Annotated in this window: 52 protein-coding genes and 2 other annotated features (2 of these 54 cut by a window edge); of the genes, 42 read left to right on the top strand and 10 right to left on the bottom strand. The window is 36.3% G+C overall.

The genetic code is table 11. The features are described from left to right. The 9 genes from dnaE to ACERII_RS15540 form a co-directional block, all read left to right on the top strand. A protein-coding gene (dnaE, locus tag ACERII_RS15580) for a DNA polymerase III subunit alpha (protein WP_373643559.1) crosses the window boundary here: on the top strand, positions 1-2779 show its 3' portion. Its footprint begins 611 nt before the window's first position; the window shows 2779 of its 3390 coding nt (coding positions 612-3390); its start codon lies beyond the left edge, outside the window; the stop codon is at positions 2777-2779. 200 nt (positions 2780-2979) lie between these two features. Continuing rightward, positions 2980-4188, top strand: a complete 1209-nt coding sequence (gene ystJ, locus ACERII_RS15575) for an NADP-dependent malic enzyme (protein WP_373643589.1) — start codon at positions 2980-2982, stop codon at positions 4186-4188. A 26-nt stretch (positions 4189-4214) separates the two neighbouring features. Beyond that, positions 4215-4877 (top strand): FadR/GntR family transcriptional regulator, encoded by a 663-nt coding sequence (locus ACERII_RS15570; RefSeq protein WP_373643558.1) that lies wholly within the window; start codon positions 4215-4217, stop codon positions 4875-4877. Positions 4878-4941: 64 nt separating this feature from the next. Then, on the top strand, positions 4942-5811 hold the full coding sequence (accD, locus tag ACERII_RS15565) for an acetyl-CoA carboxylase, carboxyltransferase subunit beta (RefSeq protein ID WP_373643557.1): 870 nt from the start codon (positions 4942-4944) through the stop codon (positions 5809-5811). Further along, complete coding sequence (gene accA / locus ACERII_RS15560; RefSeq protein WP_373643555.1) at positions 5812-6792, top strand: acetyl-CoA carboxylase carboxyl transferase subunit alpha; 981 nt, start codon at positions 5812-5814, stop codon at positions 6790-6792. A gap of 132 nt (positions 6793-6924) precedes the next feature. Next, positions 6925-7884, top strand: coding sequence for a 6-phosphofructokinase (pfkA, locus tag ACERII_RS15555; protein ID WP_373643554.1), 960 nt, complete (start codon positions 6925-6927; stop codon positions 7882-7884). 171 nt (positions 7885-8055) lie between these two features. Then, on the top strand, positions 8056-9810 hold the full coding sequence (gene pyk, locus ACERII_RS15550) for a pyruvate kinase (protein ID WP_373643553.1): 1755 nt from the start codon (positions 8056-8058) through the stop codon (positions 9808-9810). 177 nt (positions 9811-9987) lie between these two features. Further along, positions 9988-10491, top strand: coding sequence for a hypothetical protein (locus ACERII_RS15545; protein ID WP_373643550.1), 504 nt, complete (start codon positions 9988-9990; stop codon positions 10489-10491). A gap of 242 nt (positions 10492-10733) precedes the next feature. Further along, a complete protein-coding gene (locus ACERII_RS15540; protein ID WP_373643548.1) occupies positions 10734-11135 on the top strand; it encodes an FxsA family protein in 402 nt (133 codons plus the stop codon). Positions 11136-11173: 38 nt separating this feature from the next. On the opposite strand, the gene ytvI is transcribed toward ACERII_RS15540, so the two are convergent. After that, positions 11174-12283: a sporulation integral membrane protein YtvI gene (gene ytvI / locus ACERII_RS15535; RefSeq protein ID WP_373643546.1), complete on the bottom strand. Its 1110-nt coding sequence runs from the start codon at positions 12281-12283 to the stop codon at positions 11174-11176. Positions 12284-12458: 175 nt separating this feature from the next. Here ytvI and ACERII_RS15530 point away from each other — a divergent pair, with 175 nt between their 5' ends. The 26 genes from ACERII_RS15530 to ACERII_RS15405 all read left to right on the top strand — a co-directional run bounded on the left by ACERII_RS15530 (position 12459) and on the right by ACERII_RS15405 (position 41377). Next, positions 12459-12926, top strand: coding sequence for a DUF441 domain-containing protein (locus ACERII_RS15530; RefSeq protein WP_373643544.1), 468 nt, complete (start codon positions 12459-12461; stop codon positions 12924-12926). Between the two features lie 365 nt (positions 12927-13291). Further along, entirely contained in the window at positions 13292-14407 is a 1116-nt protein-coding gene (gene citZ / locus ACERII_RS15525) for a citrate synthase (protein ID WP_373643543.1), read from the top strand. 99 nt (positions 14408-14506) lie between these two features. Beyond that, entirely contained in the window at positions 14507-15772 is a 1266-nt protein-coding gene (gene icd, locus ACERII_RS15520) for an NADP-dependent isocitrate dehydrogenase (protein WP_373643541.1), read from the top strand. A gap of 224 nt (positions 15773-15996) precedes the next feature. Further along, the gene (gene mdh / locus ACERII_RS15515; RefSeq protein ID WP_373643540.1) at positions 15997-16938 is read left to right on the top strand and encodes a malate dehydrogenase; all 942 of its coding nucleotides are present in this window, start codon (positions 15997-15999) and stop codon (positions 16936-16938) included. Between the two features lie 109 nt (positions 16939-17047). After that, positions 17048-17527, top strand: coding sequence for a MaoC/PaaZ C-terminal domain-containing protein (locus ACERII_RS15510; RefSeq protein ID WP_373643539.1), 480 nt, complete (start codon positions 17048-17050; stop codon positions 17525-17527). 294 nt (positions 17528-17821) lie between these two features. Next, on the top strand, positions 17822-18541 hold the full coding sequence (locus ACERII_RS15505) for a response regulator transcription factor (protein ID WP_373643538.1): 720 nt from the start codon (positions 17822-17824) through the stop codon (positions 18539-18541). Further along, positions 18534-20294 (top strand): two-component system histidine kinase PnpS, encoded by a 1761-nt coding sequence (pnpS, locus tag ACERII_RS15500; protein ID WP_373643537.1) that lies wholly within the window; start codon positions 18534-18536, stop codon positions 20292-20294. The genes ACERII_RS15505 and pnpS overlap by 8 nt, the downstream gene beginning before the upstream one ends. A gap of 508 nt (positions 20295-20802) precedes the next feature. After that, positions 20803-23433, top strand: a complete 2631-nt coding sequence (polA, locus tag ACERII_RS15495) for a DNA polymerase I (protein WP_373643536.1) — start codon at positions 20803-20805, stop codon at positions 23431-23433. 38 nt (positions 23434-23471) lie between these two features. Continuing rightward, positions 23472-24302, top strand: coding sequence for a DNA-formamidopyrimidine glycosylase (gene mutM, locus ACERII_RS15490; protein WP_373643534.1), 831 nt, complete (start codon positions 23472-23474; stop codon positions 24300-24302). Between the two features lie 105 nt (positions 24303-24407). Further along, entirely contained in the window at positions 24408-25046 is a 639-nt protein-coding gene (gene ytaF / locus ACERII_RS15485; RefSeq protein ID WP_373643532.1) for a sporulation membrane protein YtaF, read from the top strand. Between the two features lie 44 nt (positions 25047-25090). Further along, positions 25091-25684 carry a dephospho-CoA kinase gene (gene coaE, locus ACERII_RS15480; RefSeq protein WP_373643530.1) on the top strand — a complete coding sequence of 198 codons (594 nt, stop codon included), beginning with the start codon at positions 25091-25093 and terminating at the stop codon, positions 25682-25684. A gap of 192 nt (positions 25685-25876) precedes the next feature. Continuing rightward, positions 25877-26920, top strand: a complete 1044-nt coding sequence (locus ACERII_RS15475; protein WP_373643528.1) for a glyceraldehyde-3-phosphate dehydrogenase — start codon at positions 25877-25879, stop codon at positions 26918-26920. A 177-nt stretch (positions 26921-27097) separates the two neighbouring features. Further along, entirely contained in the window at positions 27098-27478 is a 381-nt protein-coding gene (speD, locus tag ACERII_RS15470; RefSeq protein ID WP_373643527.1) for an adenosylmethionine decarboxylase, read from the top strand. A gap of 765 nt (positions 27479-28243) precedes the next feature. Continuing rightward, positions 28244-28654 carry a DUF1499 domain-containing protein gene (locus ACERII_RS15465; protein ID WP_373643526.1) on the top strand — a complete coding sequence of 137 codons (411 nt, stop codon included), beginning with the start codon at positions 28244-28246 and terminating at the stop codon, positions 28652-28654. Between the two features lie 32 nt (positions 28655-28686). After that, the gene (gene nrdR, locus ACERII_RS15460) at positions 28687-29151 is read left to right on the top strand and encodes a transcriptional regulator NrdR (RefSeq protein WP_373643525.1); all 465 of its coding nucleotides are present in this window, start codon (positions 28687-28689) and stop codon (positions 29149-29151) included. A gap of 98 nt (positions 29152-29249) precedes the next feature. Next, a complete protein-coding gene (locus ACERII_RS15455) occupies positions 29250-30659 on the top strand; it encodes a replication initiation and membrane attachment family protein (RefSeq protein WP_373643524.1) in 1410 nt (469 codons plus the stop codon). Between the two features lies 1 nt (position 30660). Further along, entirely contained in the window at positions 30661-31596 is a 936-nt protein-coding gene (gene dnaI, locus ACERII_RS15450) for a primosomal protein DnaI (protein ID WP_373643523.1), read from the top strand. Between the two features lie 101 nt (positions 31597-31697). Further along, positions 31698-32807 carry a cyclic dehypoxanthinyl futalosine synthase gene (gene mqnC, locus ACERII_RS15445; protein ID WP_373643522.1) on the top strand — a complete coding sequence of 370 codons (1110 nt, stop codon included), beginning with the start codon at positions 31698-31700 and terminating at the stop codon, positions 32805-32807. A 288-nt stretch (positions 32808-33095) separates the two neighbouring features. Then, a complete protein-coding gene (locus tag ACERII_RS15440) occupies positions 33096-33950 on the top strand; it encodes a putative sporulation protein YtxC (RefSeq protein WP_373643520.1) in 855 nt (284 codons plus the stop codon). Positions 33951-34426: 476 nt separating this feature from the next. Further along, positions 34427-36370, top strand: coding sequence for a threonine--tRNA ligase (thrS, locus tag ACERII_RS15435; protein ID WP_373643518.1), 1944 nt, complete (start codon positions 34427-34429; stop codon positions 36368-36370). Positions 36371-36756: 386 nt separating this feature from the next. After that, positions 36757-38538 carry a sensor domain-containing protein gene (locus ACERII_RS15430; RefSeq protein ID WP_373643516.1) on the top strand — a complete coding sequence of 594 codons (1782 nt, stop codon included), beginning with the start codon at positions 36757-36759 and terminating at the stop codon, positions 38536-38538. A 78-nt stretch (positions 38539-38616) separates the two neighbouring features. Continuing rightward, positions 38617-38735 (top strand) — a sequence feature (ribosomal protein L20 leader region). Between the two features lie 110 nt (positions 38736-38845). After that, complete coding sequence (gene infC, locus ACERII_RS15425; protein WP_373643514.1) at positions 38846-39349, top strand: translation initiation factor IF-3; 504 nt, start codon at positions 38846-38848, stop codon at positions 39347-39349. Between the two features lie 96 nt (positions 39350-39445). After that, positions 39446-39634: a 50S ribosomal protein L35 gene (rpmI, locus tag ACERII_RS15420; RefSeq protein WP_373643512.1), complete on the top strand. Its 189-nt coding sequence runs from the start codon at positions 39446-39448 to the stop codon at positions 39632-39634. 58 nt (positions 39635-39692) lie between these two features. Then, positions 39693-40049, top strand: coding sequence for a 50S ribosomal protein L20 (gene rplT / locus ACERII_RS15415; RefSeq protein WP_373643511.1), 357 nt, complete (start codon positions 39693-39695; stop codon positions 40047-40049). 356 nt (positions 40050-40405) lie between these two features. Continuing rightward, positions 40406-40681, top strand: a complete 276-nt coding sequence (locus tag ACERII_RS15410) for a DUF1294 domain-containing protein (RefSeq protein WP_373643510.1) — start codon at positions 40406-40408, stop codon at positions 40679-40681. An 84-nt stretch (positions 40682-40765) separates the two neighbouring features. Then, a complete protein-coding gene (locus ACERII_RS15405) occupies positions 40766-41377 on the top strand; it encodes a TVP38/TMEM64 family protein (protein ID WP_373643508.1) in 612 nt (203 codons plus the stop codon). Positions 41378-41433: 56 nt separating this feature from the next. Here the strand turns inward: ACERII_RS15405 and ligD are convergent, their stop codons facing one another. The 4 genes from ligD to ACERII_RS15385 all read right to left on the bottom strand — a co-directional run bounded on the left by ligD (position 41434) and on the right by ACERII_RS15385 (position 45159). Continuing rightward, on the bottom strand, positions 41434-42693 hold the full coding sequence (gene ligD / locus ACERII_RS15400; RefSeq protein WP_373643506.1) for a DNA ligase D: 1260 nt from the start codon (positions 42691-42693) through the stop codon (positions 41434-41436). Between the two features lie 13 nt (positions 42694-42706). Further along, positions 42707-43651 carry an ATP-dependent DNA ligase gene (locus ACERII_RS15395; protein ID WP_373643503.1) on the bottom strand — a complete coding sequence of 315 codons (945 nt, stop codon included), beginning with the start codon at positions 43649-43651 and terminating at the stop codon, positions 42707-42709. A 12-nt stretch (positions 43652-43663) separates the two neighbouring features. After that, on the bottom strand, positions 43664-44536 hold the full coding sequence (ku, locus tag ACERII_RS15390; protein WP_373643502.1) for a non-homologous end joining protein Ku: 873 nt from the start codon (positions 44534-44536) through the stop codon (positions 43664-43666). 218 nt (positions 44537-44754) lie between these two features. Next, positions 44755-45159, bottom strand: a complete 405-nt coding sequence (locus tag ACERII_RS15385; protein ID WP_373643499.1) for a sigma-w pathway protein ysdB — start codon at positions 45157-45159, stop codon at positions 44755-44757. 193 nt (positions 45160-45352) lie between these two features. On the opposite strand from ACERII_RS15385, the gene ACERII_RS15380 reads away from it, so the two are divergent. Both ACERII_RS15380 and ACERII_RS15375 read left to right on the top strand, forming a co-directional pair. Next, complete coding sequence (locus tag ACERII_RS15380; RefSeq protein ID WP_373643498.1) at positions 45353-45850, top strand: dUTP diphosphatase; 498 nt, start codon at positions 45353-45355, stop codon at positions 45848-45850. A gap of 124 nt (positions 45851-45974) precedes the next feature. After that, entirely contained in the window at positions 45975-47051 is a 1077-nt protein-coding gene (locus ACERII_RS15375; protein WP_373643495.1) for a M42 family metallopeptidase, read from the top strand. A 65-nt stretch (positions 47052-47116) separates the two neighbouring features. Here the strand turns inward: ACERII_RS15375 and ACERII_RS15370 are convergent, their stop codons facing one another. Continuing rightward, positions 47117-47680 carry a glutathione peroxidase gene (locus ACERII_RS15370; RefSeq protein ID WP_373643494.1) on the bottom strand — a complete coding sequence of 188 codons (564 nt, stop codon included), beginning with the start codon at positions 47678-47680 and terminating at the stop codon, positions 47117-47119. 191 nt (positions 47681-47871) lie between these two features. After that, on the bottom strand, positions 47872-48078 hold the full coding sequence (sspI, locus tag ACERII_RS15365; protein ID WP_373643492.1) for a small acid-soluble spore protein SspI: 207 nt from the start codon (positions 48076-48078) through the stop codon (positions 47872-47874). 165 nt (positions 48079-48243) lie between these two features. Between sspI and ACERII_RS15360 the strand changes: the two genes are divergently transcribed. From ACERII_RS15360 to ACERII_RS15340, 5 genes are all read left to right on the top strand, one after another. Beyond that, positions 48244-48996 carry a TrmH family RNA methyltransferase gene (locus ACERII_RS15360; protein WP_373643490.1) on the top strand — a complete coding sequence of 251 codons (753 nt, stop codon included), beginning with the start codon at positions 48244-48246 and terminating at the stop codon, positions 48994-48996. A gap of 83 nt (positions 48997-49079) precedes the next feature. Next, positions 49080-49327, top strand: a binding site (T-box leader). A 70-nt stretch (positions 49328-49397) separates the two neighbouring features. Continuing rightward, positions 49398-50432, top strand: a complete 1035-nt coding sequence (gene pheS, locus ACERII_RS15355; RefSeq protein WP_373643489.1) for a phenylalanine--tRNA ligase subunit alpha — start codon at positions 49398-49400, stop codon at positions 50430-50432. 24 nt (positions 50433-50456) lie between these two features. Next, on the top strand, positions 50457-52874 hold the full coding sequence (gene pheT, locus ACERII_RS15350) for a phenylalanine--tRNA ligase subunit beta (RefSeq protein WP_373643487.1): 2418 nt from the start codon (positions 50457-50459) through the stop codon (positions 52872-52874). Between the two features lie 355 nt (positions 52875-53229). Beyond that, positions 53230-54384: an iron-containing alcohol dehydrogenase gene (locus ACERII_RS15345; RefSeq protein WP_373643485.1), complete on the top strand. Its 1155-nt coding sequence runs from the start codon at positions 53230-53232 to the stop codon at positions 54382-54384. A gap of 717 nt (positions 54385-55101) precedes the next feature. Next, entirely contained in the window at positions 55102-55818 is a 717-nt protein-coding gene (locus ACERII_RS15340) for a metallophosphoesterase family protein (RefSeq protein ID WP_373643483.1), read from the top strand. 104 nt (positions 55819-55922) lie between these two features. Here ACERII_RS15340 and ACERII_RS15335 read toward each other — a convergent pair whose 3' ends face one another. The 3 genes from ACERII_RS15335 to rnhC all read right to left on the bottom strand — a co-directional run. Next, positions 55923-56480, bottom strand: coding sequence for a hypothetical protein (locus ACERII_RS15335; protein ID WP_373643480.1), 558 nt, complete (start codon positions 56478-56480; stop codon positions 55923-55925). Then, complete coding sequence (locus ACERII_RS15330; protein WP_373643479.1) at positions 56461-56991, bottom strand: RNA polymerase sigma factor; 531 nt, start codon at positions 56989-56991, stop codon at positions 56461-56463. Before ACERII_RS15330 ends, ACERII_RS15335 begins: the two co-directional genes overlap by 20 nt. Before the next feature lie 220 nt (positions 56992-57211). After that, positions 57212-57671, bottom strand: the 3' portion of a protein-coding gene (rnhC, locus tag ACERII_RS15325) for a ribonuclease HIII (protein ID WP_373643478.1). It continues 479 nt past the right edge of the window; only the last 460 of its 939 coding nucleotides appear in the window; its start codon lies off the right edge, out of view; it ends in the stop codon at positions 57212-57214.

Genomic DNA, 57671 nt, shown 5'->3' with positions numbered 1-57671 from the left:
AATGAAAGAGCAAGAACATGCGCACCGTGTTATCCAGGCGATTCGTTTAGGTGTGAAACTAGAGGAGTTACCGCAGGAGCAATCTTCGTCGGAGTATTATTTAAAGTCACCTCAGGAGATGTTAGAACTTTTTTCCTCATGGCCAGAGGCTTGTAAGGAAACAATAAGGATTGCAGAAAGATGCAATGTTACTTTTGATTTTGATCAAATAATTTTACCTAAATATCCTGTGGATAATGATATTTCTGCGAAAGAGTATTTAAAACAATTATGTACGAAAGGAGTTTATGAACGCTATGAAACTCCAACAGAAGAAATATGGAATCGTCTTAATTTTGAGTTACAGATCATATTTGAAATGAATTATGAAGATTATTTTTTGATTGTGGCAGATTTTATGGATTATTCTCATAAAAATAAAATTCTAACTGGACCTGGACGTGGTTCTGCTGCAGGTTCGGTCGTTGCTTATGTGCTAAAAATAACGAACGTAGACCCTATTAAATATGGACTTTTATTTGAACGTTTTTTAAATCCTGAACGGGTATCTATGCCTGATATTGATATTGACTTTCCGGATGATCGTAGAGATGAAGTAATTCATTATGTGAAAGAAAAGTACGGAAAATACCACGTCGCTCAAATAATAACGTTCGGTACATTAGCAGCAAAAGCAGCAATACGGGATGTAGGTAGAGTACTGGGTATAGAAGTGCCTTTAATAGATAAAGTCGCAAAGAATATTCCTTCAAGACCAAACATCACATTAGCTTCTGCTATAAAAGAATCGCAAGGTTTAAGAGAAATGCTACAAGATGAACAAATTCATGAATTATTTCGGATTGCCCAAGATATAGAAGGTCTACCTCGGCACTCGTCCGTTCATGCGGCAGGGATAGTAATGAGTGAAGAACCTCTTACTGACATTGTTCCGTTACAACATGGGAATGATGGGATGTTTTTGACTCAATTTCCTATGGGAGATATAGAGAATATTGGTCTATTAAAAATGGACTTTTTAGGGTTAAGAAATTTAAGTTTTATCGGAAAAATATGTCGGCTTATTGAAATAAACCATGATATACAAATTGAATTAGATGTAATACCATTTGATGATAATAAAACGTTCCAGTTACTTGGCTTAGGAGATACGAATGGTGTATTTCAATTAGAGTCATCAGGAATGAAAAGTGTACTACGCAGATTAAAGCCAAACCAATTTGAGGATATTGTTGCGGTGAATGCGTTGTATCGCCCAGGTCCGATGGAAAATATCCCGTTATATATACGAAGAAAGAATAAAGAAGAAGAAGTAACATATCCTCATGAAACATTGAGGGATATTTTGGAACCTACGTATGGAGTTCTTATTTACCAAGAGCAAATCATGCAAATAGCCTCAAGAATGGCGGGGTTCTCATTAGGGGAATCGGATGTTTTGCGACGTGCAGTTGGAAAGAAGAAAAGAGACGTTTTGGAAGAAGCTCGACAGCAGTTTGTTTCTGGTGCGGTTAAGAATAGTTACTCCCAACTTGAAGCAAACGACATGTATAACTTAATTGTTCGCTTTGCGGATTATGGTTTTAATAGAAGTCATGCAGTCGCATATAGTGTTATTGCATATCAACTTGCCTACTTAAAAGCTAACTACTCAATTGAATTCATGGCAGCGATGATGGAGTCTGTTATTCATCACCATGAGAAGCTTGGTGAAGTAGTGGGGGAGGCAAGAAGAAAGGGAATTATTGTTCATCCACCATCGATCAAAAAAAGTGATGTCCATTTTTCGGTGAAGGACAAAGAAATTTGGATTGGATTAGCCGCTGTAAAGAACGTTAGTCACCAGGCAGTAAAAGAAATTGTTTCTGTCAGAAAACGAGATGGTTTTGAAGATTTATTTGATCTATGTGCAAAAATACCTCCTAAGATATTGCCGAAGCGTTCACTAGAAGCACTTATTGTATCGGGAGTATTAGACGATGTTTTTCCTGAAAGGGCGCAGTTGTTAGCTAGTTTAGATATGGCTATGGAGTATGGGGAAAGATATCGTATGAAGGAAGAGGAATCCCAAACAGAGTTGTTTATGGAAGAAGTGAAAAAACCAGAATATATCACTGTTCCACCACTTTCTGAAAGGGATCAATTGAATTTCGAAAAACAAGTATTAGGGTTTTACGCATCTGGGCATCCAGTAGAAATGGATTTACCAGTTATCAGTAAATATAATCGCTCACCTATTCAGGATTTAAAAGAAAAGAGTAATAACGATCGTGTTCGTGTTGCAGGGATGGTGGAAGAAACTAGGGTGATACAAACAAAGAAAAAACAACAAATGGCGTTTGTAAAAATTTCAGATGAAACTGGAGAATTAGATATAACCGTATTTCCAGACCAGTATGAATCGTATCGTCTAAAACTTCAAAAAGGAGAGCTATTGTTTATTGAAGGGAAGATTCAAGAACATAAGGGAGATAAAAAACTTGTCTTAGATAAATGTGCTTTAATTTCAAGTTTAAAGCAAAAACAAGCTGAGGCACAACAACCAAAATTGTATGTGAAAATCTCCTTCGTACATGAGAAGCAAGGTGCATTAGAAGAATTAAAAATTCTCCTAGAGGAGGATCCAGGTGAAATTCCGGTAATATTAGTGTATGAGCGAACGAATCAAGCGAAGTATTTGTCAGAAATGTGGAATGTTTCAGGCAGTGACAGGCTATTATTAAAATTAAAGGCACTATTAGGAAAGAAGAATGTTATTTTAAAAAATGGTAATTTGTAGGATGATGAATGAGAATACCTAATCACTAGCTAGTTTTGTAATACGTTCTTTTATAAGAGTTTTTCTATTTTAAAACTTTTGGGATGTAACATATTATGTAATTTGTTATAATGAAAAATGGTCCTAAGTGGTCAGACCACTTAGATAAAGTGATAAGGGAGAGTGGAAACGTGACGACTTTAAGAGAAGAAGCATTACATATGCATCAATTAAAGAAAGGGAAATTGGAAACAAGGGCCAAAGTACCTGTACGTAATGCAAAAGATCTGTCGTTAGCTTATTCACCAGGTGTTGCAGAACCATGTAAGGAAATATTTGAAGATCCACAATCAGTGTATGAATACACGGTCAAAGGAAATATGGTTGGAGTAGTTTCAGATGGTTCAGCGGTATTAGGACTAGGCAATATAGGTCCAGAAGCAGCGATGCCTGTCATGGAAGGAAAGGCTGTATTGTTTAAATCGTTTGCTGGTGTAGATGCATTCCCAATTTGTTTAAACACAAACGATGTGGAAAAAATTATTGAAACAGTAAAATTATTGGAACCAACGTTCGGTGGAATAAATTTAGAAGATATTTCTGCTCCAAGATGCTTTGAAATAGAAGAGAGACTAAAAAAAGAGATGAACATTCCTGTGTTTCATGATGATCAGCATGGAACTGCCATCGTTACTGCAGCCGGTTTATTAAATGCCTTAAAGATTACTGGTAAATCTATGCAAGAAATAAAAGTGGTTGTTAATGGAGCTGGTGCTGCAGGGATTGCAATTATTAAACTATTAAAGAGCATGGGATGTAAGGAATTTATTCTTTGTGATTCCAAAGGCGCTATATTTGAGGGCCGTTCGTATGGGATGAATGATTTAAAACACGAACTTTCACTTGTTACGAATAGAGGACGAAAAGAAGGAAGTTTAGAAGACGTTATTAAAGAGACAGATGTATTTGTTGGTGTATCTGTTGCTGGAGCTCTTACGAAAGAAATGATTGAAAGCATGAATCCAGATCCAATTATCTTTGCAATGGCAAACCCGGTTCCTGAAATTATGCCTGAGGATGCGAAAGCTGCGGGGGCAAGTGTCATTGGTACTGGGCGATCTGATTTTCCAAACCAAGTAAACAATGTACTAGCTTTTCCGGGGATTTTCCGAGGAGCATTAGATGTTTATGCTACACACATAAACGAGGAGATGAAAATAGCAGCAGTAAATGCTATTGCCAGTCTTGTTGAAGAAGAAAAGCTTCATGTAGACTATGTGATACCTGGACCATTTGACCCGAGAGTTGCTCCAGCTGTGGCAAGAAGTGTAGCTCAAGCTGCTATGGATACAGGAGTGGCGAGAAGAAAGGTAGACCCTGCTGCAGTGGAAGAGAAAACAAGAGAACTTACTCTCATTGATGAAGGATAAGGAAATAGAAAGGCAGGTGGCAAAAGGTGAGTGTTGGACAAAAAATGTACTTAAATATTGTAAAAGAAATTGATTCTATTATTCGATTAGATCAATTATCACCTGGAGACAAACTGCCTTCTGAACGTGAATTAGCAGAAAGATTGAATGTAGGTCGTTCTTCCGTTCGGGAAGCATTAAGAGCACTCGAACTTCTCGACTTAATTGAGACAAGAAAAGGAGAAGGTACTTACATAAAGGAATCTGGAGGCCATCGAATTGCAGAAGTTTTAGCAAGTTTTTTCTTTCGAGATACAAAAGCTAAACAAGATGTTATGGAGACGAGAAGGATCATAGAAGTTGAAGCAGTACGATTAGCTTGTATGAGAGCATCAAAAGAACAATTAGATAAACTCGAAATTATATTAGAAGAGTCAAAGAAAAAATGGACAAGTGGTGAATTGCCAGTGGAAGAAGATTTTTTATTTCATAAAACCCTCGTAGAATCTAGCCATAATAAACTATTGTTAAATATCTGGCGTCCATTGGTAGATTATAGTAAAGTTGCAATAAGAGAATCATTATCAAGGGAAGGTAGAATAGGAAATTCGATTCAAGAACACGAAGCGATTTTACGAGCTTTAACTTCTAAAAATGATGAGGATGCTGTCTGTTACTTAAGAACACACTTGGAAAATAGCAGATTTTAGACTTGCAGATACCCAATAATTACATTAACATAAACAAACTTTTTTAAAATAATGAGGTGAGATCGTGATACGTGATATTTTTTCAAAGAAAAAGAAATATGCAACAATTCCCTCTGAACAAGCGAAACAAGAGGTGCCAGAAGGGTTAATGACAAAGTGCCCAAAATGTAAAACCATATTGTATACGAAGGAACTAAAGAAAATCAATATGGTTTGTGAAGGGTGCAGTCACCATCATAGCATAACAGCATACGAACGTATCGGACTCACACTAGATGAAGGTAGCTTCGTTGAATTTGATCAAGATATGATTGCAAAAGATCCATTGAATTTCCCGTCATATTTAGAGAAGTCGAAGCTTGATAGAGAAAAAACGAATCTTAATGAAGCTGTAGTTACTGGAGAAGGTACTATTTACAGCATCCCTACCGTTATCGGAGTAATGGATTCTCGATTCCGTATGGGGAGTATGGGGTCTGTCGTAGGGGAGAAGATTGCCCGGGCAATTGAAAGGGCCATTGAGGGAGAAAAGCCTTTTATTTTGTTCTCCGCTTCAGGGGGAGCAAGAATGCAAGAGGGTGTCTTTAGTTTAATGCAAATGGCGAAAACTAGTGCGGCACTAAATCAACTTCACGAAAATGGTCAACTGTTCATTAGTATTATGACCCATCCTACTACTGGGGGAGTTTCTGCAAGTTTTGCATCATTAGGTGATATTAATTTAGCAGAACCTGGTGCGCTAATAGGTTTTGCAGGAAGAAGAATAATTGAACAAACAATTCGCCAAAAGCTACCAGATGACTTTCAGACAGCAGAATTTTTGCTAGAACATGGACAATTAGATAAAGTGGTATCACGACATGAGATGAAGGAAACACTTGGAAATATTTTAGAGATACATTACCCCCACTTTCAAACTAGGGAGGGAATTTAATTGGCAGAACAGCAACTATCCTTTGAAAAACCCATTACGGAGCTAAAAAATAAGATAAATGAATTAAAAGCTTTTACGGAAGAAAAAGGTATTGATTTGTCTGGGGAAATCGAAAAGCTTGAAGGGCGTCTGGAACAGTTAGAAAAAGATATATATGGAAACTTAAATCCATGGGAAAGAGTCCAAATTGCTCGTCATAGTAAACGCCCTACAACGTTAGATTATATCGACCGTATTTTCACTAATTTCATCGAATTTCATGGTGATCGATTATATGGTGAAGATAAAGCTATTGTTGGCGGAATCGGTAAGTTCGAAGGAAAACCAGTTACCGTTATTGGACATCAACGAGGGAAAGATACAAAGGAAAACATTAAACGTAACTTTGGTATGCCACATCCTGAAGGATATAGAAAAGCATTGAGGTTAATGAAACAGGCAGATAAATTCAATCGACCTATTATTTGTTTTATTGATACAAAAGGTGCGGACCCTGGAATTGAATCAGAAGAACGTGGACAAAGTGAAGCAATTGCAAGAAACCTTTTAGAAATGTCCGGTTTAAGAGTACCAATTCTTTGTATTGTAATTGGCGAAGGAGGAAGTGGTGGAGCACTTGCTCTTGGTGTAGGAGATAAAATTTTCATGTTAGAAAATTCAACATATTCTGTTATATCTCCTGAAGGTGCTGCAGCATTATTATGGAAAGATTCGAGCTTGGCAAAGCGAGCTGCTGAGACTATGAAAATAACAGCACCAGATTTATTAGAGTTAGGTTTAATAGACGAGATGATTCCAGAGGTAAGAGGTGGAGCCCATCGTAATGTAGATAAACAAGCAACTGAAATTAAAAAAATGATAGGTATTTCTTTGGATGAATTGGGAAAAATACCTAATGAAACCCTTGTTTTAAAACGTTACGAAAAATTTAAGAAAATTGGAGAAATTAACCATGTAAACGATGCCATCGTTATGAAATAAGGAGTGCGCTTTCTCATTTATGGGGAAGCGTCTTTATTTTCCCCGGAATAGATGTTGTGTTTCGTAATTGAAAGTGTTATTTTAAACACATATTATATTACAGAATGTAATAAAGAGGTGACTGACAGTATTATGAAACGTATTGGAGTACTTACAAGTGGTGGAGATTCCCCAGGGATGAATGCAGCCATTCGAGCTGTTGTTAGGAAGGCAATTTACCATAACCTTGAGGTTTATGGTATTTACTATGGGTATGCAGGATTAATTTCAGGAGATATAAAAAAGCTTGAGATTGGATCTGTAGGTGATATTATCCATCGTGGTGGAACAATGCTTTATACTGCACGTTGTGAAGAGTTTAAGACATTAGAAGGTCAACTAAAAGGTATAGAGAATTTAAAAAAGTTTGGAATAGAAGCTTTGGTTGTTATTGGAGGAGACGGCTCTTTCCGTGGTGCTGAAAAGCTTACGGAGCATGGATTCCCAACAATTGGTGTTCCTGGAACAATCGATAATGATATTTCTGGGACTGATTATACAATTGGTTTTGATACAGCATTAAATACGGTTATTGATGCTATTGATAAAATTCGTGATACGGCAACATCACACGAAAGAACATATGTTATTGAAGTAATGGGGCGCGATGCTGGTGATATAGCATTATGGTCAGGTTTAGCCGATGGAGCTGAGTCAATACTTATTCCAGAAGAAACTTTTAAAATTGACGATATTATTACACGTTTGAAGAAAGGGCACGATAGAGGTAAGAAACATAGTATAATAGTAGTTGCTGAAGGAGCAGGTTCTGGGGTTGAAATTGCGAAAGAAATTCAAGATCAAACAAACCTAGAAACAAGAGTTACTGTACTTGGCCATATCCAACGTGGTGGTTCTCCAACTGCAGCAGACCGCGTACTTGCTAGCCGCTTAGGTGCATATGCAGTTGAGCTATTATTGCAAGGAGAAGCAGGAAAGATGGTAGGTATTGAGAAAAACGTATTAGTTTCACATAACATCGATGATGCTCTTTCTCGCAAACACGAAATAGATAGTACAATGTACAAGCTTTCTAAAGAGCTATCTATTTAAGATTTACTCAGCTATTTTCGGCTTGTTTATAGCATGTTTTTTAAATGCATGATATAAAACAGGATTTAATAGCTAGGACAAATGCAAATTTGTCCTGGCTTTTGTATGGAAAAAAGGAAAATAGAAAATGCTAAAGATTAGAATGTTTTTGATTATGAGGAGGATATGAAAGTGAGAAAAACAAAAATAGTATGTACGATAGGTCCGGCTAGTGAGAGTTTAGACAAGTTAAAGGCATTAATTTCTGCAGGGATGAATGTGGCAAGATTAAATTTCTCTCATGGTGATTATGAAGAACATGGTGCAAGAATTGAAAATATAAGACAAGCCGCTAATGAACTAGGAAAAACAGTAGCCATTTTATTAGATACAAAAGGACCAGAAATCAGAACACAAACAGTGGAAGGTGGATCAGTAGAATTAGTACAAGGAAACACAGTTACTGTTTCCATGACTGAGGTGGTAGGAACTGCAGAGAAGTTTTCTATTACATATCCTGGTTTAATTAATGATGTTCAAGTTGGATCTACTCTTTTATTAGACGATGGTTTAATTGAACTAAAGGTAAAAGAAATTCGTGAAAATGAGTTAGTTACAGAAATAATTAATAGTGGAGTATTAAAAAATAAAAAAGGTGTAAACGTTCCTGGAGTAAGCGTGAATCTGCCTGGTATTACGGAGAAAGATGCAAACGATATCGTATTCGGTATTGAGCAAAATGTTGATTTCATTGCTGCTTCTTTCGTTCGTCGCGCATCAGATGTATTAGAAATTCGTGAACTACTAGAAAAGCATAATGCTGACCATATCCAAATCATCCCTAAGATTGAAAACCAAGAAGGTGTAGATAATATTGACGAAATTCTTGAAGTTTCTGAAGGATTAATGGTTGCTCGTGGTGACTTAGGGGTAGAAATTCCAGCAGAAGATGTTCCATTAGTACAAAAAGAATTAATCAAGAAATGTAACCTACTTGGCAAGCCAGTTATTACTGCAACACAAATGTTGGATTCCATGCAACGTAACCCTCGTCCAACGCGTGCGGAAGCGAGTGATGTTGCAAATGCAATTTTTGATGGTACGGATGCAATCATGCTTTCAGGTGAAACAGCTGCTGGGATATATCCAGTTGAATCTGTTCAAACAATGGCAAACATTGCACTGAAGACAGAAACTGCATTACGTTATGAAGACATTTTAAAGAGAACAAGATTAGAAAGTGAACAAACTATTACAGATGCTATTAGCCAATCTGTTGCACATACAGCACTTAACTTACATGCATCTGCTGTTTTAACATCAACAGAAAGTGGTCATACAGCACGTATGATTTCAAAATATCGTCCGAAATCACCAATTGTTGCAATTGCTAGTAATGATAGTATTTGTCGTTCATTAGCACTTTCATGGGGTGTCTACCCACAAGTTGGTGAGAGAGCTAGTTCTACAGATGAAATGCTTCAATTAGCGGTTGATGGAGCGTTAAAATCAGGTCATGTAAAACATGGTGACTTAGTAGTAATTACTGCTGGTGTTCCAGTAAATGAAACAGGAACTACAAATATTATGAAAGTCCATGTTATTGGCGAAGTATTGGCTAGTGGACAAGGAATTGGCAGAAAATCTGCAACGGGAAAAGTGGTAGTTGCGAACAGTGCGAAAGAAGCATTAGACAAGGTTAATACTGGTGATGTATTAGTAACAACAAATACGGACCGTGATATGATGGATGCGTTTGAAAAAGCATCTGCTGTAATTACGGAACAAGGTGGCTTAACTTCGCACGCTGCGGTAGTTGGATTAAGCTTAGGAGTACCAGTTGTTGTTGGTGTTGAAGGAGCTACAACGTTATTCCAAGATGGAGACGAAGTAACTGTAGACGGCCAACACGGTAAGATTTACAAAGGTCAAGCAAGTGTACTATAATATGTAAAAAGAGGAGGGAGTTTTTCCCTCCTCTTTTTTAACACACTCAAAGAAAAGTGGTTGTGATTAATACTCCTAGAAAGGTTGTGTTCTCCATTTAAGGTTTGTTCGATCAGAGCGTGATCAGATCGTAATCAGATCAGAGCGAGAGCGAACCTTTCAGAAGCGTTTTTGCCCGTGAAAGGTACGATCAGATCGAGAGCGAACCTTTCAGAAGCGTTTTTGCCCGTGAAAGGTACGATCAGAGGGGGAGCGAACCTTTCAGAAGCATTTTTGCCGGTGAAAGGTACGATCAGATCGAGAGCGAACCTTTCAGAAGCGTTTTTGCCCGTGAAAGGTACGATCAGGGCGAGAGCGAACCTTTCAGAAGCGTTTTTGCCCGTGAAAGGTACGATCAGAGGGGGAGCGAACCTTTCAGAAGCGTTTTTGCCGGTGAAAGGTACGATCAGAGCGAGAGTGAACCTTTCAGAAGCGTTTTTGCCCGTGAAAGGTACGATCAGAGGGGGAGCGAACCTTTCAGAAGCGTTTTTGCCCGTGAAAGGTACGATCAGAGCGAGAGTGAACCTTTCAGAATTCAGAGCGAAAAGAATATTATCAAACAAAGTTAGCATTACTAGATATGATACCCGTATTTTTAGGGGAGACACCCATGAAAGTGATAATTTTCACCATAACGGATGAAAATACGTTATGAAGTATTTTCTTACCATTCATTATCTATGGAATGATCGTAAGTCCACGAATTCCAATGGGAATAAACCCCGTAGCGACGTAGTCGTGAGGGGGCTCGGTAACTCCCCACAGGAAAGTAGTGGACTGGGCGAATGGAAAATGAACCAACAAAGTTAGGTAACTACTAATTGAGAACACGAGGGTAGACAAAATTAAAAGAACATATTGTAGGAGAAAGAAGGTGCTATAAAATGGGGAAAATATTTTTCTTATTAATTGTCATCATACCAGCACTAGAGATTTGGGTATTAATATTTTCGGGTAATACTATCGGTGTCTTACCTACCATTGCCCTAATTATACTAACTGGTATTTTAGGTGCTGCCTTAGCAAAACGCGAAGGGATAAATGCCATCCGAAGTGCACAGCTGCAAGCGTCACAAGGTCAAGTACCTAGTGGAGTAATTCTAGATGGATTATGTATTCTAGTAGGTGGAGTTGTGTTACTTACACCAGGATTCATAACAGATGCATTTGGCTTCTTCTTACTCATACCTCAAACAAGATCTATATTTAAAGCGTTCTTACAGCGAATATTCGAAAAGATGATTCGTACAGGCAATGTAACTTTTTATACGAATAGAAGATGGTAGAAAAGGTAGAGATTGTTCACACAAATTCGTTAACAATCTCAACCTTTTTTTACATAAGTAATGACTTCTTGAAAAACTCCTGCCTTTACAATAGATTGAAGTAAAATTAGTAAAGCTGGTCCAATTAATAACCCGAATATCCCAAACATTTGGTAGCAGGCAAATAAACTTATGAGAAGAGCTAGTGGAGGAATTCCCATATGCTTAGACATCACTTTTGGTTCTGCTAATTGTCGTTGAATTATTACTAATCCATAAAGAATAGAAAGTCCAATAGATAACCCCCAATTTCCTGAAAAAAACGCATAAGCTATCCAAGGGATAAAAATAAGCCCCGTTCCAAGATAAGGGAAAATATCAACTAAGGCAATTAAGAGAGCAGTAGTAATGGCATATTCGACTCCTATAATAAATAAACCAATTAATACGATAAGCCCCGTCATGCAAACTAATGTTAATTGGGCGAATACATAGCCTGTAATTGCCTTTTTCCATTGAGTTGTCATTTTAGATACGATTACTTTTATTCTTTTAGGTGTTTTGCTTTCTACCCAATGAATCATCACAGGCCAATCTTTTGTTATAAAGAATGCCCCTAATAAAGCGAAAAATAACACGGTGATTGTGTTAGGAAGAGCGAGTAAAAAATCAGCTAGGCCATTTAATACATGTTGCACGATGGTGCTCATGTGATTACCTAATTCTCCCAATATATTCTCTAATGAGTGGTGTAATGTTGTTTGTTGTCCTGAGTTTAGCTGAGAAGAAAAAGCTAAAATTCCTTCATATAAAGGTAGGATGAATGTATCAAACCACTGATGTATATATTCAACTCCATCATTGATATATTGCGGAAGTTCTTTTTTTAAATAACCCAATCCTGCTACAATTTCAGCGATAAGTAATGTAATAATTGCAGAAAATATTAGAACAAATAATAATATGATAAAAAAAACAGCGGATGACCGTTTCCATCCAAAATTATTTTCTATAAAATTTACAGCAGGTAAAAATATTAGCGATATAATTAAACCTATTAAAAATGGGTATAAATAGATAGTCAATACATAGACGAAAACAATAATAAGACATAACCAAAACAACACTGTACTAGCCCTAAAAAAAGACTCGTACATGTTTTTTCTCATGAGAACTTCACCACCTCTGTTACTGCATACAATGCTTGTACAACAAACTTATGCGGTAGATCATTAAAATATGCTTAGGAGAAAAAGCAGATCTTACAATACAGGTGAGCTAACCTTTTTTCAACTTAGTACAAGTATGTTAAACTATACTTATATTAGGAGTGACATAGAAATTATGAATGCTATGTTATTTATGATTATTCTATTGGCTATTGGTATTTTTGCAAAAAACCAGGCCCTAATTTTTGCAGTTGCTTTTTTACTAGTGGTAAAATGGATTGGTATTGGCGACAAAGCATTTCCATTTTTACAACAGAAAGGTATTAGTATTGGAGTTACTATCATTACCATTGCAGTACTAGTTCCAATTGTGACAGGAGAAATAGGATTTAAAGAATTGCAATCATCGTTAAAATCTTTTTATGCATGGATAGCACTAGGTTCCGGCATCCTTGTTGCAATTATTGCAGCAAGTGGGATTGAGTTATTAAAAACAGATCCCCACATAACTGCAGCGTTAGTATTGGGAACTATATTGGCAGTTGCTATATTCAATGGAGTAGCTGTTGGTCCATTGATTGGAGCTGGAATTGCATATACAGCTATGAAAGTAGTTCAATTTATTGGGAACATAGGATCTTAAAAACTATTTTTTGTGAATATTCGAACAAGTGAAAATAATTGTATTAGTCCGAATTTTTGTTTGTTTTAAAAAATAAAAGTTCACAAAAATGTGAAAAATGGTATAATAAAATACGTACAATACAGATACATAAGATTACTAATATATTCTGTATATATTTCGTAACCGCTTACGTTTTTTGAAATTATATAGAATAGTTTGCTCAAAAGGGAACACGTTTCGAATAAAATATATTAATAAACTATTTTTATGAAAATGTATAGAAAGAGTAGACTTCATGTATTTCGAAACGTTATTATAATATTTAATTGTTTAGGGGTAGATAAAACAGATTCCCGTAATTTTCGAACAAAGGAGAGGTTGGTATGAGTACAACGAAAGGGTTAGAAGGAGTAGTTGCTACAACGTCTAGTGTAAGTTCAATAATCGATGGAGTCTTAACGTACCATGGTTATGATATTGATGATTTAGCAGATCATGCAAGTTTTGAAGAAGTTATTTTTTTACTGTGGAATCACAGATTACCTAGTCAAGAAGAACTTCAAAGTTTTCAATCGGAGCTAGCGAATGCGGCAGTTGTCTCAAAAGAAGTATTAGATCAAATGAAAACTTTTCCAATTGATAAAGTACATCCTATGGCTGCCTTACGTACAGCAGTATCAAATTTAGCTCTTTTTGATGAATCTGCAGATGATATGAGCGAAGAAGCAAACCGTCAAAAGGCATTAAAACTACAAGCAAAAATGCCAACTTTAGTAACTGCATTTTCAAGAATCCGCCAAGGAAAAGAGCCAGTAGAACCTCGTATTGATCTAAGCTTTGCAGCAAATTTCCTATACATGTTAACTGGTGAAGAGCCAGATGAAATATCTGAGAAGGCGTTTAACAAAGCATTAGTGTTACATGCGGACCACGAATTAAATGCATCTACTTTTACAGCGCGAGTTTGTGTTGCAACTTTATCTGATATGTATTCTGGTATTACTGCAGCTATAGGTGCTTTAAAAGGACCACTACATGGTGGGGCAAATGAACGAGTAATAAAGATGCTTTCTGAAATCGACGATGTTGAGAAGGCAGAGCAGTATATTAAGGATGCTTTAGAAAGAAAAGTGAAAATTATGGGCTTTGGACATCGTGTATACAAAAATGGTGATCCTCGTGCGAAACATTTAAAGGAAATGTCTCGTCAACTTACAAGCATTACTGGAGAATCTAAATGGTATGAGATGAGTGTGAAAATTGACGAGGTAGTAACAAACGAAAAAGGATTGTTACCAAATGTTGATTTCTATTCTGCTTCTGTATACCACAGTCTAAATATTGAACATGATTTGTTTACTCCAATCTTTGCAGTTAGCCGTGTTTCAGGATGGATTGCTCATATTCTTGAGCAATACGAAAACAATCGATTAATCCGTCCAAGAGCAGAATACACAGGCCCAGAACGTCAATCTTGGGTTCCGTTAGAACAACGATAAGGTAGTTAGAATTAGGGGGGGAGCTAGTTCAATGCGAAGCCTTCCCTTTCCTATTGTCTATACATAAATTTTTTTGATTATTTAAGGAGGCTATTCAATATGGCAGGAGAAAAAATTACAGTAAATAACGGTGAACTAAATGTTCCTAATCAACCAATAATTCCATTTATCGAAGGAGACGGTATTGGTCCAGACATTTGGGCAGCAGCATCTCGCGTAATTGAAGCTGCAGTTGAGAAAGCATATAACGGAGAGAAAAAAATCGTTTGGAAAGAAGTTTTAGCTGGAGAGAAGGCATTTAACCAAACAGGGGAATGGCTTCCAAGTGAAACATTAGATGCAGTTAGAGAATATTTCATTGCAATTAAAGGACCACTTACTACTCCAATTGGAGGAGGAATCCGTTCTTTAAACGTTGCACTTCGTCAAGAGCTTGATTTATTTGCTTGTGTCCGTCCTGTTCGCTGGTTTGAAGGAGTTCCTTCCCCAGTAAAACGACCACAAGATACTGACATGGTAATCTTCCGTGAAAATACAGAAGACATCTATGCAGGAATTGAATTCCAAAAAGGAACAGAAGAAGCGAAGAAGTTAATCAACTTTCTTCAGACTGAAATGGGAGCTACCAAAATTCGTTTCCCTGAAACTTCTGGTATCGGTGTAAAACCAGTTTCCGAGGAAGGTACTCATCGTTTAGTAAGAGCAGCGATCCAATATGCAATTGATGAAGGACGTAAGAGTGTAACACTTGTTCATAAAGGAAATATCATGAAGTTCACTGAGGGAGCTTTCAAGAGCTGGGGATATGAATTAGCTGAGAAAGAATTCGGTGACAAAGTTTTCACATGGGCTGAATACGATAAAATTGTTGAAGAACAAGGCCGTGATGCTGCAAACGATGCTCAGTCTAAAGCAGAAGCTGAAGGTAAAATTATTGTTAAGGATGCGATTGCTGACATCTTCTTACAACAAATCTTAACTCGTCCAAAAGAGTTTGAGGTTGTTGCAACAATGAATTTAAATGGAGACTATATTTCTGATGCATTAGCAGCTCAAGTTGGTGGTATTGGAATTGCTCCAGGAGCAAATATTAACTACGCTACAGGACATGCTATTTTTGAAGCAACACATGGCACTGCTCCAAAATATGCAGGATTAGATAAAGTAAATCCTTCATCTGTATTACTTTCTGGAGTATTAATGTTACGTCACCTTGGCTGGACAGAAGCAGCAGACTTAGTAGAAAACTCTATGGACAAAACAATTGGAAGTAAAGTGGTAACGTATGACTTTGCTCGTCTAATGGAAGGTGCAACAGAAGTAAAATGCTCTGAATTTGGTGATGAGCTAATCAAAAATCTATAATCCAATAGTTCTATAATTGTCATACTTTTTCAATTACGAAATTATTAGTTACTAGAATCCGCGAGACTCCTGTTCATAAAAGAGTTCCAAAAGTTTTAGCTTGAGGAAACTCGTGGAATGTACACAGAATCGAGCTGTATTCTTCAAAATCAACAATCAAGTAAGTAGAGAACCAATCATAAATATTAATCGGAACGTTAATTATGAGAGGAGAATTGTTGACGATGACTATTAAGCGTAAAAAGATTACTGTTGTTGGTGGGGGATTCACAGGTACAACAACAGCACTTATGGCAGCACAAAAGGAACTTGGGGATGTTGTTTTAGTGGATATTCCACAAGCGGAAAACCCTACAAAAGGGAAAGCTTTGGATATGATGGAAGCGAGTCCAGTTCAGGGGTTTGATTCAAATATTATCGGTACGTCCGACTACAAGGAAACAGAAGGTTCTGATATCGTCGTTATTACTGCTGGTATCCCAAGAAAACCAGGTATGAGCCGTGACGATTTAGTGGCTACAAATGCGGGAATTATGAAATCTGTAACAAAGGAAATTGTAAAATATTCCCCAGAATGTTATATCATCGTTTTAACAAATCCGGTTGATGCAATGACATACACTGTATTCAAAGAATCTGGGTTCCCAAAAAATCGAGTAATTGGTCAATCAGGGGTGCTTGACACAGCGCGATTTAGAACATTTGTTGCACAAGAATTAAACGTATCCGTAGAAGATGTAACAGGCTTTGTACTAGGTGGTCATGGGGATGACATGGTACCAATGCTTCGTTACTCCTTTGCTGGAGGAATACCTTTAGAAAAGTTAATTGAAAAAGAGCGTTTGGATGCAATTGTAGAACGCACAAGAAAAGGTGGCGGTGAGATCGTCAACCTTCTCGGAACAGGAAGTGCTTATTTTGCACCTGCTGCATCTATCGTTCAAATGGTGGAAGCCATTGTGAAAGATAAAAAACGTATTCTTCCTTCGATTGCATATCTTGAAGGAGAGTATGGATACAATGATCTATACTTAGGAGTTCCAACAATCTTAGGTGGAGACGGAATAGAGAAAATCATTGAACTCGATTTAACAGATGAAGAAAAAGCTGCACTTCAAAAATCAGTTGATTCCGTGAAGAATGTAATGAAGGTATTAGATAAATAAGCGTGCATATGATATGATAACAGAAATCCGGTGCTAGTAATGCCCGGATTTCTTTAACAAATTATTGTAAACGCTTTCTTTACGAAGGTGTGAGACTGGAGGAATTTTTTTGTTTAAGAAAAAGCGAGATCTTGGATTGACTATTGATAATTTATCTGTGGGGAAAAAAGTAGAGTTGACAAAAAAAATAGAAGATAAAGATATACTTTTGTACTTAGGTTTCACAGAAGATTCTAATCCTATCTATATACAGCATGATTACGCAACTCGTACACCGTTTCAAAAACCAATTGTGCCACACAGTATGATTAATGGTTTACTTACATCAGCAATTTCTATGCAATTACCGGGTCCTGGAAGTTCGATAAAAAAAATGAACATATCTTATCCCAAGCCCCTTTATCATTATGGTACACTATCCCTTACACTAGAAGTTATCAAAGTAGATGAGAAAGAGCATACCACTAGTATATCTGTGATTGGCAAAGATGAATATGAAGATGAAGTTTTAGTTGGAGAACTTGAGGTTTGCCCACCATATCCTTGGAAACCAATTACGTATGATTCTGGAACATTTGAGAACTTTTAAGTCACAAAAACCACACGTCCTAAGCCGTGTGGTTTTTGATTTGTAGCAGTTTGTATAAGGAGATAGCTGTTTTCCGGAGTTGTGGGAATATGTGCTAAAATAAAAAACAACGAACATTCCAGAAAGTGACATGCAAATATTTTTAAAAGTAATTCAATAAAACTAATAGTTTGTCATTTCTTCAAAATATAGTAAGATGAAAATAAAAAGCCTTCTTAATTATTGGGGATGTTTTGTTATTCTTTTCTTACCACTTAAATCAGGGAAAAGAATGAAGACTAGGAGGAACTAAAAATGACGCAAAAAGTATTAATCGTCGATGATGAAGAATCTATATTGACATTATTGCAGTATAATTTGGAGCAAGGTGGTTTTCAAGTAACAACAGCTATGGATGGGAAAGCAGCTTTGGACAAAGCGTTATTACACAATTATGACTTAATTGTGCTTGATTTAATGCTACCAGAGTTAGATGGATTAGAAGTTTGTAAACAGCTAAGACAGAATAAAGTGCTTACGCCAATTCTCATGCTTACGGCTAAGGATGATGAGTTTGATAAAGTATTGGGTCTGGAATTAGGTGCTGATGATTATTTAACGAAACCTTTTAGTCCAAGGGAAGTAGTTGCTAGAGTCAGGGCGATATTAAGAAGAACTCAAACAACTATAGAAAAACAACAAGAACAACAAGTAGAGAAAAAAGTTATTGCAATTGGTGATGTAGAGATAATTCCAGACAACTATGAAGTGTTTCTGAAAGGAAATCAACTTGAACTCACACCGAAAGAATTTGAGCTGTTATTTTATTTAGCTGATCACAAAGGTAGAGTATTAACGAGAGATCAGTTACTCAACGCTGTATGGAATTATGAGTTTGTTGGTGATACTAGAATTGTTGACGTTCACGTTAGTCATCTAAGAGAAAAGATTGAACCGAACACGAAAAAACCTGTATATATTAAAACAATTCGGGGGTTAGGATACAAAATGGAGTCTCCTAATAAAGATGAGTAGTTATAGATCAAGGCTTATTTTCCCACTAGCGATCATAATTTTAGTGGTGCTATCAAGTTTAGGTATTATAATTGCATCTTTAGTGAAAGAGTTTTACTATGAAAGATTGAATGATCGTGTTACGAAAGAATCGGAAGTTGTAGCCTATTATTTAGGGCAGCTAGATTTTCATTCTCCAGAGTTAGTTCAACAACATATTGTAGAAATAGGTGAGAAATTAAATGTTCGTGTAACACTTGTTGACGCTTCGGGGAACGTTGTGGCAGAAACGGACGCGGACCCATCATTGATGGAAAACCACCTCCACAGACCTGAAATACAGGATGCCATTCGGAATGGATATGGACAACAATTACGATATAGTAATACAGTAAAAAGGGAATTGCTGTACTATGCCATTCCTATTGAGCCTTTAGGAGATTATGCCGCTTTTTTAAGAGTAGGGATGCCTGTTGAGGAAATTAATCCAATATACCAAAATTTATGGACAATTATTTTTGTAAGTTTCTTTATAGCATTCGTAGTTATCGTTTTATTTGCAACAAAACTTACGAATCAAACTATTGCACCAATTGAGGATGCACGACTTGTGGCAAATCAATTGGCAAAAGGAGATTTCAGTGCAAGGACATATGAAGTCTCTAATCAAGAAACAGGTCAATTAAATCGTTCCTTGAACGTTTTAGCGGAAAACTTAGAGCGTATTACAAATACGTATGAGGTACAGCAAGAAAGATTAGAAACATTAATAGATAATATGGGTAGCGGACTTATTCTTATTAATGCAAAAGGAGATATTACGTTAGTGAATCGCTCTTGTAATGATATCTTTCAAGAGGATACAGACCGTTGGTTAAACCAACTCTACTATCACGTAATAAATCATAAAGAGATAATAAAGATTATTCAACAATTATTGTTAACAGAAAAAAGGATGCGTCAACATTTAACGCTTCCGATTCATATTGAAATACGCCATTTCGATGTTCATGGTGCTCCAATAATAGGGCATGATCACATGTTAAAAGGTGTAGTACTAGTCTTTCATGATATCACTGAATTAAAGAAACTGGAACAAGCTCGGAAGGATTTTGTTGCTAATGTATCTCATGAGTTGAAAACTCCAGTAACTTCTCTGAAGGGCTTTACGGAAACTCTGTTAGCAGGGGCAATGGATGATGAGCAATTAAGAAAACGTTTCTTAACAATCATTGCGACGGAATCAGAACGTTTAGAAACACTTATTCATGATTTATTAGAGTTATCCAAAATTGAAGGATCTCAATTCATATTGAACTCCCAGGCTGTTAATCTTGCTGAACTTGTAGATGATGTGATCCTTATCCTTCATGATAAAGCAAACACAAAACAAATCTCCATTCAAAAAGAAGTGACAGGTAATACAATTATTATGGGAGACCCGCATAGAATGAAACAGATTATGATTAATCTAATTAATAATGCTATTAGTTACACACCTGAAAAAGGAGATGTTACCGTTAATATAAAAGAAAAACAAGAGGTAGTAACGTTAGAGGTTCAAGATACTGGAATAGGGATAAGTAAGAAAGAAATTCCAAGGATATTTGAACGTTTTTACAGGGTGGACCGTGCTAGAAGCAGAAATTCAGGCGGAACAGGATTAGGCTTAGCTATTGTCAAACATCTGGCAGAAGCACATAAGGCGACCATGTCCGTGGAAAGTGAAGTTGGAAAAGGAACTACCTTCCGAATAAACTTTAAAAAACAATAAGGGTGAAAATCATTATTAACTTTACAAAAGAATAACACTGTATTTACAAGCACTTAATAAAAATAGAGTAAAGTAGAGGATGTAAGCAATAGAAGTTTACATCCCCTTTTAGGACAAAGGTCCCTGAACCTTTGTTCTTTTTTTATACACCAGAAAGTTTAACTTCGCTAAAGGATTAAAGTATAACATTTTTGGACTAAGAAAGTTGTCTAGCTCCAGGCGCCATGACCTCGTGTCAAATAACCTAGACGATGAAAAGTAAAAAGCACTTTTCAACTGAAAGAACATTTTTCTTCGCAGATATGCAAGCGGATTAAGCTTTTCGTTCGTCCAGAACATTTGCATTTCGGTCATGAAAGGTTCCTAAGCTAATCCTACGTTTCAATCCACATATATCTCAATATAATGCCCCTTTCATTTGTTCGAAGCATGATTCATGATAAAATAGGCAAGTAGGATAATACATAGTTGGAAAAGATGAATAGAAGAATATAAATGAGGTGCTTATATGGATAAATTTGTTTTAGTAGATGGAAATAGTATTGCATATCGTGCTTTCTTTGCACTGCCATTATTAAATAACGATAAAGGCGTATACACGAATGCAATATATGGTTTTACAACGATGCTATTGAAAATATTAGAGGAAGAAAAACCAACACATATGTTAGTTGCTTTCGATGCTGGGAAGACAACCTTTCGACATGAAACGTTTAAAGAATATAAAGGGAAACGGGAAAAGACACCGCCAGAGCTCTCTGAACAGTTGCCGTTTATGCGTGATATTCTAAAGGCGTTTAATATTGCTTATTATGAGCTAGAAAATTATGAGGCTGACGACATTATAGGAACCTTAGCAAAGAAAGCATCTGATAAAGACTGGAACGTTCGAGTTTTCAGCGGAGATAAAGACCTTCTTCAACTCGTAACAGATAAGGTAACTGTTTCTTTAACTCGAAAGGGTATTTCAAACGTAGAAACATACGATCTTGCAATGGTAGATGAGAAGTATGGGATCACTCCAAACCAAATTATCGATATGAAAGGTCTTATGGGGGATCCATCAGATAATATTCCTGGCGTTCCTGGAGTTGGTGAGAAGACAGCATTAAAATTATTAAAAGAATATAAATCAGTAGAAGAATTATATGAATCATTAGATAAAGTTTCTGGGAAAAAATTAAAAGAAAAGCTTGAAGAAAACAAAGAATCTGCATTTATGAGTAAGAAATTAGCTACAATTAATGTTGACTCACCTGTAGAGATAGATCTTTCGCAATTAACGTACACCGAACCAAATAATAGTGAAGTAACTGCTTTATTTAAAGAACTAGAATTTGCATCTCTACTAGATCGATTTAGTGATGGGGTTGAAACAGTAGAAGAGATAGAACTAGAAGACATGGATATTACCATTGTGGATGAAGTGAAGGAAGAGATGTTACAAAGTCCTTCAGCACTAGTTGTAGAGGTTCTTGAAGAAAACTACCATAATGGAGATATTCTTGGCTTAGGACTAGTAAATGATAGTGGGTATTATTTCATTCCTACAGAAGTTGCTATAAAAAGTGACGTATTTAAAAAATGGGCTTCTGATGAAAATGAAAAAAAATGGATGTTTGATGCGAAGCGTGGTGTAGTTGCTCTAGGGTGGCAGAATATTTTATTAAAAGGTATCTCTTTCGATGTTCAAATGTCGTCTTACCTAATAGATCCATCTGCTAGTTCACATGAAATTGCAGATATAGCGAAAAGGATGAAAAGCTACTCTGTTCAGACAGACGAAGCGGTATATGGAAAAGGGAAAAAGAGAAGTGTACCTGAGGAGGGAATACTTGCTCAACATCTTGTTCGTAAAGCAGCGGCAATTAAAGATGCAAAAGAAGATTTAGAGCAGGAACTGAAGAAAAATGATCAGTATGCATTGTTCGAGGAACTAGAATTACCATTATCCATCGTTTTAGGCATGATGGAAATGAATGGAGTATCTATTGATAAACAAGAATTAATTGATATGGGAACCAACCTTGGGGAAAAGCTTCAAGCAATGGAAAAAGATATCCATGAGTTGGCTGGTGTTACATTTAATATAAATTCCCCGAAGCAATTAGGGGAGGTTTTATTTGAAAAATTAAACTTACCGGTAATCAAGAAAACGAAGACGGGTTATTCAACCTCAGCAGACATACTTGAGCAACTTCAAGATCAACATGAAATAATTGAAAAGATACTGCATTATCGTCAAATTGGTAAGTTAAACTCTACTTATATTGAGGGGTTGCTTAAAGTAATTCATCCTAAGACAAAGAAAATCCATACTATTTTTAACCAAGCGTTAACACAAACAGGGAGACTAAGTTCAACCGAACCGAATCTACAAAACATCCCTATACGTTTAGAAGAAGGTCGTAAAATAAGACATGCTTTCATACCTGAGCAAAAGAATGCGGTTATCTTTGCAGCTGATTATTCGCAAATTGAGTTACGAGTATTGGCTCACATTTCAAAGGATGAAGGATTAATAAAAGCGTTTCGTGAGAATATGGATGTTCATATGAAAACAGCAATGGATGTCTTCCACGTAACGGAAGAAGAAGTAACAGGGCAGATGCGTCGAACTGCAAAGGCTGTTAACTTCGGAATTGTTTATGGAATTAGTGATTATGGATTGTCTCAAAACTTAGGCATTACAAGAAAAGAGGCAAAACAGTTTATAGAGCGTTATTTCGAAAGTTTCCCTGGTGTAAAAGATTATATGGAATCGATTGTAGAAGAAGCAAGAAGTAACGGTTTTGTCACAACTATGTTGCAGCGTCGTCGTTACTTACCAGAAATAACAAGTAGGAACTTTAACTTACGTAGCTTTGCAGAACGTACTGCAATGAATACACCTATCCAAGGAAGTGCTGCAGATATAATAAAAAAAGCAATGGTACAAATGGGAGAAGAAATGGAAAAACAAAAGCTAAAGTCTCGTTTACTTCTTTCTGTACACGATGAACTTGTATTGGAAGTGCTAGAGGAAGAACTGGAAATTATGAAAGATCTAGTTCCGAGAGTGATGGAAACTGCAGTAGAATTAATTGTTCCTTTAAAAGTAGATGTTTCATATGGAGATACTTGGTACGATGCTAAGTAACTCCTAGTGACAAGAACAGAGAAGTAGGTGACCCTTCAATGCCTGAATTGCCAGAAGTAGAAACTGTGAAACGAACGTTACAGCAACTGGTCAAGGATAAAAAAATTATTGAGGTTTATGTTACTTGGCCTAAGATGATTAAACGACCAGATGATGTAGAGGAATTTAAACATAAATTAATTGGCCAAACATTTCGGGACATTGCTCGTAGAGGAAAATTCCTTTTGTTTCGACTTGATGACTATACATTAGTTTCTCATTTGAGAATGGAAGGTCGATACGGAATTTTTTCTCCAGAAGAGCCTCCAGATAAACATACACATGTACGTTTTTTATTAGATAGTGGAGAAGAGCTTCGCTATGGTGATGTAAGGAAGTTTGGAACGATGCATCTGTTTTTAAAAGGGGAAGAGGAAAAGCACCTTCCTTTATCTCAATTAGGTATTGAGCCATTTTCAGACGAGTATACAATGGATCGATTAGGAGCTCTCTTATCAAAAACTACAAGGAAGATTAAGCCAACCCTATTGGATCAAACCCTCCTTGTAGGGCTGGGAAATATCTATGTGGATGAAGCGTTATTTCGTGCACACATCCATCCTGAAAAACTAAGTAATGAACTAACACCAGAAGAACGGAAACGTTTGTATCAGAGCATTAAGGAGACGTTAGGAGAAGCAGTGGAAATGGGAGGATCTTCGATAAAATCATACGTAAACGGTCAAGGGGAGATGGGGATGTTTCAACAAACATTGTTCGTTTATGGAAGGCAAGGAGCAGCTTGTAAAAACTGCGGAACGGAAATACAACGATCAGTTGTAGGGGGAAGAGGAACACATACTTGTTCTCAGTGCCAACCTTTTAGGTAGGAAAACAATTAAAAACTTTTTTGGGCTTTTCACTATAAATTCACGTACATTGGAAAAGCCTCTTCCATATACTATCTTATCACTGCTTTGGAAGGGGTCTTACCAATGGCGGAATTATTTTCACTTTTACTCCTCGCATTCGCTGTTAGTATGGACAGTTTCGGTGTGGGATTAACATATGGATTACGTAAAATGAAGCTACCCTTTGCTTCCTTACTTTTTATTGCCGGCTGTTCTGCTATGTCAATACTTATTGCAATGGCAGTTGGGAATGTAATTCAACAGTTTCTCTCCCCGAATATAGCGGAATCAATTGGTGGAGTTATTTTAATTGGAATAGGTAGTTGGGCAATTTATCAAATGTACCGGCCTGCTAAAAATGAGAAGAAAACGAAAAAAGAACGGGAAACAATTATTAATTTTGAAATTAAGAAACTAGGAGTTGTTATCAAAATTTTGAGAAAGCCAATGGTAGCTGACCTAGATAATTCAGGAGCTATAACAGGAAGAGAAGCTTTTCTACTAGGGTTGGCATTATCTTTGGATGCATTTGGTGCAGGAATAGGTGCTGCCCTTATTGGATTTTCACCTTGGTTGATGGCATTAAGTGTTGGCTTGATGTGTGGTATATTTGTTACTTTAGGTATGAAAAGTGGCTGGTTTTTTTCCGAGTCAAATTGGGTAAAACGTTTTTCCTTTATACCAGGCCTGCTTCTTATTCTACTTGGGGTGTGGCAGCTTTAATCCACACCCTTCATTCATAATTTTTTTCCAAAGGAGGGGTGAAAATGAGGATTGGTTTAACTGGTGGTATTGCAAGTGGTAAGTCCACTGTTTCGAGACTGCTTCTTCAAAGAGGGTACCCTATTGTGGATGCGGATGTTATTGCTAGAGAAGTTGTTTTACCAGGTCAGGATACATATCATGCTATTATTAAGGAATTTGGCTCTTCTATCCTTCATGAAGATCAAACAATTAATCGAAAAAAGTTAGGTTCCATTATTTTTGGTAATGAGATAAAACGACAAAAGTTAAATGAAATCATTCATCCAGCAATCAGACAGGCTATGAAAACGAAAGCTAGCGAGTTTGAAAAAAAGGGACATGCTATTGTGATAATGGATATCCCACTTTTACTTGAGAGTAAGTTAACATATATGGTTGAAAAGATTTTACTTGTTTATGTTAGGAAAGAACTTCAATTAGTTAGGTTGATGGATCGAGATAATTTTAGTAAAGAGGAAGCGTTGCAACGAATCGAATCTCAAATGTCTATTGAAGAGAAAAGGAAATATGCTGATTACATAATTGACAACCAAGGAAGTATAGAAGAAACCGAAAGACAATTAGACGAAATAACGGTGAAGTGGGTAAATGATTAAGATAATGAGTATAGATACTAATTCTGTACTAATACCGAAGGCACTGAAGTAGTTAAAGTAAAACTATTTCAGTGCCTTCATTTTTTATGGATTTTTTCATTATCAAATAACCTCAAATGTGCATAATATGTTATACTAATTAACGAATTATTTCATTTGGTATAACACTTATAACTTTTTAGGAGGAGTAGTATGGCGAATATTGCGATTAATGGTTTTGGAAGAATTGGAAGAATGGTATTTCGTAAGGCAATCAACAATCCAAACTTAACAATAGTTGCAATTAATGCAAGTTATCCAGCAGAGACATTAGCACATTTAATTAAACATGATACGATTCACGGTCCATTCTTAGGAAGTGTAGAAACGAAGGGAAATGAATTAATTATAAATGGAAATGTAGTCAAATTACTTCAAGAGAGAGACCCACGTCAATTACCGTGGAACGAATTAGATGTTCACATTGTAGTTGAGGCAACAGGGAAATTTAAAACTCGTGAACTCGCTTCATACCACTTAGAAGCTGGTGCAAAAAAAGTAGTAATTACAGCACCCGCAAAAGGGGAGGATATCACCATTGTGTATGGTGTAAATGAACATGAATACGATCATAGTAATCATAAGATCATTTCCAATGCTTCTTGCACTACTAACTGTTTAGCTCCAGTTGCAAAAGTAATTCATGAATCCTTTCATATCATTTCAGGTATGATGACAACAGTACATTCGTATACAAATGACCAAAAAAATATAGATAATCCCCACAAAGATTTGCGTCGAGCAAGAGCATGCGGGCAGTCCATCATTCCAACAACTACTGGGGCAGCAAAGGTTTTATCCAAGGTAATGCCGGAGTTAGAAGGTAGATTAAATGGGTTAGCACTCAGAGTTCCTACTCCAAATGTATCATTGGTAGATTTAGTTGTAGACGTGGACCAAAAAGTTTCAAAAGAAGATGTAAATCATGTTTTAAAGCAAGCTGCAGATAATTACTTACCTTCCATTATTTCCTATACAGAAGAGCCGTTAGTATCTTCTGATTTTAACGGCAATGAGCATTCAGCAATTATTGATGGTCTCTCAACGATGGTAATGAATGAGAAGCAGATAAAAATTTTAGCATGGTACGATAACGAATGGGGATATTCTTGTCGAGTTGTTGATGTACTTCATCTAATTTCAAGTGGAAGGTCTGCTTTGAAAAAGAATAGGATATACACTAGTAACATAAACTAAATGCTGTTGGTTACTTTCCGTAAAAAATGGCTTTCTATTGGGAAAAAACATATTCCTTTCGAGAAGTAATAGGGTTAGCCATTTTAGAAATGATGGCAGAACACTTTGACTAACTTCCCCCAGTAATGTAAGAGTTCCTTGTTCAAACACGAAATCAGTTAGTAGGGGGGATATTGTATGGACACCATGGGTCGTCATGTCATTGCTGAATTATGGGAATGCGATACGAATAAGCTAAATGATATGAATTACATTGAGAGATTGTTTGTTGATGCAGCACTAGAAGCAGGAGCGGAAGTAAGAGAAGTAGCTTTTCACAAATTTGCACCTTTTGGGGTAAGTGGCGTTGTAATCATTAGTGAATCACATTTAACAATACACAGCTTCCCGGAACATGGCTATGCAAGTATTGATGTATACACATGTGGAAACCTTGATCCTACAATAGCTACAGACTATATTACAGAAAATCTAAATGCGGAATCAACAGAAGTGGTGGAATTACCAAGAGGAATGGGACCTATTAATGTTCCAGCAGACAAAAAAGTGAAATATTGATTAAGGTAACGGTGAGGTGAGTAAATCACCTCTTTTTTGGTTTTCATTATGGGCCATTTTAATAGCAGGTGAGCATTCTTGTAAATAAAAATAGTTCGATTCTGGTGCGTGTTATTTATGAAAAGGCTTTGAGTTGAACAGGCTGCCGCGCGACATTTGAGAAGAGAGTTCAGGTTGAAATGTCGCGGGAGAGGCTGCCGCGCGACATTTGAGAAGAGAATCCATGTTGAAATGTCGCGGGAGAGGCTGCCCGCGCGACATTTGAGAAGAGAGCCCAGGTTGAAATGTCGCGGGAGAGGCTGCCGCGCGACATTTGAGAAGAGAGCCCAAGTTGAAATGTCGCGGGAGAGTCTGCCGCGCGACATTTGAGAAGAGAACCCAGGTTGAAATGTCGCGAGAGAGTCTGCCGCGCGACATTTGAGAAGAGAATCCATGTTGAAATGTCGCGGGAGAGGCCACCCGCGCGACATTTGAGAAGAGAACCCAGGTTAAAATGTCGCGAGAGAGGCCACCCGCGCGACATTTGAGAAGAGAATCCATGTTGAAATGTCGCGGGAGAGGCTGCCGCGCGACATTTGAGAAGAGAACCCAGGTTGAAATGTCGCGAGAGAGGCTGCCGCGCGACATTTGAGTGAAAAAATCAATAAAATAAAGATTTCTCATAAAAACTCTTCATATTTTTTCAAGTTTTGTCTGTTTCCATAACTTAAAGATTGAATACAAACGGTTTTCTTGCTATTCTTAAAGTGGTGAGGTGGGATAATAATGAGCTTTATGTATACATTGAAAAAGATTTTCAGTAAACATACGGAAACAAAAGAAAAGCATATTGAAGAGAAATTAAGAACACGTTACTACAAAGCTACAAAAGATCAAGTCATGAAAGATTTAGATGTAATGTTTAGAAATAAAAAAGGCTATGAAATAAAATCCATTTCAGATACACATGGAGAGATCGTTTTAAAATATAATGATCGAAAAAAAGGCTTAATTGTAATTACTGTAATAATGGTAAAACCATTTAAAACAGCAGTTGATTTTTCTGTAGATACAGATACTGCTTTGTTTACCGATTTTGGAGCAAGCCGAAAACTGATTTATCAATTGTATAAAGAGGTTGATAAGAAGTTGCACTTTATTGGTACAGGGTTAGGAGACGAATTAACGAAATATTAAAGACATCTACAGAGTAATGGAGATGATCGCCCGTGATATGTCCAAGCTGTCAAAATAATGGAACGAGGGTACTGGATTCAAGACCTAGTGATGAAGGGAAATCTATTCGTCGAAGAAGAGAATGCGAACAGTGCAGTTACCGATTTACAACATTTGAACGTGTAGAAAAAACACCATTAATCGTTGTGAAGAAAGATGGTAATCGCGAGGAATTTAGTCGTGAGAAGATATTACGCGGACTAATTCGAGCATGTGAAAAACGACCAGTGCCGTTAGAGAAATTAGAAAAAATTGTAGAAGATGTAGAGAAGGAAATTCGAAACCAAGGGGTTTCTGAAGTGTTGAGCCATGATATTGGAGAGATAGTTATGGGTTATTTGGCATCTTTAGACGATGTTGCTTACGTTCGATTTGCTTCTGTATATCGCCAATTCAAAGATATAAACGTCTTTGTAGATGAATTAAAAGAACTATTAGAGCGTGAAAATAAGAAGTAAATGAATGGAGCGAATATACGCTCCTTTTTTCTATAAAAGACTTGTCGTAATATGACGAAAGTTTCTTTCATACTAGAGGAAAGTTAAGGTGATATGTATTGCATTGGAAAGAAATAATACCTTCAGACCGATATATTGCCTTTATGGAGGACAGACTTCATGAGACAGATCGAGATGTAGTAACATTATTATATCAACCTTTAATTGGTGCTACTGCATATAGCCTTTATATGACTCTCGTAAGTGAGGTTGCAAGAAATGAACGGAAGATTGTGGAGCAGACTCACAAGTCATTAATGATTTATACAGGCAAGAATCTAGATGAATTATTTCAGGAAAGAAAGAAATTAGAAGCAATAGGCTTAGTAAAGGTTCTTCGCGAAAAACAAGGGGATGAATTAGTATATTATTATGCTTTACAAGCACCGCTGTCTCCAGAAGCATTTTTTAAAGATGATATGTTAAGTGTTTTTTTGTATAATCGCATAGGAAGCAAAGATAAATATGTAAAACTACGCAATAGTTTTCGAATTGATACAGTGGAGAAAAAAGAGCTTGAAAACATAACAAAATCATTTGATCAGGTTTTTACTTCCGTTCATCCATCAGAGATGAGAAGTAGTCACCCAGATATGCTAGATGCTATCACTTCCTCTGACACATTAGAGGGAAGAGGCAAGACAGATTATGAATTGGCAAGTAATGACTTTGATTATGAAGCATTCCTTGCATTTTTACCTGCGTTTGTTCCGAAAAAAGAATTTGCAAAAGCTGATAATGAACGTCTTATACAAAAATTAGCTTTTTTATATAAATTGGATCCAAGTGAAATGAGTAAAGTAGTTCAAGATGCTATTCTTCATACAGATGAACTCGATCATGCTGAACTTAGAAATCAAGTGAAGCGTCGTTATCGTGTAAAAGAAGTAGATCATCCTCCAAAGTTAGGACTGCGAGTACAACCGGAGGAATTACGAACAGTGAAAACTGAACCCAAGACAGAGGAAGAGAAGCAAATCTTTTACTATGAGACAACTTCTCCAATAGAATTCTTGCAAGAGCTAGGGGAAGGTGCAAAAGTCTACCCAGGGGATATGGAAATAGTCGAGCAATTAATGTTTGATTATAAGTTAGAACCAGGGGTAGTCAATGTTTTGCTAGAGTATTTATTTTTCGTTAGTGAAAAAAAACTTATTAAGAATTTTGCTTTTAAAATTGCGGGGCATTGGAAACGAGCACAGTTAAAAACAGTAAAAGAAGCAATGTTGTTTGCAAAAAAAGAAGTGGAAAAAAATGAAGCATACAAACAGGCAGAAAAAAACAAACCTAAAGATGCATCGAAATCAAATTTTTCGAAACAGAGTAATGTACGGGCGGAACCATTACCTAAATGGATGACAGATGATAGTTGGAATAAAACTGATGAAAATCCAGAGGAATGGATGGAAGCAAAGAAGAAGTTAGAACAATATAAAGAAATGCTAAACAAACCAAAAGGGGGAAGCTAATATGGAGTCTATTGGTAAATCGTTGCAAAACTTTGCCGATGGAAAGTTTGAACAACGCTTTCAGCAAATGACGAAAGAAATACTCCAAGATAAGCGAATTCAATCCTTTTTATCAAATTACCCCGATATCTCAAATGATCAAATCACAAAAGGTATGAACGAGCTTTTTCAATATAAAAAACAATGGGAAAACTGTGATAATTGCCCTGGTTTAGGGGCATGTCCAAATTTGATGCAAGGATATCAACCACAGCTATTATTATATCGAAATGATTTTCAAATAGAGTATCAAAGCTGTATTATAAAAAACAAGGAAGATGAACGTAAAAGACATGCTTCTTTAATTAAGAGTTTATATATTCCAAGAGAGATGACAGAGGCAACATTTAATGAAATACATGAGGACAACCCATCTAGAATGATGGCTATTGCGAAAGCGATGGAGTTCGTTGTTAATGTTAATCCAGGGGAAAGTGGCCGAGGGTTATATGTATATGGTCCGTTCGGTGTTGGGAAATCCTATTTAATGGGAGCTATTGCAAATAAATTAGCAGAACAAAAATTAGAAACGATGATTGTATATGCACCTGATTTTTTCAGAGAATTAAAAAGTGGAATTTCCGATGGATCCTATCAAAATAAGTTGGATTCTGTAAAGCGGTCACGAGTACTAATTATTGATGATATTGGAGCAGAAACCATGTCTAATTGGATCCGTGATGATATACTAGGAGCGTTACTTCAATATCGAATGATGGAAAAGTTGCCTACCTTATTTACTTCTAACTTGGATTTAGAAGAACTAGAATCTCACTTATCATATACGCAACGTGGTGGAGTAGAAAAAGTAGATGCGTTAAAGGCAAAACGAATCATGGAACGCATTCGCCATTTAAATGACGTGATTGATATGAAAGGTGAAAATAAGCGAGGGTAAACGTAAACTAATTAATAATTTTCCAAGGTAATTATAAGTTTTCTATGTTACGATAGAATTAATTATGTTTACTAGCTTTATAGAATGGAGGATTTCCCATAATGAGCATTGATAATATACTTGACCGCGCACGTAACGGTGAACGAATCACAGTAGAAGATGCAGTACGTTTATATGAAAGTGATGAAGTAGAAAAAATAGGTGCAGTAGCAAATGAAATTATGCAAAAATGGCATCCAGAACCTATTACTACATTTGTTATTGGACGAAATGTAAACTACACTAACTTTTGCGATACGTACTGTCGCTTCTGTGCTTTTTATCGTCCACCAGGTCATGAAGAAGGCTATGTCCTAGATGATGAAAGTATCTTTACTAAAATACAAGAAACTGTAGATATTGGTGGTACGGAGATCCTAATGCAAGGTGGAACGAATCCTGATTTACCGTTTAGCTACTATACAAATCTACTTAAAGAAATTAAAAAGAGATTTCCGAATATAACAATGCATTCTTTTTCACCAGCAGAAATTTATAAAATGGTGGAAGTGTCAGGTCTTTCGTTAGAGGAAGTTTGTCGTCAACTACACGAAGCAGGGTTAGACTCTCTTCCAGGTGGTGGAGCAGAAATCCTAGATAATCGTACGAGAAAAAGAATAAGTCGATTAAAAGGTACATGGGAAGAATGGATCGACTGTATGAAAACAGCAAAAAAAGTTGGAATGCATGGTACAGCTACAATGGTAATTGGCTTTGGTGAAACATATGAAGAGCGAGCCCTTCATATGCAACGTGTACGTGATGCTCAAGATGAAACAGGAGTTTTCTTAGCGTATATCTCATGGTTATTCCAACCAGATAATACAAATATGAAAGCAGATCGTTTATCTCCAGAAGATTATTTAAAAAACGTAGCTATATCTCGAATCTTCCTTGATAATATCGCTAATTTCCAATCTTCTTGGGTAACAATGGGCCCTGAAGTTGGTAAAAAATCTCTATCATATGGATGTAATGATTTTGGAAGTACGATGATCGAAGAGAATGTAGTCTCTGCTGCAGGAGCAACACATAAAGTGAATACAAATTTAATTCTTCGCTTAATTAGAGAAGCTGGAAAAGTACCAGCACAACGTGATACAAAATACAAAATTATACGTACATTTGATGGAGAAACATCAGCAGAAAAAGATTTCATTATGCAGAACTAATCCACTATTCTAAAAGGAAAAAATAAGTAGCAATGTGACTACACACTCTGTACGCCCTTTAAGAGAAAATCTGCTCATAACGGGCTTAAAAGAAACCAGAGACGTCGATCATTGCTTCAGAGAAAAGTCAAAAGGGAAAATCCCTTTTGACTTTTCTTTTTTTCATGATTCATATTTGGACAGCTTCCCCATATATATGTAATAGATGTTTTGCAAATCAGTTGAAGCTGTAAGAAGGAGAACACTTCCCAAGTTCAACTTGCTTTGCATGATTGGGAGGGGCTGCCGTTGTTAACGATTCAGTTTGAAGATTCATCCTTATGTGAAGCCTTCTATAATCAATTGTTAAAATCAATGGATACATATGGTGGTGTTCAACATGTGATTAGTATAGAGAAAATAGAGAATCACACTAACCTATGTATTAATTTCTCTGCATTAACGGGAGAAGAAAAAAGTAAGAGGACAAGGATTGCATCCATATTTACGAATATGACAATACAGAAAGTCCTGCCTATTTGGTTTGAACAATTATTACGAGAAGGGTTTCACTATGAGGATACTTATGAAATTGAGGCAATTGTGGAACATGCACGAGATTTACTCTTGAATGCTAAAGATGCTATTTCTTTAGATATGGATATTATAAAAATCCAAAAAGAGATGTTTTTGCTCTATGATCAATTTCTTGAGGAAGCAGTGCGCTTCTCATTTGACTCATTTCTACGATTTAGATTGCGTGAAATTAAAGAGAAATTAACAGAAGTGTTGGAAAAGGCAATTGATGAATACAAGCTAGAACATTCATATCAAATTATGGTTCAAACATGCCGTGACTATCTAAAGGATCATCCGCCAAGAATTCATACTGTTCACTTATATGTTGATCAAGAAATAACCATGGTCGATATGGACGGTGCAAAAATAACATCAAAAAGATTTGAAAAGTGGCTTACGAAAGAATTAAATTTTGAGGATCCATTGCCAATATCGGAACGTGTCGTAGGACCACTTGTATGTATTGCACCGCAGAAAATTATAGTCTATCCAAATAGACATTATGAAGGCCTAATTCAATCATTATTAACGATATTTGAAGAACGTGTAGAATTAAGAGAAGATGGTATGAGGAAATCTTATTAGTAAATAGTAGTCAATTTTTAAAGAGTTCTATAAATAGTATAACAAGATCTTTTTCAGTGGAATTGTAAAGTATATTGATTTTTTTTCACAGATGCTTGATTTTCTTGTTTTTGGTCATTATAATACTATCATAAGAAATAAGAAAACAAGTTATATGTGATGATGAGGATATGGGTGTTATTCAAACGACTTATCAGAGAGGGGAGACATGGCTGGAAGCTCCCTAGTACGAGAATTCACTTACCACCTCTAAACTTCAGTGCGGAACGGGAAAAATCCCAAGTATGGACTGACGGACTCTCCGTTATAGAGTAACGAAGCTATACATCCAGGAAAATGGGATATGATATATTTCTTTTTTTGAGTGTTTAGAAAATAGGGTGGAACCACGGTCTCACACTCGTCCCTTGTATATAGGGACGGGTGTTTTTTGTTTTATAAAAATATTAATTTGAGAATGGTAAGGAGTGTTTGTTATGGCAGTTGCTGAAAAGATTATTATGACTTTTCCCGATGGGGCGAAGAAAGAGTTCAGAAGTGGAACAACAACAGAAGAAATTGCGGCTTCTATTTCTTCTGGTTTGAAAAAAAATGCACTAGCTGGGAAAGTAAACGGTGAATTAATAGATTTACGTACACCAATTGAAGAAGATGGAAATTTAGAGATTGTTACGTATGATTCGAAGGAAGGCTTAGAGGTATTACGACATAGTACGGCTCATTTACTAGCACAGGCAGTAAAACGTCTATTTGATGATGTGAAATTAGGAGTAGGTCCAGTGATTGAAGGTGGTTTTTACTATGATATTGATATGCCACATTCACTTACTCCAGAAGATCTAGTGAAAATTGAAAAAGAAATGAAAAAAATAGCAGATGAAAATTTAGAGATTCGTCGTGTAGAAGTGAATAGAGAAGAAGCGGTTGAACGCTATAAAGAAATTGGTGATGAGTTAAAATTAGAACTTTTAGAAGATATACCAGAAGGGGAAAAAATTAGCATTTATGAACAAGGGGAGTTCTTTGATCTATGCCGCGGTGTTCATCTCCCATCTACAAATAAAATCAAAAAGTTCAAGCTTATGACTGTGAATGGTGCCTACTGGCGTGGAGATAGCAAAAACAAAATGCTTCAACGAATTTATGGTACCGCATTTCAAAAGCAATCAGAACTTGATGAGCACTTACGTTTATTAGAAGAAGCAAAAGAACGCGATCATCGAAAACTAGGGAAAGAACTAGGTATCTTTACAATTAATCAAAAGGTAGGACAGGGCCTTCCTTTATGGCTTCCAAAAGGAGCAACAATTCGTAGAACAATTGAACGTTATATTGTAGATCTTGAAGAACGTTTAGGCTACGATCATGTTTATACTCCAGTTTTAGGAAGTGTAGAACTTTATAAAACATCGGGGCACTGGGACCATTATCATGAGGATATGTTTCCTGCAATGGGCATGGATAATGAAGACTTAGTTTTACGTCCAATGAACTGTCCACACCATATGATGATTTATAAAAATCAATTACACAGCTATCGTAATCTGCCAGTGCGAATAGCAGAATTAGGATTAATGCACCGTCATGAAATGTCAGGAGCACTTGCAGGATTACAACGTGTACGTGCAATGACTTTAAATGATGCTCATATTTTCTGTAGACCAGATCAATTAAAGGATGAGTTTATTCGTGTAGTTGAATTAATTCAAGCGGTATATAAAGACTTTGGAATAGATGACTATTATTTCCGTCTTTCTTACCGAGATCCAGAGGATAAAGAGAAATACGTTGATAATGATGAAATGTGGAACAAAGCACAAGCGATGTTAAAAGAAGCGATGGAAGACATGAAGGTTGAATACGTGGAAGCAGAAGGGGAAGCAGCATTCTATGGACCTAAGCTTGATGTTCAAGTAAAAACAGCGTTAGGGAAAGATGAAACGTTATCAACAGTACAGTTAGATTTCCACTTACCAAATCGTTTTGAATTAACGTATGTTGGAGAAGACGGAAAAGAACATCGTCCAGTTGTCATTCACCGTGGTGTTGTGTCAACAATGGAACGTTTTGTAGCATTCTTAATGGAAGAATATAAAGGGGCATTCCCAACTTGGTTAGCACCGATACAAGTTCAAGCAATTCCAGTAAGTGATGTCCACATGGATTACGTACGTAAAGTGGAAGATGAACTAAAACAAGCTGGTGTTCGAGTTCATGTCGATGTACGTGATGAGAAGCTAGGTTATAAAATTAGAGAAGCACAAATGCAAAAGATTCCATATATTTTAGTGCTTGGTGATAAAGAGATTGAATCTAATAGTGTAAATGTTCGTCAATATGGACAAAAGGAAACAGAAGAAGTAAGTCTAGAGCAATTTGTGGCGGATGTTAAGAATGAGATAGCTAATAGAAAAAAATAATTCTGGAAGGACACCTCTTGAAGTCAGGCGGGTGTCCTTTTTATTATTATTTAGCGTAGTACATTTTTTTGACCTGTGGATAACTAGTTGTGTCATGGTAAGAAGTTCATCTCCTACTTGCACCTCGGTATACTCTTTCGCAAAGCTACATAGAAGCCTATTCAGGCAGTTCTTCGCTCGAGGTCAAATAATCTGCCAGATATACAACTGTTAAGGGTGCAAGTGCTATATCTTCATTTGGTTTATTGTAAAATGTGAAGTTGTGTAAATTTGTGAAACAAAGTAAAATGGCATTATAAATACATTCGATATATATCGATATAATTTTACTTTATTCGACAAAAAAGAATGAGGTACTAAAGAACGGTAAAAGGAAGTGCGCAATATTGTCACCTTTAAATATAATTTATGGATTAATCAACCAGTTGAATACAAACTTAGAAAAAGAGTACGGAAATATTAGTCCAATATTAGAAGAAATTCTTAATCAATTAAAAGAATTGCACACTGCCTTTGATCAGGCATGTATCTTAGGTGTCACAGACTCCAATGGAACAATTATTGAAGTGAATGAAACATTCTGTGAAATTTCTGGTTATACAAGGGAAGAACTGATTGGTAAAACGTACAGTTTAATTAAGTCAGGTTATCATTCAAAAAAGTTCTATCAAGAAATGTGGAAAACAATAAAAAGTGGGAATACATGGGTTGGTGAAGTGAAAAATAGAAAGAAAAATGGGGATTTTTACTGGGTCCAAACAACCATTTATCCTATTCTAAATTCGATGGGGATACCCGAAAAGTTTATCTCTATTCGCTCCGATATTACAGAAGGAAAAGAATATGAGGAACAACTAAGAAAATTAATGGCTTATAAAGATATCATTACTGGTTTACCAAATCGCCTATTACTTGAGGAAGAACTGACGAATACATTAGCGAATACACATAGTGATAATGAGAAAGTAGCACTTGTTATAGTTAATATTGATCAATTTAAAAATATTATTGATACGTTAGGGTATTCTGTGGGTGATTATATTGTAAAAAAAGTTGCAGCGAGATTAGAATCATTCGCTATAAAACAATCTGATAAAGTAAGCTGGAGACTGTATCAAATTGGAATAGATGAATTTGTGTTTGTTCTCGATCGTTTGCAAAAGGAAGACATCTCAGTAGAAATCAGTAAAATAATGAAAGTCTTTCAGGAACCTTTTTACTATAATAAGATGGAGTCATTTATTCAGGTAAGTATAGGTTCTGCTATCTATCCAAACACTGCGAGAGATAGTGAAGAACTCATGAAACATGCTGATATGGCATTGAATGCGGCAAAGAGCTCTGGTAGTGGAACTAACTGTGTTTTTGCTAAGGAGATGAAGGAAGCGTTTCTTAAGAAAATAGAAATAGAAACAGAGTTACGAAAATCAATCATGGTGGGAACTCACTTTCAATTGTTTTACCAGCCTATTATTCAAGTAAATGTAAATAAAATTGTATATCTGGAAGCATTGGTTCGGTGGTTTCACCCTATCAAAGGTATTGTGTCTCCAATGGATTTTATACAAATTGCCGAAGATTCAGGCTTGATTATTCCTTTAGGGGAAATTATTATACACCAAGCATGTAAAGATTTAAGATATTTAGAAGGTCAACTAGGTAAGGAAATTAAAATCTCTATTAATATCTCATCTAAACAATTAAAACAAAATGATATTGTTATGAAAATAACAAAGATAGTTTCCGATTATAACGTAAAGCCTAGTAGTATTCAATTTGAAATCACTGAAAATGGATTAATGGATATTACGAGAGGTAGTGTAAATAAAATTAATCAATTAAGACAAATTGGTTTTTCCATTGCAATTGATGATTACGGTAGTGGCTTCTCCTCATTGACTTATTTAAAGAATTTTCCAGTCGATTGCTTAAAAATTGATAAATCATTTATTGTAGATATTCTAAATAATCGAGCAGATAAAGCCATTGTAAGTTCTACAGTCAAGTTAGGTGAGGAGCTAGGTGTTTTTGTTACAGCAGAAGGAGTGGAAACAAAAGAAACATATGAATATTTAAAGTCTATTGGCTGTAATAACGTGCAAGGTTATTATTTTAGTAAACCAGTTTCAGTAGATCAAATTAAATCAATTACAAAGAACCTTTCTTAAATTATTTTCAAAAAATAATTCACTATTTGACATAGCAATATCAATGTGGTAAAGTATTCAAGTGAACTAAATAGGAAACAAAGCAAGAAGAAGCGCCCGCTTCTCACCTGATCGACGATAAATGTTGGCAGGTTACATGAAGTGATACAACACGTGTAAAAGTGTGGGCGAATAATGCACCATGCTTTTTTATTTTGACTTCAAGCTCTTATTATTTAAATAGAGCAACAGAAGGTGTAAGGATCACTGATCAAAACTTGCTTTGATCCCCAATAATTTATGGAGGTGGCTCAACATTAGTAAGGATATGATCATTAACGACGCAATACGCGCTAGAGAGGTGCGCTTGGTCGGTGCAAACGGTGACCAAATTGGTGTCAAAACAAAACAAGAAGCTTTAGAAATGGCTCAAAATGCTAATCTAGATCTTGTAATGGTGGCTCCAAATGCAAAACCGCCAGTCTGTCGGATCATGGACTACGGAAAATTCCGTTACGAGCAGCAAAAGAAAGATAAAGAAGCTCGTAAAAATCAAAAGATTATCAACACGAAGGAAGTTCGCCTAAGCCCGACAATTGAGGAGCATGACTTTAATACAAAGTTACGTAATGCTCGTAAATTCTTAACAAAGGGCGATAAAGTGAAAGCTGCAATTCGATTCCGTGGTCGTGCTATTACTCACTCTCAAATTGGGAAGGTAGTATTAGAAAAATTGGCTAAAGAATGTGAAGACATTGCAACGGTTGAACAAGTGCCGAAGATGGAAGGACGTAGTATGTTCCTAATCCTTGCACCTAAAGCTGAAAAATAAAGGTTACAACGAACGACTGATTCATTTCAACGACAACAACAATAGTAAGTTGATATAACAAGATAACGAAATTCGCAGATAGGGAGGAAACCCAAGATGCCAAAAATGAAAACACACAGAGGCGCAGCTAAGCGTTTTAAAAAGACAGGAAGCGGCAAATTGAAGCGTTCCCATGCATTTACAAGTCACTTAGCAGCAAACAAATCTCAAAAGCAAAAGAGAAAGCTTCGTAAGGGCGGACTAGTTAGCAAGAGTGATCAAAAACGCATTGGACAAATGATTTAATAAATTTTGCTTAAAGCAAAACTACTAACGTAGAATTGATTATGAAGGAGGGATTACGATGGCTAGAGTAAAAGGCGGATATGTTGCCCGTCGTCGTCGTAAAAAAGTATTAAAGCTCGCTAAAGGTTATTATGGTTCAAAACATAGATTATTTAAATCTGCACAAGTACAAGTAATGAAATCATTACTTTATGCATACCGTGACCGCAGACAAAAGAAACGTGACTTCCGTAAATTATGGATCGCACGTATCAACGCTGCAGCACGTATCAACGGTCTTTCTTATAACCGTTTCATGTTCGGATTAAAGCAATCTGGTATTGAAATGAACCGTAAAATGCTTGCTGACATCGCTATTCATGATGAGAAAGCATTTGCTGACTTAGCTGAAAAAGCGAAAGCTGGTTTACAATAAATCAACAAGGAAAAGTCACTCATTAAGGGTGACTTTTTTCTTTGTTAATGAAACTAAATTTTTTTAAACTGTGAATAACTAGTGTGTCATGCAAAGAAGTCCAGCTCCAGCGCCTACTTGCTACTCGGTAAACTCATTCGCAAAGCTGCATAGAAGCTTATTAGGCAGTTCTTCACTGAGGCCAAATAACTTGCCAGATATAAAAATGTAAGATCGCACTTTAAATCTGGCAGAACATTTGCTGGTGGCTCGTGATCTTAGGCAAAAAGGGGTAGGAAGTAATTATCATTACCATTTTCGTTTTTGATAACACAAAAATATAATAATGGAATATAGTGTGGAAGGAAGAAAGTAAAATGAGTGAAATTGAATTAACTCATATTTTTGTAGTGTATTTAGTTTTCGTTAACTTCATAGGATTAATTTTAATGAGAATGGATAAAAAAAGAGCTATTAAAGGAACGTGGCGTATCTCAGAACGCTTCTTACTTCTAATTTCGTTAATCGGAGGGGCATTTGGGATGTTAGTTGCTTCTAAGGTATATCGACATAAGACAAAGAAGAAGTTGTTTTCTATCGGACTGCCTTTCCTCCTTTCGGTTCATTTACTCTTACTTATCATTCTCCTCTAGAATCTGAGAAAAAGGAATCAATCCTCTGACATAGTCTGTCTAGCTAACACATAGACTTTTTAGGAGAGAGGGGGAAGCACCATCATGGAAATGTTCAACGAGGCAATTCCTCACGTTATTGAAGAAGCTGGTTGGTTAGCTCCTGTATTATTCCTCATTATCCATTTAATAAGGCCGTTTTTATTTATTCCTGTTATCTTTGTCTGTATTGCAGGAGGGATGTTGTTCGGATTTGTTCACGGTACTATTTATAATATTATTGGTTTATCTCTAATGAGTTTTTTCTTTTATCAATTAGTTGATTTTTTCCCTTCCTTTCGAACTAGAATTTCTTCTTTGAAAAATAAATTGTTAAAAGATCGTGTTTTAACATTAGCGCAAGTTATGATATTACGCATGATGCCTTTCGTACATTTTCATTTACTTTCCCTATATTTAATGGAAATGACTAGCTCATTTAAAGATTATATGCGGTATTCCATTGGTGGAGTAATTTTACCTTCCATACTCTTTACGTCGTTTGGTCAAGCTGTAATGGAAATGCCTTTTTATGTCTCAATCTTATTCTTTGTTTTATTAATAAGTCTGTTTGCATATTTAGGAAACAGAGAAATAGTCACATATAAATGGAACCGATTTTTTCCAGATAAATCTACGGAATTAATTAGTGATAAAAAACAAAGTAGAGCTAGGTAACGATAATGGCTACTGAAAAAGGGTAACACCCTGTTCAGTAGCCAGCGTTAATATATTTATTGTTTATTTTGTTTCAGAGATGTTATTATATCAGCAACTTTCACATTCTTTTCTTTAAAATAATCTTTGAAAGGACATGGTTGTGCTTCTATTCGTTCTAAAACAGAAAATATATGATAGTCCTCTGGCTTTAAGTTTTCGCCTACTTCACTCCAATGTAAAGGGGCAGCTACGGTTGCTCCTTCTTTCCCTCGTGAGGAATATGGACATATGATTGTTTTTCCGGACCAGTGCTGTACATAATCTATGTACAGTTTATTCCCGCGATTTTTCTTCATTCGTTCAACGGTAAAATATTTTGGGAACTTTTGAACTAAATAAAGTGCAATAAATTCAGTAAAAATTCTTGCATCATCATATGTTATAGAGGAGCCCTTTATAGGAATATGAATCTGAACTCCCTTATTACCAGATAATTTAGGGTAACTTTTTATTTCAAATTTATCAAAAAGCTTCTCCATTTCCAACGCAGCTTTAATCGCTAAGGGAAATGCATCTTTGGAAGGAGGATCTAAATCAAAGACAATTTCATATGGATTACGATGTTTTATTTTATTAAAAGGGATGTGAAATTCTAATGCCAATTGATTCCCTAGCCAAAGTAATGTAGATAAATCATTGCAGACAATATAATTTATGTCATCTTCTTCAAATGTTTGCACAAAGGATGGTGCATAGTCAGGACAGTTTTTTTGATAAAAGGCTTCACCGTTATTTATAACACCATGAGGAAAACGTAGTACGGTTAATATACGGTCTTTTAAAAATGGCAATATATATGGAGAAATAGCATGTAGATAGGAAATGAATTGCTCCTTATTTACAGCAGGATTGTTCCATAGAGGTTTTTCAGGATGAGTAATAGTTACACCTTTGTTTACTGTAGAATTTTGGATTAACAAATTAGCCCAGGTACATTCTTCCCAAGAAACATCTGTGCGGAATTTTTGAAATTGAGGATCCACAATTGTTCCCTTTTCTATTTCGGAAAAACGGAGCTCGATGCATATACTAGGTGGAATTTTTAAATGTTGTTTTCTAGATCCTTTATTTTGATTTTGAATGATTTGTTTTAATGCTTCCGCTTCTGATTCTGAAATACCTTTGGTAAAGCTTCCCACTTCTAGTTCTTCATTATTTTTAAGAATACCAATAGTAAATTCTTCTGATTTTTTATTACAACCTGTAACGAAAAAAAGGCCGTGGTGTTGCTTCTTTTTTGGGAGGCTTTTTAGCTGAATTAAATGATTTGCCATAAACCCATTCCTTTTAATTTGGTAAAATACATTCTTTTGGAGGAACATCAACAAACGCTTGGATACTTGGCTGACGGATAGAACGTCCTTCAGGCCATTCTATATATTTGATTTTTACAGTCAACTTCGGTTCAATCCACTTCGTTCCATTTAGTCTTTCTGGTTCATTTGCAAAAGGGCGTTCGTCGGTAATTAACGCTTCCACAAATGTTGTGATTGTTCTCCAATCATTTTGAGTCAGTTTTCCTGTTCCTGCATGTCCCACATAGTAAAACGTACCATTTTCATCATATAGCCCAAGTAAAAGGGAATTTACAGTGCTATTTCTATAGGTGACACCGCCGACTACGGCTATCACATCCTGGAAATTTTTTATCTTCTGCCAGTTATCGTCTTTTCCCTTTAACTTGTAAATGGAGCGGATATTTTTTGAAACGATCCCTTCCATTCCTTTTTCTTTTGTAACTTCAAATAAGGTTTCTCCATCCTCATGTATTGTTGTTAATTGTACTTGTTTATTTGGTGTAACGACTTTCTTTAATAGCTCCATTCTTTCATTTAAAGGTTTTTCATTTACCCATTTATTATTATAGAAAACAATATCAAAAATCATATAGTAAACAGGAACTGTCTTCATCAGTTGGGGTACTCGATCCATACGACGGATGGCATCACGACGCATTACTTCGTGAAAAGATGGTTGTCCATTTTTTCCTAAAGCTATTACTTCCCCATCTAAAATAACACTTTTGGCTTTACAGTAAGAAGTCACATCTGTTAATTCTGGATAATGCATTGTTCGTTCATTATGTTTTCTGTTATATAATTTGACTTCCTTTCCATCAAAATATGTTAGTATCCTCGTTCCATCCCACTTTATTTGAGAAATCCAATCTTCCCCTGATGGAACGGAAGAGGAACTAACAGGCTCGAAAGGATAAATAGGTTTTATGATCATTTAACACATCCCTCAAGTCGCTTTTTTTGTTTGTTTTTTTGTCGTTTTTGTTGCTGTAGTCTTTGCTGCTGGCTTTTTTGTTGCTGCTTTTTTCGTTGTTGTCTTTTTCGCAGGTTTTGAAGGTTTTGCTTTCTCGATGCTTTTTTCTAAAGCTTCCATTAAATCAATAACATTGGTTTGTTCTTGTTTCGTAACTCCTTCGTCATCGTCCACCTTACTACGAATGAGTTCTAACAACTCTACACGATAATCATCCGTGTACTTTGTAGGGTCGAATTCTGCAGTTAAATGCTCAATCAACGTCTTAGCAGTGGCAAGCTCTTTATCCTGAATATTAGTTTCGTCAGGGATATTCGGCACGTTTTTAATATCTCGTACCTCATCAGGAAAATGTAGTGTCTCCATCACAAGGGTTTTCCCATACACACGTATAGCAGCTAAATTTTCTTTCGATCGAATTGTTATTTTAGCAAGTCCTATTTTTTCTGTGTCGGATAGGGATTTCCGTAATAATGCGTATGCTTTGGTACCACCTTCATTAGGGCTTATATAATACGTTCTATCAAAATATATGGGATCAATTTCCTCTAGCATAACGAAATCAATAATTTCTACCGCTTTTTCTTCCTGCTCCTTTTTTAGCTTCTCTAGTTCTTCCTCATCAAGAACCACATATTTTCCTTCGGTATATTCATATGCCTTCACTATATCGTCATTCTTAACCTCTGCCCCGCACTCGGAGCAAGTTCGTGCATATTTAATAGGAGCATGACAATCTTTATGAAGGTTACGTAACTTAACATCTTTATCTTCCGTAGCTGCATGTAGCTTAATTGGAATATTAACTAGACCGAATGAAATGGTACCTTTCCAAACCGTATGCATCATATCACTCCTTTTTAAGGATAGTATGTACAGGTGAGCGGATTATAATGAACTCAAATACGTTGTAAGGGGAGTTTCACTTCCAGAAGTCTCAGGGGTTTGAGATGATTTGGAAAACATTGACTCGAATCTTTCATTAGCGTCAAAAATTCATTCATGGAAGGAAAACAAAAAAACAACAAGCTATTCAGCTTGTTGTTAACAATTAATTACATTACTTATTCTTTTATCTCTTTTTCCATCTTTTTAAGTAAGCCTTTAATCGGTTCTCTCCATTCAATTTCAGCTTTTGGATAATGAATAAGAACCTCTTTTTCCATAAAATGGAAATCTTTAACACTTAATCCTCTTAACTTATCTGTATCCTCAGTCCATATAACAATAGAAGTAATTTCAAAAGATTCGTTCGTTGCTCCCAAAAATTTTTCCCCTTCAAACATAACATTTCGATAAGTAAACATTACATTTTTCCTTACATTATCTGCATCATCTAGTATATAAAATTCCCCTCTTGCATGTGCAGATTCAAGTTTTCTCCTAGGATCTAATAAATACTTAACTACGCTAAAAACAATGATGCTGATTGCTATAAGGAGGAACAAGCGAAATAGGATCACCGTCATGATTATCTCCCCTTTACGTCTTACTACTTATCTATTCCCATTTAATTACGCTGAAATCCTAATTTTTAGTAAGGAAAAATAACGTATTGCTATCCTTTACGGATGAGCACTAAAAAAGGTTTCAAAAAATTTATATGCTTTTTGTTATAATAGTAATTATATCAAAGAAAAAGAAGAAGAAGGTGTAATAAGCATGCAAATTAGTAACCTTTATGAAAAACAAAGAGAGTTAGATCATTATATTGAATCGAAGCATAAATTAGGAAACGAAAATCTTCTACAGCGAAAACTGTTAGCCCTTCAAGTAGAAGTGGGTGAATTAGCTAACGAAACTCGTTGTTTTAAGTTTTGGAGTGAAAAAGGACCATCCGCTCAAGATATTATTTTAGAAGAATATGTTGATGGTGTTCATTTTGTTCTTTCCATTGGTCTTGAGATGTCATTAGAAACAGAGGTAGTACAATGGTCAACAACACAACAAGTAATAGGAGAAGAATTAGTTCCATATTTTCTTAACGTGATGAATCGGGTATCTGCGCTAAGTCAAGTAGGTTCGAAGGAAAACTATGTTTCTCTGTTTCAAGATTATTTTGTCCTAGGTTCGGCACTAGGTTTTAGTGAAGTTGATATAATCTCTGCATATGAGAAAAAAAACGAAGTGAATCATGTACGCCAAGATCAGGGATACTAAAAAAGCTCTGACGATGTTGCAATCACCACTTATTTCGAAATTCGAAATTTGAGAACTTCTTTAGAAATAGGTATAATTGACAAGTGACATAATATTTTTAATTTTATTGTAGGAGGTACATAAGATGGATGAAATGTTAAATATGCTTAAAGAATTAACAGATGCAAATGGTATTCCTGGTAACGAACGTGAGCCAAGAGAAGTAATGAAAAAATATATAACTCCCTTTGCAGATGAAGTAGAAACAGATAACCTAGGAAGCTTAATTGCCAAAAAAGTTGGAGATGCAAACGGCCCTAAAATAATGGTTGCAGGTCACCTTGATGAAATTGGTTTCATGGTAACTTCTATTGATGATAAAGGATTCGTGAAATTCCAACCTGTAGGTGGTTGGTGGGAGCAGGTAATGCTAGCACAACGAGTTACTATTATGACAAGAAATGGTGACGTACCAGGAGTTATTGGTTCTAAGCCTCCACACATTCTACCTCCAGAAGCTAGAAAAAAACCAGTGGACAAGAAGGATATGTTCATTGATATTGGTGCATCTAGTAAAAAAGAAGCAGAGGAATTCGGAGTTCGTCCTGGAGATTCCATCGTTCCTGTTTGTGATTTTACAGTAATGAAAAACGAAAAGATGTTAATGGCAAAAGCTTGGGATAATCGTATAGGATGTGCAATTGCTATTGAAGTGCTTCGTCGTTTGAAAGACGAGCAACACCCTAATGTTGTTTATGGGGTGGGAACTGTTCAAGAAGAAGTAGGATTACGTGGTGCAAGAACATCAGCACACCATATTCAACCTGATATTGGTTTTGGAGTGGATGTAGGAATCGCAGGAGACACACCTGGTGTATCAGCAAAGGATGCTTTAGCGAAGATGGGAGAAGGTCCACAAATAATCATATATGATGCTTCTATGGTTTCTCATAAAGGACTTCGTGATTTTGTAACGGATACGGCTGACGAGAAGGGTATCCCTTATCAATTTGATTCTGTAGCTGCAGGTGGTACAGACTCAGGTGCCATTCACCTAACTGCAAATGGTGTGCCTGCTTTATCAATCACAATTGCTACGAGATACATTCATACACACGCAGCAATTTTGCATCGAGATGATTTTGAAAATGCGGTGAAGCTAATTGTAGAAGTGATTAAAAAATTAGATAGAAATACTGTTAATGAAATTACGTTCCGATAAAAAACTGTAAATAAAGACCTTTCTTTAGATGAAATAAATCTCTAGAAAGGCCTTTTTTCTTACGTTTATACACTAGCTTCGGATAATAGCTTCTCAATATCCTGTTCCATGTCAATAGGGTCAGATGTACATTCAAAGCGTTTCACTACTTTTCCATTTGGATCTATTAAGAATTTGGTGAAATTCCATTTAATAGAATGCTCATCTATTAAATACTCAGGGTGCTTTTCATTTATTAAAGGTATTAATATTTTGGAAACAGGATGAGATTCATTAAAACCATCAAATGGTTTTTGATGTGATAAGTAACTAAATAACGGATGCGCATTATCATCTCTTACGTCAATTTTTTGAAAAAGAGGAAAGTTCACTCCGTAATTTATCATGCAGCTAATCTCAATCTGTTTATTTGAATCAGGTTCTTGATGATCAAATTGATTGCAAGGAAATCCTAAAATTACAAACCCCTTATCTTTATATCGATCATATAAGCTTTGTAGTTCTTTATATTGATATGTAAATCCACATCGCCCAGCAGTATTTACTATTAGAACAGTTTTTCCTTTATATTCCTCTAATAAGGTACGTTTTCCATTCATTGCTACAGCAGAAAAATCAAATATACTCATACTTTCCAACTCCTTATAGGTCATTTTGACTAGGTGCTAATTACTATAAGTAGTATACTTACTTTTTTAAAGTAAGTCAATAAATAATACATAAAAAAGATGACGTATCGAGGAAATGAATGAAGGATGGGTTTTATAAACCTTCCTTTATTCATATTCCTGAAAGTCATCCTAAAATGTGTAGTATTATCTTATTGTAAGCCCTGCGAAATTTGATTTACTATTTGTTGTTTATCGTCTTCACTAGCATTTTTCCAATAAACTTCAAACAATACACCTAGACCAGGCAACATCTTCTCTTCACCACTTTGTACTGCATCCATGATTGTATCTTCTACTTCCTGAGCACTGTTTCCAGAAACATTTTGTAGGATTGCGCCACGTAAATTAAAGCTCATTTTCATCTCCCTTTCTTTCTTAGATAACCAACCAGTCGAGTTTGGTTGTGTATTCTGTTATAGTATGAGTGATAAAGGGTATGAATATGTGAGGAAAGGAAAAAAATGAGAATAACAATACTCGTTGGAAGCGAGTTAAATTAGAGGGGAGTACATAAAGGAACAATGGAAATTATAGAATCATTACAGAATACGAAGGTAAAATCATGGAAAAAATTACATACAAAAAAAGGACGAGATACAACCGGAACATTCATGATCGAAGGCATTCATCTTATTGAAGAAGCCTTTCGTGCACATCTGCCTATGAAAGAGCTTATTGTTGATGCAGATAAGGATATTCCAGCAAAATGGAAGGTTTCTAATATTCCACTTGTTTATGTTACAAGTAAAGTTTTAAAGGAGATATGTGAAACTGAAACACCACAAGGGTTTGTAGCAATTTGTGAGTTACCTGATAGAGAAAATGTACCTTTAGAGACAGGGAAATTTTTATTAATTGACGGAGTACAAGATCCTGGAAATGTTGGTGCAATGATTCGAACTGCTGATGCAGCTGGTATGACCGGTGTAATCATTGGAGAAGGTACCGTAGATCCATTTAATGGAAAGGTTATCCGTTCCACACAAGGATCATTGTTTCACATTCCTGTTCAAAAAATGATGTTAGAAGATGCGGTCCAATTGTGCAAGGAACATGATATTCCTGTTTTTGGTACGTCACTAAGTGGAAGCACCTATAATGCAATTGAACCTCAAGAGAATTTTGCATTAATCGTAGGAAATGAAGGAAGTGGAGTTACGGAATCACTTCTATCACAGACGGACCAAAACTTGTATATTCCCATACATGGAAAAGCGGAATCGTTGAATGTAAGTATAGCCACAGGGATACTACTGTATCATTTACGTGGTTAATAGCAATATTTTTATGAAACGTTTGCGAAATAAATAAAAAAACTATATAATGTTAGCAGAATTAAGGAGTTACATATTCAATAGTAAAAACGATGAAAGAGAGTAGTAAGTTGTACTATACTCATCCAGGGAGAAAATGCCTTAGACTGAAAGCATTTTTATGAGGATAACAGCTGAATTCGCTCTAGAGTTGACACTGGGAAAACGAGGGGAAAGTTCCTTTCGTAAAGGTGTTCCGGTTTTGAAGTCCGTTATCTTCGTTTGAGTGAATGGTTTTTTGTGAATGAAAAATCCATTAACAAGGGTGGTACCGCGAGTTTTCGTCCCTTTTGGGAATGAAAGCTCTTTTTTGTGCGTAAATTCGGACAATAAATACATTATGAAATGAAGGAGGAAGTAGCATGTTAGATCGTCTAAAAGAACTTAAAGACGAAGCAATTACAAAAGTAAATGAAGCTACGTCAGTGAAAGAACTAAAGGATCTTCGTATTACATATCTAGGGAAAAAAGGTCCTATTACGGAAGTATTAAAAGGAATGGGTAAACTTCCAGCAGAAGAAAGACCAAAGGTTGGCCAAGTTGCCAATGAGGTACGAGAAGCAGTTGCTACGTCCATTGGGGAAAAGGAACAAAAGCTAGAAGAAGAAGCACTTGCTGCAAAACTAAAAGAAGAAAGCATTGATGTTACATTACCTGGACGTCCTTTGCAAAAAGGTAGCCGCCACCCACTAACATCTGTAATTGAGACAATTGAGGATGTTTTCGTTGGAATGGGATTTACTGTTGCGGAAGGACCAGAGGTTGAAACAGATTATTATAACTTTGAAGCATTGAATTTACCGAAGGACCACCCAGCAAGAGATATGCAGGATACTTTTTTTATTACGAACGATTTACTATTACGTACACAAACTTCTCCTGTTCAAGTAAGAACGATGGAAAAGCATGAAGGAAGAGGACCAGTTAAGATTATCTGTCCAGGAAAAGTGTATCGTCGTGATGAAGATGATGCGACACACTCTCATCAGTTTATGCAGATAGAAGGACTTGTTGTAGGTGAAGGTATTCGAATGAGTGACTTAAAAGGAATCTTCGAGCAATTTGTGGAACAGTATTTTGGAGAAGGAAGAGAAATTCGCCTACGCCCAAGTTACTTCCCATTTACAGAGCCTTCTGCAGAGCTAGATGTATCTTGTGCAATCTGTGGAGGTTCAGGTTGCCGTACGTGTAAGCAGACAGGTTGGATTGAAGTGTTAGGTTCAGGAATGGTTCATCCAAATGTGCTTCGTATGAGTGGTTTTGATCCAGAAAAATATACTGGTTTTGCCTTTGGTATGGGGGTAGAACGATTTGCCATGCTGAAATATGGCGTTGATGATATTCGTCATTTCTATACGAATGACACTCGATTTTTATCCCAATTCAAGAGAGTTTAATAAAGGTTATAAGGAGGAAGAACCGTGCTTGTATCTTATAAATGGTTAAAAAATTATATTCAAATAGATGATTTAACTCCAAAAGAGGTAGCGGAAAAGCTAACAAGAAGTGGCGTTGAAGTGGATATCGTTCACGAAATGAATCAAGGTGTAAAGAACATTGTTGTCGGGAAAGTGCTAGAGTGCACAAAGCACCCAGAAGCAGACAAGTTAAACGTGTGTAAAGTAGATGTTGGGGAAGAAGAGCCAGTACAGATCGTTTGTGGTGCTGCGAATGTTGGTGCAGATCAATATGTAGTGGTTGCAAAAGTAGGTGCTCGCTTACCTGGTGGAATGAAAATTAAGCGTGCAAAGTTACGTGGACAAGTATCAGAAGGAATGATTTGTTCATTACAAGAGCTTGGCTTTGAAGGGAAAACAGTTGCAAAAGAATACGCAGAGGGAATTTACAACTTCCCAACGGAAATGACGCCTGGAACAGATGCAATGCACCCATTAAATTTAGATGATTCCGTATTAGAGCTAGATTTAACAGCAAATAGAGCGGACTGCTTAAGTATGATTGGTACGGCGTATGAAGTTGCTGCTATTTTAGGGCGTGATGTGAAGCTTCCTGAAGTGAACGTTCAGGAAGGTGCTGAAAAAGCATCGGATTATATTTCTGTGAAAGTAGATGCTGTAGGAGATAATCCATATTATGGCGCAATCATGATTAAGGATGTAAAAATTGCTCCATCACCTTTATGGCTTCAAACAACATTGATGGCTGCAGGAATTCGTCCACTTAATAATGTTGTTGACGTAACAAACTATGTTTTATTAGAGTATGGACAACCGTTGCATGCGTTTGATTATAATCGTTTCGGTTCAAAGGAAGTACTTGTCCGTCGTGCAAATCAAGGAGAAAATATGACAACATTAGATGATGTGGAACGTACATTATCATCGGACTACTTAGCAATTACTAATGGGGAAGTTCCTGTTGCACTTGCAGGTGTTATGGGAGGAGCTGATTCCGAAGTAGGGAACGATACAACAACAGTTTTACTAGAAGCAGCGTACTTTAAAGGAACAACGATTCGTAAAGCGTCACGTGAGCTAGGACTTCGAAGTGATGCTAGTGCGCGCTTTGAAAAAGGGGTAGATCCTAGTCGCGTAAAAGAGGCAGGATTACGAGCAGCTGCATTAATCGCAGAGCTTGCTGGTGGTACTGTATTGTCAGGAGTTGTGGAACACAATGAGTTAGACGTAACTCCGAAAGAAATATCTATTTCGTTAGAAAAAATTAATGGAGTTCTTGGAACATCGATTACTTCTTCGGAAGTGAAGGAAATCCTAGGAAAACTTCAATTTGCTTTTTCAGAAAGTAATGATGTATTTACTATTTCCGTACCGACACGTCGTCAGGATATCCAAATTGAAGTGGATGTGGTAGAAGAAGTAGGGCGTTTGTACGGATATGATAACATTCCTACAACGTTACCAAACACTCCCACAACACCTGGTGGGTTAACGGATGTACAAAAGAATAAACGAAAAGTTCGACGTTTTCTTGAAAACGCAGGTCTGCATGAAGCAGTTAGTTATTCATTAACTACTGCAGAAAAGGAATCACATTTTAAGGAAGGTGTATCTCGAGTAAAGGTTGCCATTCCAATGAGTGAGGAAAGAAGTGCATTACGTACAACATTACTTCCTCATTTACTAGATGCATTAAGTCATAATAAAAACCGTAATAATCTGAATGTACACTTATATGAAATGGGCTCTGTATTCTTAACAGAGGAAGCAGAAGTTACGACTCAACCAAAAGAAACAACATATGTTTCAGGTGCTGTTATGGGTCTATGGCATGATCATAGCTGGCAAGGGGAGAAAAAAGCGGTTGATTTCTTTGTTGCGAAAGGTGTAGTAGAAGGTCTACTAGCACAATTGAATGTTCTGGAGAGTGCTGAATTTGTTCAAGGGGAAGCAAAAGGCTTCCATCCGGGCCGTACAGCAAAACTTCTAATGAATGGATCAGAAGTAGGGGTACTTGGTCAACTACATCCATCTGTTGCGAAAGAATGGTCACTACCAGAAACATATGTGTTTGAATTAAACTTACATGAACTTGTAACAGTATCAACAGAACCAATTCGTTACCAGGCTATTCCTCGTTTCCCTGCTATGGACCGTGATATTGCTCTCGTAGTTGATGAAGCAGTACAAGCGGGAGAAGTGGAAAAGGTAATTAGAGAGTTTGGTGGCAAGCTTTTAACAAACGTAGCTCTATTCGACTTATATCAAGGAGAGCATATGGAAGCTGGGAAAAAATCGTTGGCATTCTCTCTCCGCTACCTAGATCCAGAAAAGACATTAACGGAAGAAGAAGTAACAAAAGTACACAGTAGTGTGTTAGCTGGAGTAGAAGAAAAATTAGGTGCAAAGCTAAGATCGTAGTTTTGTACTCGAAAGTGTATCAAAAGGAGCGGTGGTAGCTCCTTTTGATATACCTTTTTTAAAAGATAAGAATTTATAAAAAATTTTTGAATTTAGAAAGGTGTCTAGCTCCAGGCGCTTTTCTTATTTGGGTCTATTTCTTAACGACCGGGACAAGATCGTTAAGTTGAGGGAACGGATACCATGTTCACAAATCTGTACGACTTTCGGACATTTTTGTGAGATTTTTACTGTTTTTTTCATGGAAGGAAATATTTACACTTTGTATAATGAAACTAGATTCAAGAATTCGTAATTGTTTTCCAAACACTTGTGAATTATTGAGCATAAATATAGTTGAATTGGAGGAGTTATCATGAGTAATGCACGAGTTTTTAATGTACCAGCAACGAACTTAATGGGGAGAGGTTGTTTGAACGAAGTTGGTCCCTATATTCAAGAATTAGGGTTAAATAAAGCGTTGGTTGTAACAGACAAGTTCTTAAATCAAAACGGTATTGCTGGCAAAGTGTTAGATCAACTAACTGCAGTTGGAGTAGAATTTGTTGTATATGATGATGTAAAACCGAATCCAACAACGAAAAATGTACATGATGGTGTAGCGGTATATAATGAAAACAATTGTAATTTTATTGTTTCTGTAGGTGGAGGATCACCGCAAGATGCAGCAAAAGGGATTGGTCTTGTTGTAACAAATGGTGGAGATGTACGTGAGTTTGAAGGTGTTGCAAAAACAAAACACCGCTCTGTTCCAATTGTAGCAGTAAATACAACTGCAGGTACGTCTGCGGAATATACTATCAACTATGTAATTACGGATGAAGAAAGAGAAGTAAAAATGGTAATGGTAGACCGTAATAGTTTAGCGACTATTTCTGTGAACGATCCTGAGCTTATGGTTGGGAAACCAGCAGATTTAACTGCTGCAACAGGAATGGATGCTTTAACACATGCGATTGAAGCAATTGTTACTCCAGGAGCGTATCCTGTAACTGATGCTACCGCTTTAGCGGCAGTAGAAATTATCAACAACTATTTACCACGTGCGGTGAAAGATGGTAACGATATTGAGGCACGTGAGCAAATGGTATATGCTATGTTCCTAGCAGGAATTGCATTCAACAATGCTGGTCTTGGATACGTACACGCAATGGCTCACCAATTAGGTGGAGTATACGACTTACCACATGGTGTATGTAACGCAATGCTCTTACCGATCGTGGAAAGAGAAAATGCGAAACGTGATCCTAAAAAATTCCGTGCAATTGCAAAAGCGATGGGCTTAGAAGTTGCAAATAAAACAGATGAAGAGTGTGCTACGGAAGCAGTAGAAGCAATCAAAGCTCTATCAGTAGAAGTAGGAATTCCTACGAAACTTTCAGAGCTAGGAGTAACGGAAGTAGACCTAGACAAACTAGCAGAAAACTCTATGAAAGATGCTTGTGCACCAGGTAATCCTTTCATTCCTACAAAAGAAGAAGTAATTGCAATGTTTAAAGAAATACTATAAGAAACGAAATTAGGAAGGCGCGTGAATTCACGCGCCTTTTTACATTATAAGCAGAAAGTATAAAATTTTTTTTACTGTATAGACCAGGAGCTATCCCCTCGTGTAAATAAAAAAAGCACTTTTAACTGTCAGATATTTGTATTTCGGCAGGAGACAGGTTGTCGACATGAGCTGGGGCCACAGGACGTGGACCGAACTTAGGCGGAATTGGTGCGCTTTTCTTATAAGACCTGAACGAAGATTTTTTCGCAACTACACGGCACAAGAAGAAGTAGGAAAGGTAGCAACGGGAATTGAAGGACGAGTTGAATTCCCGAAGAAGCGGAAGGAAGGTAGCAACGGGAATTGAAGGACGAGTTGAATTCCCGAAGAAGCGGAAGGAAGGTAGCAACGGGAATTGAAGGACGAGTTGAATTCCCGAAGAAGCGGAAGGAAGGTAGCAACGGGAATTGAAGGACGAGTTGAATTCCCGAAGAAGAGGTAAGAAGGTAGCAACGGGAATCGGTGGTTAACTTTAACACAAAAGGATTAAAGTATAATAAATGTAAGACAATCCCAAAAATAACTTAGCGATAATGCCAAGTTTTCCTTCATGCTTCTATAGAGCACCCCTTAAAAAGTAAACAAATTAATAGTATGATGTAGGTAATAATGAAGTTTCAAAGATATCACTCACCAAAGAATGTTACATCGAAATTTATATAAGGAGGTTTTCATATGAAACTTGCTTTTATTTCCGATATACACGGGAATGCGGTTGCACTAGAAGCAGTACTGAAGGATATTGAAAGAAAAGAAGTAGATAAAATCGTTGTTTTAGGAGATATATGTTATCGAGGTCCTGAACCAAAACGTTCTCTCGAAATTATTCGCTCCCTAGACACTATTGTTTTAAAAGGAAATGCTGATGAGTGGGTAGTACGAGGAGTAAATAAGGGAGAAGTACCAGATGCAGTTTTAGAAGGAATGAGAGAAGAACGTGAGTGGATAACTAGTAAATTAGATGAGAGTGATTTGGACTATCTAAAAAATCTACCAACCTATTATCTACTTCCAGTAAATGATACTGTAACAATTCATTGTTTTCACGCAACACCAACCAGTTTATTTGAAGTGGTCAAACCTGATGATACTGAGATGATACAGTCGAAATTATTGGAGAATGATAAAGCTGATATATTCTTATACGGGCATATTCACCATCCATACGTTCGCTTTATTAATGGTAAAGCAGTTGCAAACCTTGGGAGTGTTGGCCTTCCGTTTGATGGACTAGCGAAATCTTCTTATGCTATTGTAGAAGTAAAAGAAGAGGGATTTACAATAGGAATTCACCGAGTTACATACGATCTGGAAAAAGTCATAAAGCAATATGAAGAAGAAGGCTATCCGAACCTAAATATGAGAAATATAATTAAAAACGGGAAGCTGTAACGAACAAATAAGGGAGAGGAGATAGGTTTTCTTCTCCCTTACTATTTTTTCAACGATAAATTGAAAAAACGTATAGAAGTTTAGAAGTGAAGTAGTTTTTACTGTTACTTAAGCATACTTTGCCAAAAAACGAAAATAAGATAAAAGACTGTTAAGCCTAGTAAAAATACAATTATTCGAAAAATTGTAACATATTGTGAAGGACCAAATAGTTTTTTACAGATCCATAAAATAAAAATAAACAGCAATGTCACAGACATTTCATAGCCAAATAAATCAAGAAAACTATCATCATCGTTCTCGTGAGGCTTAAATGCATAATAGAAACAGATAAAGCCTGGGGTACTAAATAATAGAAGAAGAATGAAAGGAATGGCAGTCTCTTTTGAAAAATTCACGCCTAATCCTGTCAATTCCACCCCCGAACCATGTGTATAATTTATGAATGATGGTGATAAGAGTATAAATAGTAATAAAAAACTTGTAGTTAATACCGCATAATAGGTAAAGCGCTGATGTGTTTTTGTTTTATTTTCCATTCTTGTTATTTGAGAGTTTAATTTGTATAAAAGAGTAGCCTTTTCCTTTTTATGGAGTGTGACCTTTTTATGTAATCCTTGAAACTGATCATCCCATTCACTTCTAGGTTCCACTCGTTTCATGTAAATAGCCTCCTTCTTCCATCTGTTTCTTCAAGCTTTGAAGTCCTCTTTGAAGATTTGTTTTTACTTTACTTTTGCTCCATCCGAGGATGGAGGCAGCTTCTTCAATTGACAGTTCTTGTATCTTTCTTAGAATAATAACATCGCGATAGTTTCGTTTTAATTTCTGTAGGCTAACATACAGTTCGTGCTCACTTTCGTTTAGGGTAGCTATTTGCTCAGGAGTTCTTAAAGTAATTTTGTTAGGAATAAGTTTTTTGATAATTAGTTTTTTACTATTTTCTTTTCGTATATAATCAATAGTTAAGTTTCTAGCAATACAATATAACCAAGCTTTAGGCTTTTCACCATGAAAGGAAGTGATATTCAAATAGGCTCTAAAAAAAGTATCCTGAGTTAAATCCAATGCATGAAAATGATCATTGATCATATAGGAAATATATTGATGTATATCATTGCTGTATTCGTCATACCAAGCATTGATTTTATGTTTATTCATATCATTATTCAAGCCATCCTCTCCTTCTTATCTATTTGTAATAAGAATCTTGTAAAAATGAATAACTGTTTATCACTAATCCGCCACAACCAGACCATTTATATATAAAACGGGTGAAGAGTGAAAAAGTCGCACTTTTTTCTAATTACAGAGAAATAAAAAATCATTTGGATATGCAGTCCAAATGATTTAAGAAAATAAACTTATTATAAAGTAACCGAGAATGAAAATTTTATAAAACTTTATTCGTATTTCCAAAATGCCACTTTGTGCAGCTATATAATATGTCTTTGCCTTTCTTTTTCAGGATCTCTCTTGCAGCATTATCCACATTGGAGCCTGCACCTTTTGGTAATGGCATTCCAATTTGTTGTTCTAATTTATCCATTTCTTTTAAGAAAGAATAACGAGCTATAACCGAAGCTGCGGCTACTGCGGGATGAAGGTTCTCCGCCTTCGTAGCAAAATATAAAGGCTTTGGTGATGTCCAGCTTTTTCCCTTTGAACGTAAGTACTTAAAATATGTATCAGGTTGAACAAATTGGTCGATTAAGACCCCATCATAGGAAATATCAGCTCCACATTTCTCCATTACTTTTGTTATTGCTTGATGATGAAGCAGTGCTTTCATTTGACCTTGATTCATCCCTTGTTGCTGTAACTCATTGTACTTTTCATTTTTCAACACGAGT

It is taken from the genome of Evansella sp. AB-rgal1, assembly GCF_041820985.1.
Classification (GTDB): domain Bacteria; phylum Bacillota; class Bacilli; order Bacillales; family Salisediminibacteriaceae; genus Evansella.
The sequence above is the reverse complement of the archived record's forward strand: the minus strand, read 5'-3'. Positions and strand labels throughout refer to the sequence as shown.

What these genes read in the sequence shown, in the direction of transcription:
- icd (WP_373643541.1), top strand. Translation starts at nt 14,507, where the DNA reads ATGGCAGGAGAAAAAATTACAGTAAATAACGGTGAACTAAATGTTCCT.
- ACERII_RS15395 (WP_373643503.1), bottom strand. Translation starts at nt 43,651, where the DNA reads ATGATCATAAAACCTATTTATCCTTTCGAGCCTGTTAGTTCCTCTTCC.
- pheS (WP_373643489.1), top strand. Translation starts at nt 49,398, where the DNA reads ATGTTAGATCGTCTAAAAGAACTTAAAGACGAAGCAATTACAAAAGTA.
- infC (WP_373643514.1), top strand. Translation starts at nt 38,846, where the DNA reads ATGATCATTAACGACGCAATACGCGCTAGAGAGGTGCGCTTGGTCGGT.
- thrS (WP_373643518.1), top strand. Translation starts at nt 34,427, where the DNA reads ATGGCAGTTGCTGAAAAGATTATTATGACTTTTCCCGATGGGGCGAAG.
- ACERII_RS15370 (WP_373643494.1), bottom strand. Translation starts at nt 47,680, where the DNA reads ATGAGTATATTTGATTTTTCTGCTGTAGCAATGAATGGAAAACGTACC.
- ACERII_RS15465 (WP_373643526.1), top strand. Translation starts at nt 28,244, where the DNA reads ATGAGCTTTATGTATACATTGAAAAAGATTTTCAGTAAACATACGGAA.
- ACERII_RS15410 (WP_373643510.1), top strand. Translation starts at nt 40,406, where the DNA reads ATGAGTGAAATTGAATTAACTCATATTTTTGTAGTGTATTTAGTTTTC.
- ACERII_RS15385 (WP_373643499.1), bottom strand. Translation starts at nt 45,159, where the DNA reads ATGACGGTGATCCTATTTCGCTTGTTCCTCCTTATAGCAATCAGCATC.
- ACERII_RS15405 (WP_373643508.1), top strand. Translation starts at nt 40,766, where the DNA reads ATGGAAATGTTCAACGAGGCAATTCCTCACGTTATTGAAGAAGCTGGT.
- ACERII_RS15375 (WP_373643495.1), top strand. Translation starts at nt 45,975, where the DNA reads ATGGATGAAATGTTAAATATGCTTAAAGAATTAACAGATGCAAATGGT.
- sspI (WP_373643492.1), bottom strand. Translation starts at nt 48,078, where the DNA reads ATGAGCTTTAATTTACGTGGCGCAATCCTACAAAATGTTTCTGGAAAC.
- pnpS (WP_373643537.1), top strand. Translation starts at nt 18,534, where the DNA reads ATGAGTAGTTATAGATCAAGGCTTATTTTCCCACTAGCGATCATAATT.
- pfkA (WP_373643554.1), top strand. Translation starts at nt 6,925, where the DNA reads ATGAAACGTATTGGAGTACTTACAAGTGGTGGAGATTCCCCAGGGATG.
- rplT (WP_373643511.1), top strand. Translation starts at nt 39,693, where the DNA reads ATGGCTAGAGTAAAAGGCGGATATGTTGCCCGTCGTCGTCGTAAAAAA.
- ACERII_RS15505 (WP_373643538.1), top strand. Translation starts at nt 17,822, where the DNA reads ATGACGCAAAAAGTATTAATCGTCGATGATGAAGAATCTATATTGACA.
- ACERII_RS15335 (WP_373643480.1), bottom strand. Translation starts at nt 56,480, where the DNA reads ATGAAACGAGTGGAACCTAGAAGTGAATGGGATGATCAGTTTCAAGGA.
- ACERII_RS15380 (WP_373643498.1), top strand. Translation starts at nt 45,353, where the DNA reads ATGCAAATTAGTAACCTTTATGAAAAACAAAGAGAGTTAGATCATTAT.
- ACERII_RS15345 (WP_373643485.1), top strand. Translation starts at nt 53,230, where the DNA reads ATGAGTAATGCACGAGTTTTTAATGTACCAGCAACGAACTTAATGGGG.
- ligD (WP_373643506.1), bottom strand. Translation starts at nt 42,693, where the DNA reads ATGGCAAATCATTTAATTCAGCTAAAAAGCCTCCCAAAAAAGAAGCAA.
- ku (WP_373643502.1), bottom strand. Translation starts at nt 44,536, where the DNA reads ATGCATACGGTTTGGAAAGGTACCATTTCATTCGGTCTAGTTAATATT.
- rpmI (WP_373643512.1), top strand. Translation starts at nt 39,446, where the DNA reads ATGCCAAAAATGAAAACACACAGAGGCGCAGCTAAGCGTTTTAAAAAG.
- ytvI (WP_373643546.1), bottom strand. Translation starts at nt 12,283, where the DNA reads ATGAGAAAAAACATGTACGAGTCTTTTTTTAGGGCTAGTACAGTGTTG.
- dnaI (WP_373643523.1), top strand. Translation starts at nt 30,661, where the DNA reads ATGGAGTCTATTGGTAAATCGTTGCAAAACTTTGCCGATGGAAAGTTT.
- ytaF (WP_373643532.1), top strand. Translation starts at nt 24,408, where the DNA reads ATGGCGGAATTATTTTCACTTTTACTCCTCGCATTCGCTGTTAGTATG.
- mdh (WP_373643540.1), top strand. Translation starts at nt 15,997, where the DNA reads ATGACTATTAAGCGTAAAAAGATTACTGTTGTTGGTGGGGGATTCACA.
- citZ (WP_373643543.1), top strand. Translation starts at nt 13,292, where the DNA reads ATGAGTACAACGAAAGGGTTAGAAGGAGTAGTTGCTACAACGTCTAGT.
- ACERII_RS15475 (WP_373643528.1), top strand. Translation starts at nt 25,877, where the DNA reads ATGGCGAATATTGCGATTAATGGTTTTGGAAGAATTGGAAGAATGGTA.
- coaE (WP_373643530.1), top strand. Translation starts at nt 25,091, where the DNA reads ATGAGGATTGGTTTAACTGGTGGTATTGCAAGTGGTAAGTCCACTGTT.
- ystJ (WP_373643589.1), top strand. Translation starts at nt 2,980, where the DNA reads ATGCATCAATTAAAGAAAGGGAAATTGGAAACAAGGGCCAAAGTACCT.
- ACERII_RS15340 (WP_373643483.1), top strand. Translation starts at nt 55,102, where the DNA reads ATGAAACTTGCTTTTATTTCCGATATACACGGGAATGCGGTTGCACTA.
- mqnC (WP_373643522.1), top strand. Translation starts at nt 31,698, where the DNA reads ATGAGCATTGATAATATACTTGACCGCGCACGTAACGGTGAACGAATC.
- ACERII_RS15530 (WP_373643544.1), top strand. Translation starts at nt 12,459, where the DNA reads ATGAATGCTATGTTATTTATGATTATTCTATTGGCTATTGGTATTTTT.
- speD (WP_373643527.1), top strand. Translation starts at nt 27,098, where the DNA reads ATGGACACCATGGGTCGTCATGTCATTGCTGAATTATGGGAATGCGAT.
- polA (WP_373643536.1), top strand. Translation starts at nt 20,803, where the DNA reads ATGGATAAATTTGTTTTAGTAGATGGAAATAGTATTGCATATCGTGCT.
- mutM (WP_373643534.1), top strand. Translation starts at nt 23,472, where the DNA reads ATGCCTGAATTGCCAGAAGTAGAAACTGTGAAACGAACGTTACAGCAA.
- ACERII_RS15360 (WP_373643490.1), top strand. Translation starts at nt 48,244, where the DNA reads ATGGAAATTATAGAATCATTACAGAATACGAAGGTAAAATCATGGAAA.
- ACERII_RS15540 (WP_373643548.1), top strand. Translation starts at nt 10,734, where the DNA reads ATGGGGAAAATATTTTTCTTATTAATTGTCATCATACCAGCACTAGAG.